Genomic DNA, 55,324 nt, shown 5'->3' with positions numbered 1-55,324 from the left:
ACTCAACATGATTGGCAGTCGGATCGTTGGCGCTGATGTGCGCCGCGATATTGTGCCCCTGCGCGATATCTCTCCCAATCTGGTGCGCGCGGTGATCGCAGCAGAAGACTCAAAGTTCTGCAGCCATTACGGCATCGACTTTGCCGCCGTGCAGAAGGCTTTCGAGAACAATCAGCAGGGCGGTAAGCGCCGTGGCGGCTCCACGATTTCACAGCAGACGGCGAAGAATATCTTCTTCTGGAATGGTGGGGGTTATGTCCGCAAGGCAGGTGAGGCGTGGATGACGCTGGTGACGGAGACGATCTGGTCGAAGCGTCGTATCATGACGCATTATCTGAATGTTGCTGAATGGGGCGATGGGATTTACGGCGCGGAGGCTGCGGCCCAGATCCGTTTTGGCAAGCCTGCTAGCGAGCTATCAACGCGCGAGGCAGCGCTGCTCGCTGCTGTTTTGCCGAGCCCCAACAACTGGCGTGTCGATCCGCCGGGCAATTATGTGTCTGGCAGGGCGGGCACAATCCAGCAGCGTATGCGCGTGGTGCAGAGTGATGGACTAGACGTCTGCGTATTCGGTGATTAGCCAGTAACAGCGTCGCTCTGAGGCTCTCAGCCGTGTTGGCCCGGCACATTCGAAATCGGGCGGGTTTGAAGCTGATTCAATGATCCTGGGATGGATATATGATGACCGGGAGATTGCGGGCGTATTTCCGAGTTCATCTGCTGCCGCTTCGCTGATGGCCTTGATGCTGGCCTGATCGGGATGGCGATGCAGCCATTCGCTGGCCGCCACACTTCCATTCCAGGTGCGAAAATGCTTCGCGGTAAAGCGCGTGCCGGTCATGTCTTTCAGAACGGAGTTGATGGTATCCGGCGACACCCGGATCTCTTCCTGTCGAAAGACATTGCGCGGGCGGTCAGCCAGTAAGGTCTGCATGGCAGATGTCAGGTCTTCGTCCTCGACTTCGACATGACGCATTTTTCCGCCTTTGCCGGGATAGTCCAGCTCCAGATGGTCAGAGCATAGCGTGATATGCTTGCTCATCAGCGTGGTCGCTCCGATCGCGCCGGTGCGCTTGCGGTGTTCGGGGGAACCTAGGCGCAGGCTGCCTTCATCAAGCAGGGAAATCACAGATGCCACCGCGAGATCGTGCTGGGTTTGCGGCGCCTGGAGCATGGTGCGGACCCGCTTTCGTATGCGCGGCAGGCAATCGGCAAATGCGATCAGGGATTCAAATTTTGCCAGATTGCGCCGTTCCAGCCAGATCGGGTGATAGATGTATTGGCGCCGCCCGGCTTCATCCGTGCCGAGAACCTGGATGTGCGCTTTGGCGGAGGGCGCGATCCAGACATCCTGCCAGGCAGGCGGGATTGCAAGCTCCAGACAGCGTTGGCGGGCCTTGCCCTGCAAGCGTTCTCCGCTGGCGTCGAAAAACGTCCAGCCTTTTCCGCATTTGCGCCGTGACCAGCCGGGAGCCGTGGTCGCTGCCTTGCTCAGCCCGATGGACTGAGGTGTGACCGTCTGAAGTGTGGGGGTCTCTTTCAGCATGCCTTTAGTCAAAGTCTATGCGCAGATAGCGCGCCTGAATGAGGGAGTAATATCCGTAGATACCGATGAAGAAGGCACTGGCGAGATAGAGCCAGAGGCCGAAAAACTGGTCGCGTATCCATCCCAGAAGACTGGCCATGCCCTTGGCCTCATCTGCTTCGCCGACGAACCCCGCCCACATCAGAAATACGCCGATCAGCAGGATAAGGATGCCGCGCCCGGCGACGGCGGTGTCGATGGCAAGACATGAGACGCGGGCGCCAGAGGGTATATTGATGCCAGAGACCCAGCGTCTGGTGACGCCGCGCCAGATTTGAGCAATGCCAATACCAAAGACAATCAGTCCGAAGCCAGCGAGCAGATATGTGCCGAACGGGTGGCCGAGAAGCCAGCTTGCAAACTGCTCCGTCGTGCCGCCGCCGCCGTTTTCCTCGTTTCGTCCGAACATTGTGAGCCCTGCGGCGATGCCAACTAGAAAATAGCTGACACCGGAACTCAGCATCCCAAGGCGTGCCAGAACCCCCATCACATCATTGCCTTTTGACGAGGTATCAAAGCCTGCCTGAATGACGCGCCAGAGCGCATACAGGACGAGACCAATACAGATGGCGCAGAGGATCAACCGGCCGATCTGATCTGTTTCCAGATTGCGGAATGTGTCTCCGGGTGAGTAGCCTTCATCGGCAGATCCGGGTGACAGAGCGGCCGTCACCAGAAGGATCGCGACCATCACATAGACGAGCGCGCGTGCGATCAGCCCCGCACGCCCGGCTGATTCAAACAGGATTTCCCGGATTTTATGAAATGACATGAAGACAGAACGTCATCTGTGAGATTTCGTTGCTGAGCCCGGAAAACATTTCTGAACCTGTCGAAATGACCTGCTGTTTCCGGTTATGGGCGGCCAACATGTTTGCCAAGCCTGCTTGCCCCTACGTCGCGCATCCAATATGAGTGTAGTCAACTATATAGATGCCAGGGAGGACATCATGTTCGACACTCAGATCAGCAAAGATGGAAACGTCATTTCCGGCCCATTGCGTGCGCCGGCGCAAATGCTGGAAGATCAGTCCTATGACGGCCATTCATCAATCCATGAGGATGGTACAGCAGAAAAGCTTGGCTTTCAGGCCGGGCCGATTGAGGGACCGACGCATTTTTCGCAGTTCGATCCACTGATGGTGGAGATCTGGGGCAAGGAGTGGTTCGAGAAGGGCTGCATTTCCTCGCACTTCAAGAACATGGTCGTCGAAGGCGAAGAGGTTCGCGCCTTTGTCGAATTGCCGGAGAATGACGCCCAAACGCGACTGCGCGCCTGGGCGGAAAAGGCAGACGGCACGCCCGTCCTGGAGGCGAGCGTCAGTCTTGGCGCTGGTCCGACCTTGCTCGATGAGCGCCGCGCTTTGCTCCGCGAGCCCGGAAAGCTGGTTATCCTTGAGAACATGTCTGTCGGGATGACCGGCGCCAAGGACGAAATCGTGACCATGAAACCTGATCAGCATATGGGAGACCTCTACCCATTTACGCTGAATCAGAAACTGTCGAAAATCACCGAGAGCACACCGTGGTTCAAGGATGATTCTGCGTCTCCGTGGGGCCGTGCGATCATTCCGACAGAAATGATTTCGGTTCTGGTCGAGTACACTGCGCGCGAAGCGAAGTTTCCGGTCAAGCACCCGGCGATCGGCCTCTTTGCCGACCTTGAAATCCGCTATGTCGACGGACCGCTTTTTGTCGGAGAGACATATCTCATCCGACGGGAGATCGTGGCGATTTCGGATAGCCGCCGCACGGAAAGCTATTGGACGAAGAGCCAGGTCTTTGATGCGACAGGCAAGACGCTGAAGGCAGAAATGGTGCTCAACCATGCTGTCCTGAAAGCTTCCTATCCAAATTACGAGGCCGAGTTAAACGCCTGATCTAATGGTCGAAAACATACGAAAACGGCTTTTCCTGATGGTCGGACAGGTGCATGATCCGGCCATTAGAGGAGGGGTTTCCCATGTCATTTTCACTGTTTGATGCAACGGTCCCAGGCTATATCCGTACGCTGAATGCGATTTCGGGTGTGCTCGCGAAAGGGCGCGAATACTACAAGGAACATGCTCTGGATGTGGAAAGCATTCCGGACGAGCGTCTTTGCGGCGACATGCTGCCATTTTCCTTTCAGATCAACTCGATCCGTCACCACTCCATTGAGGCGATTGATGCGATCAAGTCCGGTCAGTTCGGGATCCCCGGTGCGATGGAAAAGACCGATTATGCGTCTCTTGAAGCGCTGGTGAAGAAAACGGTTGAGGAGCTTTCCGCCCTGACGCCAGATGACGTGAATGCGTGCGAGGGCAATGATGTCATCTTCACCCTGGGCGAGATGAAAATTCCCTTCACGGCAACCGGGTTTCTGATGTCGTTTTCGGTACCGAACTTCCATTTTCATGCCACGACGACCTATGACATTCTGCGCATGAAAGGTGTTCCTGTTGGCAAGCGGGATTATCTCGGCGCGCTCGAGGTGAAGACGAGCTAGAACAGGGCTCTGTTGGGGCTGACAGCTCTTTCAAAGCATGTAGTCTGCTACTCATAGCGGGCCGAAACAAACGTGAAGCCCACCAGGACAATCGGGGGGCTTCATGTTCAGACACCTATCCGGCGCATTCGCCGCTTTCACATCACTTCTGCTGACCAGTGCTGCGTCTGCTGAGACGGTCTATATTCAGGCAGGTCAGCTGCTCGCGGTTCCGGGCGAAGGGTATCAGAGCGAAAAAACGATCATTGTCGAAGATGGAAAAATCCTCTCGGTTGAGGATGGTTTTCTGTCTCCGGAAGGCGAGGGAGCGATCATTGATCTGAGATCAGCCTTTGTGCTGCCCGGACTGATCGACTCGCACGTGCATCTGACATCGGAGTTCAGCCCGACTTCTCGCGTCGATATTCTCTACGAGTCAGAAGCCGATGAAGCGTTTAACGGGGCGATGAATGCGCGAAAGACGCTGATGGCGGGCTTTACCACGGTTCAGGATGTCGGCGCGACCAGTGAAGCGATCTTCTCTCTGCGCGATGCCATTGCTGCAGGCAAGGTGCCGGGGCCGCGTATCCGGGCGTCAGGGCAGTCGGTTTCGCCAACCGGCGGTCATGGCGATGCCAATGGTTTTTCGCCAGCTCTGATGAACCTCTTTAAAAGCGATACAATCTGTGACGGCTCGGATGATTGCCGCCGCGCCGTTCGTGAAGCGGTGAAAACAGGCGCTGACGTGATCAAGATCACGGCGACAGGCGGGGTGCTCTCCAATACGAAAGCCGGGCTCGCTCAGCAATTCTTCGACGATGAACTGGAGGCCATCGTCGAGGCTGCCAACAGTATGGGGCGCAAGGTGACCGCGCATGCCCATGGCAAGGATGGCATTGATGCGGCGCTGCGCGCTGGTGTGAAATCCATCGAACACGGCACGTATCTGGATGATGAAACAATCGCGCTCTTCAAGGAACATGACGCCGTGCTGGTGCCGACGGTCATTGCCGGGATCACGGTGACGGGCTGGATTGAAGAACCATGGCTCCCGGAAGCGTCCAGAGAGAAAGCGCAGATCATCGGCCCGCTAATGCTGGATATGTTGCGCCGCGCACGTGAGGGCGGGGTCACCATCGCCTTTGGAACGGATACGGGTGTCTCCAAGCATGGTGAGAATGCCGAAGAGTTTTTGTATATGGTCGAGGCCGGATTTACGCCCGAAGAAGCGATTCGGGCCGCGACGGTAATTGCGGCGGATCATGTCGAGCTGGGCGGCACAATCGGTACGATCGAAGCTGGAAAGTCTGCTGATATTATTGCGGTAACCGGTGACCCACTGAAAAGTGTTGAAGAACTTCTCGATGTAGACTTTGTCATGGCGCGCGGTCAGGTATACAAATCTTCCCCATAAAACATATAAAAAGGGAGGAAATGCATGGCGCATGTTTCCGCAAACGGTATCGGGCTGGAATACGAGGAATTCGGATCCCGCATCGGTACACCACTACTCCTCATCAGCGGGTTTTCCCAGCAATCGACGAGCTGGCCGGAGAGCTTTGTCGATGGCCTTGTCGACGCTGGTTTCTGGGTCATCACATTCGACAATCGCGATATTGGCCTGTCGCATCAGTTTGACGACAAGGGGATTCCCGATCTGTCACGGATCGTTGCTGGACTGAAGGATGGCACGGCGCCGGACCTCGCGCCCTATCTTCTGGACGATATGGCAGATGATGCGGCGGCTTTGCTCACAGAGCTTGAAGCGACGCCGGCCATTGTGATGGGTGTGAGCATGGGCGGCATGATCACGCAGCTCCTGGCGCTTCGTCATCCGGACAAGGTGAAAGCGATCATACCCACAATGACAACATCCGGCGACCTGTCCCTGCCGCCTGCAACGCCGGAAGCACAACAGGCGCTTCTGGCTCGTCCCGATCCCCCATCGCGTCGCAATGTGATTGATGTGGCGATCAAGTCGCGCCGTGTGATTGGCTCGGTCGATGGCTTACGCAATACGGATGATGAAATCGCGATGGATGCGGGCCGCGCTTTTGACCGTGCGTTTCGTCCGGCCGGTACTGCGCGTCAGTATGCAGCGATTGTGGCCCAGCCGCGCTGGCATGAGCGCCTGTCCACGCTGAACGTGCCGACCATGGTTCTGCATGGCGCGGTCGATCCGCTGATCCGTCCGGCTTCAGGCAAGGATGTTGCGGACCGCATCCCCGGAGCAAGCTTTGTTGAGGTGGAAGGCTGGGGCCATGACATGCCGGTCAGAGCGGTTCCAACCCTGCTGGAACATGTCACCGGCTTTGCCAATCAGTTCAAGAATTAGACGCTGAAGGAGAGGATAAAGCCTTCGCTTGGCAGGGCTTTTCCTCTCAGGACGCGATCATAGCTCTCTGAGATCGCTTCATCGCCGAGGCCTCGAACGGTTTTGATCCAGCGCGAAGCCGGTTCATAGAATTCGAGCATTTTGGTGCCAACACGGCGCGAAAATTCCTCTGGCCCGATCTCGCTCACCAGCTTGTCACCCTGATCAGGGGCGAAGAAGAAGCTGCGCTCCGGGCCGGGCAGGGGCGCGGTGTCCTCTGACGTGCTTCCGGCCTGCCAGTTGGTTGCGCCGACCATGATGGAGGCTTTGAGGTCATCGCCCAGGCGTGTGTGAACCTTTCGGGCCGTCTCGGGTGCGCCGGAAAAGTCGACAAAGACAGAAGACGCCATATCGAGCCCGGTTTCGATGTCCTCATACAGGACGGTCTTCTTGTAGGCTTGCGAGTTCCGCACGAAGGAGCGGCTGTTCTGCGATGTCAGGGCGATGACGTCGATATCGCGCTCCTGTAACAGCCAGGCGAGCGCCATCGCTGTTTTGCTGGAGGCGCTGGACAGAACCACCTGACGCGCGCCGTAAAAGTCGAATTCAGCCAGCTGATCATCAATCAGGAAAGACGTCATGAAGAGCGGGCGGAACAGCATTTGCTGGTTTTCGAAGTCCGCACGATAGCTCGGATCGGAGGAGATCCGCGTGTATCGATTATAGATGCTGGGCAGTGCCTGGCGGTGATTGCTGCCGTCGCTGAAACCATCCTCGCGATTGCGCTCGGGCTGAACGATCAGCTCTGTCGCCATCGGAAAATAGCCGAAGAAGCGCTCGCCGACATCGATATCGTCGTAAAGGCTTTCCTCAACGGTCGCAAAACCCCAGACCGGAATGCGACCCCAGCCATGTTCTTCAGACGGGAAGAACTTCCAATAGCCCATGGAGTCGCCATAGACCGCATAGGTGATGTTGTTCGCCGTTAGGGCGAAGTTATCAATGCTCAGCCGGACTTCGCCTGTCTTCAGGGACGTTTTCGGCAGCTCTGTGATCCGCGTGTGGTAGAGGTCTGTTTTCTCGACTTCGAGCACACGCGCACCTGATATCATCATCTTCCCAAATCCACTCCGAGCGAAGAAATCGCATGTACGAAGTTATTTGGGGCAATATTTATGTCGCCTGTCCAGTGTATTTTTGGAAACCGCGACAGAATTTGCCGGTAAGCAGCGTCCAGCTGCATGTTGGCAACGCGCTGTCCGATGCAGACATGTGGCCCGATTCCAAAGGCAATATGGTTCTTGGCATTGGCACGTTCGACATCAAACCGATCCGGGTCTGTGAAGACAGATGGATCGTGATTGCCGGCGCCGAAATACATCAGAACCTTCTCACCGGCACCGATCTTTTGCTCACCAATCTGGGTGTCTTCGGTCGCTGTGCGTCGCATATACATGACAGGTGAGATCACGCGGATGGCCTCATGCACCATGTTTGGAATGAGGTCCGGGTTGTCGATCAGTTTCTGCTTCTGGTCGGGGTTCTCCGTGAGAAGTTTCATCGTGCCGGACAGCGTGTTCCGTGTGGTGTCATTTCCCGCAAAGATGATGAGCAGCCAGGAGCCGTCGAGATATTCATCGGCCAGGACTTCGCCATCGATCTCGACATTCGCAATGGCCGATAAAAGGTCATTCTGCGGGTTTTTGCGCCGCTCCTTCAGAATGTACTGACCATAGGCAAACATGTCTTCGATATTGTCCAGGAACTCCTTGATCGCTTCGGGTGTCAGAGCACCCAGCTCACCTTCCTGAATGGTGTTGGTGGCCGCTTCCAGATAGTGCATCCAGTGGACCACTTTCGGACGGTCCGCTTCCGGAATGCCGAGAATTTCGGACAAGGTGTAGAGCGGAAGTTCGGCGGAGAAGCTTTCGACCATATCCACTTTCGGGCCGCGTTTTTCCATGTCATCAAGCAGGGCTGTGACTTTCTGCTCGACCTTCTTTTTGAGCTCGGCAACGAAGCCTGGCACGAAGAACGCCATGTGCTCACGGCGCAGCTGCATGTGATAGGGCGGGTCGAGATTGATCATCGCATCCAGGGAAGAGCGATGCAGTAGCGGATGGCCTTCCGAGCCAGCCGCATAGGCCATGAGGATGCCGCCCATCTGAGATGAGAAGGTTTTGGCGTCCTTATTGACCTTCTGAATATCGTGATAGCCCGTCAGCGCCCAGAAGCCGGCGGCGCCCTCCATCGGGTGCCACAAGACGGGGGCGTTTTCCCGCATTTTATGGAAAGCCTCGAAAGGCTGGCCGGACGTGAAATTCTTCGCGACCGACAGATCAACCGGCGGCTTGTAATCGTAAATCGGCGCAAACTTGGGGTCTACCGTTCCGGTATCGGGACGGTAGGTGTTGGAAACAAGATCCAGTGCCATGTCAGATGCCCCTAGAACTTGTAACGGATCGGAACGGATTTCGGCCCGCCGACAAAGGTTGTCTTGATGTGCTTCGGCTCGCCTGCCAGCTCAATCGATTTGACGCGCGAGAACAGCTCTTCATACAGCGTCATCATTTCCAGGCGCGCAAGGTGCATGCCGAGACACATATGACCGCCATAGCCAAATGAGATCAGCTTGTTTGGAGACCGATCGACCTTGAAAGAGAACGGGTCGTCAAAGACTTCCTCGTCCCGATTGCCGGAGGAGTAGCACAGCATGATGCTCTCGCCCTTGCGGATCGTATTTCCGCGCAGTTCATAATCGTCCTGCGCGGTCCGCATGAAATGCTTGACCGGCGTCGTCCAGCGAATGGCTTCGTCGACGGTGGTACGTGACAGGCCCTGCGGGTCCGCCATGAATTTGTCGAGCTGATCGCGCGCTTCGAGCATGGCGAGGACACCGCCTGCTGTGGAGGCGCTTGTCGTGTCGTGTCCGGCAGCCGCCACGATGACATAGTAAGACATGGCTTCGAATTCGCCGATTGGCTCGCCGTCGATCTGACCATTGGCGATAACAGAGGCCACATCATCTTTCGGATTGGCGCGGCGATCCTTGGTGATATCGGTGAAGTAAGCGAAGAAGTCGCCAACGACGCTTTGCATTGCGGCGAGGCCTGCTGCGACATCTTTCTGGCCGAGCGCATCGGCGTCGCGCGAATAATCTTCGTCTGCTGCGCCGAAAAGCTCCTGAGTGAGCTTGAGCATCAGGGGTTCATCTTCTTTTGGAACGCCCAGAATCTGCATGATGACACGCAGCGGATAATACAGCGCGATGTCATTCACGAAATCGCATTCACCGCCCATGTCTTCCATCTTGTCGACGAATTCCCTGGCGATCGCTTTGACGGCTTCGCTGCGCTGACGCACGTTTTGCGGCAGGAACCATTGCTGCGTCAGGTGACGAAACTTGAAATGGTCCGGGTCGTCCATCTGAACCAGCGTGCGAACCAGGTGCGGTCCGCCCATGATGGCATAGACCTGTTCCTCGGTTGCGACAGGGGACAGGATTTCACGCTCGCCATTTGTGAACAGCTTGTTCTGACGCGAAATCTCCATGATGTCCTGGTGCTTTGTGGCGGCCCAGAACGGACGGAAGCCTTCCGGCTCAAGCCATGCAAGCGGATCATTCGCCCGCAGAGCCGCGAAGGCTTTGTGCAGTTCATCCGGCTGTGCGTAAACAGCCGGGCTGGTGATTTGATCGGCATAGGTTCGCGCCGTCTCCGACATGGTGCGGGACGCGTCGAACTTGGTTTCTGGTGGCGTAGCGACAGCCGTACTCATGATTAACCTCCCAAACAGTGCCTCTAAGTGCACTTAATTGTTGGCAGACTAACTTATTTCCGGCGTCTGTGAAGACCTGTTTTGCGTCCAGAGCGTGTATTCGGACCACGACCCTGTGAACGCGGCTTCGGACGCGCCATTCGATCGGTTCGAATATCGCCTCCCAGGAGCTCTGCGATCTGATCGGGATTGATTTCGTCCAGCACGCCAGAGGCGAGGTCGCCGAGCACGAACGGGCCATACTGGATACGAATGAGGCGATTGACCGTGAGGCCGACGCTGGCCAGCGCCTTGCGGACTTCGCGGTTCTTGCCCTCTTTCAGAACGACAGAAAGCCAGTTGTTTGTGCCGGTTGTCCGCTCCAGCTCAACCTGCATCGGGGCATATTCGACACCGTCAACAATGACACCTTTTGCCAGTTCAGCCAGAGCCTCCGGCGTCACTTTGCCGTGGGCACGCGCGCGGTAGTGACGTTCCAGCCCGGTGGAAGGGAGCTCCATCTGACGCGCAAGTTCGCCATCATTCGTCAGAATCAGAAGACCCTCTGTTGTCAGGTCGAGACGACCAACCGTGACAACGCGCGGCAAATGCTTTGGCAAATGGTCGAAAATGGTAGAGCGACCATCCGGGTCCCGCGTCGCTGTGATGAGGCCCGCTGGCTTGTGGTAACGCCAAAGCCGTGTGTTCTCCGGCGCTTTGACCACCTGGCCATCGACGCGGATCGTGTCGCGGCGCGTGACTTTGAAAGCCGGGCTATCAAGCCTGCGACCGTTTACGGTGACCTTGCCTTGTTCGATCAGACCTTCTGCATCTCTGCGCGAGCAAACACCGGCATGTGCAAGGTATTTGGCAATCCGGTCGCCATCTTCCCAATTGGAGGATCGCGCCTTGGCAGGTTGCGTTGATGTCTCTGAATTCTGATTTGGGCGTGCTGGTCGCTTGGATGTACGACTTTGGCCCGTCTCCCGACGCTCCGTCATATGTGGTCCCTTTTATGAAGAAGTTACGCCTTATCACATATAGGCAATCATAAGAAACAAATTCGGGATGTTGCGATGTACGCGGTGACACCAATCGGCTGGGTCAGATCAGAACGGCAGAAACTGAGTGAGAAAGGATGGGATCTGGTCTCGTCTCACATCGAACTCGATACGAGCCGCTTTGACGCGTCGTCACTCGCGGGCATTCAGACGTTTTCCCATGTCGAAATCATTTTCTTCTTTCACAAGGTGCCTGAAAACCGCATTGAGCTTCATGCACGCCGACCGCAAAACAATCCGGACTGGCCGGAAATGGGGATTTTTGCGCAGCGTGGAAAAAATCGCCCGAACCGGATCGGCGCGACCATTTGCAATCTCTTATGGGTGGAAGGGACCGATCTGCACATTAGCGGGTTGGACGCGATTGATGGGACGCCCGTGCTGGATATCAAACCGGTTATGAAAGGCTTTCTTCCAAAAGGCCCTGTCGATGAACCCGAATGGGCATCGGAGCTGATGAAGACGTATTGGTAGGGCGCTGTCTCAGGCCGTGTAAATCACGAAAAAGAATTGCAGGAATGGCGCACCGATGGCGAGTGCGAGCCCCCATTCAAACGCGACCCAAATCCAGTTCTGCCGAGTGTTGCAGCCAGCGTCACGACAGATTGAAATCAGGCGCCCTATACCGGCGCCGCCCCAGGCGGCACACAATGGCACGGTGATGATCGGTGCAGACATCGGATCGAGGCGCCAGAGCAGGATCAGCGTGACAAGATGGCTAAAGAAGAAAAGTCCGCCCAGCGTGCCGCGGAATTCTGACGGCGCTTCGGCATGCCCTTCGCGGGGTTTCAGGCCGACGGTTTTTGAAATCCATTGCGGTTTGAACATGGCATAAAGCCCCATCCAGGCTCCGAAGGCGAGCGCAGCACTGGCAAGGATCTGAAGGATCTGGGCAATCATGCAAGAACTCCTGTTCACGCTTTACGAAAGCCATAGGCTTTCAGATCAGGTGTCTGATAGACTGCTGATCGGGATTTTTCCTGCTGAACCAACAAGCTGGCGATTATGAGGCCGATATGACCCCGGAACTCCTGTTACTGTCTGCTGACCGCGTCGGTGTGCTGGTCTTTGCGCTGTCCGGTGGCATCGCAGCCGTTCGGAACGATATGGATTTGTTCGGGGTGATTGTGCTGGCATTTCTGCCTGCTGTCGGCGGCGGTACGCTGCGCGACCTGATCCTGGATGCACCTGTTTTCTGGCTGGAAGATACCGTGTCACTCTGGCTGGCGCTCCTGGGTGGATTGCTTGCCTTTTTCTTCACGCGTTTTCTGGAGGACTTCAAACCCCTGCGATGGGCCGATGCCGTTGGCCTTGCCCTTTTTGCCGTGACCGGGGCGGCGAAGGCCTGGGGGATGGGGCATGGTTTTATCATCATTGCGATTATGGGCGTGATGACGGCCAGTGCAGGCGGGCTGATCCGCGATGTGGTGGCCAACCGTGATCCTCTGCTGCTGAAAGAGGACATATACGCAACAGCAGCGCTTGCAGGCGCTGCTGTCTATGCCGGACTTGTCTATGCCGGTCTGGATGAGCGCATCGCCTTTGGCCTCGGCATGTTAGCCGCGTTTATCCTGCGTGCGCTTGCAATCGTCTTTAAGCTATCGCTGCCGCGGGCCAGACCATGACGTGCGGGTCTGCTTGTCCATCACGTCCTGCAATTGAAAGCGATCCAGTCGTTCCGTGCGTTCACGGTCTGTCAGACGCGTCGCGAACCCTGTCAATTCTGCGCGATCCTGTACGGATGTCTCGGCAAGTTGAACCGGTGCGCTCGTAGAGGCACAGGCTGTCATTGCAAGTCCACCAGCAAGTATACCAACCAATTTCAGTTTCATATTGTGGTCCTTCCCTGAGTAGAGAAAACCAGAGTAGCGCAGAAATAGAGAATTGTAAAAAGATCGAGAATTAAACGAATTAAACGCGTTGCGGTTGTGCGCATGCGTTACACAATGCCTGCGTCTTTCCAGGCTTCCTTCGGCCAGCGGCGGTGCATCCAGAACCATTGGCTCGGCGTTTCGCGGACGCGTGCTTCGACGAAAGCGTTGATCTTCTCCACGGTGGCGCGGATATCAGCTTCCGTATCGCCGGTATTTTCGATTTCGATCGGTTCATGGACGGTTACGCGAAACCGCGCCGGTCCTGTGCGTACCGTCGAGAAGGGCACAATCGGGACGTTGAACTTGCGGGCAAGCCGCGTCGGACCTGGCGCTGTCATGGCGTCATGTCCGAAAAAGGGAACCGCAATGCCCTGATTGAATTTCTGATCATTCATCAGGGCGACCGCTCTGTTGGCCTTCAGCGCGCTCATGATTTCCCGCGTGCCAATCCCCTTCGGTGTGAGCACGGAAATGCCGTAGTCATGGCGCACCTTGTTGAGCTTGCGATCAATGTGCGGATTGTTGAGCGCGCGATAGGTGACAAAGCAATCGAGCGGGCGATTGCAGATCACGCTCGCCATGACTTCCCAGTTCGCGAAATGACCGGAAATCAGCACGGCGCCGCGACCGGACTCGCGAATGGCATCAATGCGCTCAGCGCCAACCACTTCGACGCGTCCATTCTCTTCATAAGGATCGATTTTCGGCAGGTGCGGAAGTTCGCCCGCCGTGCGACCGAAGCAATCCCAGGCGTCCATTGCCGTCTGCTCGATCTTGTCCTCGTCCCAGTCCGGGAAGGCCAGCTTGATGTTTCGTTTCGCCGTTTTGTGCGCACTGGTCATCGGGCCAATCTTGCGGAACAGCCAGCCGCCAAAATCAGAGGCGCGATCAACGCTCATGGTCTTGAAGAGTGACCAGTAAATCCAGTCCCAGCCAAAGGCTTCAATTCGCCAGAGAAGCTTTTGCTTCCAGTCCGCCCGGCTCTCGACATCGCGCGAGCGCATATATTGTTCTGTGGTCATGACAGGCGCTTCAATACCGAAGCGAAGATTTCGTCAAGCTTGTCTGTGTCCAGCGTAACTCTGACGGGAAAGGAAAGGATGTCGCTGCGTTCGGCCTCCGGCAGACGCGCATGATCTTTTTCTGTGGTGATCAATCTGGCGCCGCGTTCTGAGGCGAGCTGGCGCAGATATGACAGATCGGCTTCTGAATAGGTATGATGGTCCGGGAAGGGCACATCCTCGGCGATCTCGGCGCCGGACCCAATCAGCGTATCAAAGAATTTCTGTGGGCGCCCAATGCCGGCAAACGCCACCAGCGGCCCTTTGGGCGGCGGCTGCGTTGGCATGAGTGCCAAGTTCAGGATCGGGTGGTCAAAGAACGAAAGGGCTGCAACTTTTTCAGAGAGCGAGCCCATGATCAGGACGGCATCGGCGCGCGACAATCCCTCTTCGACAGGCTCACGCAACGGGCCTTTCGGGAACACAAATCCATTGCCAATCGGATTGCCGCCATCAATCACGACAAGCGAGATGTCTTTGTGCAGGGTCGGGTTCTGGTGGCCGTCATCCATGAGGATCAGCTCAACGCCGTCGGCCATCATGGCTTTGGCAGTTTCCGGGCGGTCCGCGCCAATCCAGGCCTCACCGCTCATGGCCAGCATGAGCGGCTCATCGCCGACATCTCTGGCCGAATGCTCACCCGGCTTTACCTTGAGCGGTCCGGACAGTTCGCCTTTATAGCCGCGTGAGAGTGAGGCAGCGCGAACGCCTTTCTGTTTGAAATAGTCACGCAGCGCCGCAACAATCGGGGTTTTCCCAGAGCCGCCGACTGTGAGATTGCCGATACAGATGACCGGGATATCCGCGATGAAAGGCGTCGTTGTCTGAATGCGCCGAGCACCAGCCCAGGCGTAGAGACCGGCCACAGGCGTCAGCGCGATGCGTGTCAGAGGGGCTGAGCCACGCGCTTTCAGATCCGTCTCATGCCAGAAGGTTGGTTCTTTCATGGAGATGCCTTTTCGGTCGGCGCCTTTTTGGACATGACTCGGAGCACAGCGTCACGGGCTGCGATCAAAGGCGCGTCACCTGCGAGGTAGGACTGTAATTTGCCAAGGTCCGGCTGGTAATGCTGACGGTCCTCCAGCCAGGGGAGAGCAGCGCCCAGCAGCGCGTCTTCTGTTTCGACCAGTTCAGCAGCATTTGCTTTGCACATATCCGCGAACTCCTGTTTGAAATTCGACACGTCAGGCTGGGAAATGACATACCGCTCCAGCTTGAGAGGCTCGATCGGATTGTGCCCGAAAATCCCGGTGCCGGGAACGCCCCCACCAAGATAAACAAGATTTGCCAACCGAATCCATAGCCCCAGCTCGCCAAGTGTATCGCAGATCCAGACAGACTGATCCGGTGTCGGCATGCCGCCTTCAGATCGCAGATAAGTATCCGTGTTTGAGAGTTCTGATCGAATGGATGGCCCGCGTTCAGGATGACGCGGCGCGATGATCATGAGCGGTTTTTGTTCCAGCTTTTCGCTGGCGCGTGACATGACCCGTGCCATCAGGGCTTCTTCGCCCGGATGTGTTGAGATCGCGGCCAGCACCGGGCGGTCTGCGATGATGGTCTTCAGATGCGCCAGTTCGGCATCATCCGCAGGGAGGGGCGGCGCTGCAAACTTGATATTGCCCGTCATCTTGATCCGCTTGCGGGTGATTTGCTTGAGAACATCTGATGTCTTCAAATTCGCCGCGAGGATGGGCTCAAACCCGGTGAAGAGCTTTTTTGCGAGATTTGGTGCACGCATCCAGCCTTCAAAGCTTTTCTGGGTCATGCGGGCATTCACCAGCATGCGGGGAATGCGGGCCTTGTCGAGGTCAGCAATCAGGTTCGGCCATATATCACCCTCGGCAAACACGGCGAGATCCGGCCGCCAGTGTTTGAGAAACCGGCTCGATGCAAAGGGTGTGTCGAGCGGTGCCATCTGATGGATCAGGCCCTCTATTGGTTTGCGGGCGATCAGCTCTGCCGATGTCAGGGTCTGGGTGGTGATGAGGGTTGAGAGGTCCGGGCGTTCTTTGCGGAGCGCGTCATGCAGAAGCAACAGGACCTGACTTTCGCCAACGCTGGCACCATGCATCCAGATCAGAGGACCTTTGGGGCGCGGCCTGGAGGCATAACCTGCGCGCTCCTGCAAGCGTGCCGGGTCTTCCTTGCCTGCTTTGACGCGTCGTTGCAGCACAAGCGGCAGAGCAGGCGCGATCAGGCCCGTCACAGATCGGTAGAGAAAGGATGCCGGGATCATTCCGCTGCCATCATGTCATCCGATGGAGGTGTTGCCCTGATCGGCTCGGGCGGTTCGAACTGGCCACCAATCAGCGCTTCAGCGCGTTCGGTGGCTTCATTTACAGCGATTTCAAGCTTTTCGCGGATTTCCTGCGCCGACATATCCCGGTTGGTTTCAATCGGCTCTCCAAAAATGATGGCGCCCTTCGGAAAGAGCGGGAAGGGCACAAGGAAACGGTCCCAGGAGTTCAGACGCTTGGCTGGCTTGATGGCGTGCGCATACGGGATCAGGCGCGCACCTTTTTTCTGCGCCATCAGGACGGCGCCAAGTCCGGCGCGCTGGCGCGGTCCACGCGGGCCATCAAGGGTGATGCAGACAATACCGCCCTGACCGAGAAATTCTGTGGTCTCCCGGATGGCCGCCGCGCCGCCTTTTTTCTTGGTTTTCTTCTTCTTGTTGCCCGAAGATCCGCGGATGATTTTCAGCCCGAGCTTTTCGGATGCTCTGGCGACGAATTCCCCATCCTTCGAGAGCGAAATCAGAATGGCAGGATTGGGCTTGTCACTTTCGAAATGGCGCACATATTTCGTCCAGCCGACAGGCAAAAGCAGGATGCGGGAGTGCCAGCAGGCGAGCACACCGCCACGCTCATCCTTCCAGATCTCGCGGGCGCGCTCCAGCCCTTCAACCTGCCAGCGGCCGGTCTTGCTGATTGCGAGCATATAGACCCAGATGATCTGGGCGAGGATCGATTGAACGATATCGGAACGAAGGATTGACTTCATCTTTGTGCCATAACCTGCACCGAAAGATTGCGCAAACCAGTGAAACACAGATTTACGACCCGAGAGCAACAGGATAAGTCCCGCCAATGTTTCGCAAATCCAAAGCCATGAAGCAGCGCCGCCGCGAGCGTGAAGCTGCAAAGGGACCTATCGATCTCACAACCGAGTCCGGACGCCGCCGTGCGCGTAATGAACTTGTCTGGGGAGATCATGGTTTCCTGCGGACGCGCTTTCAGAATCTGCACCAGATTTCTCCGGAAATGTGGCGATCCAATCAGCCTTCGCCAAAGCAGATCGCAGAGCATGCGCGCGAGCGCGGGATTCGCACCATCATCAATCTGCGTGGTGAAAGCCCGAAAGGCTATTATCTGCTCGAAAAAGAAGCCTGCTATGCGCATGGCATCGAGCTGGTCGATTTTCAGGTATTTTCACGCGATACGCCGACGAAAGAAAAGATCTTTCAGGCCAACCAGCTTTTCCATTCGATTGCCTATCCGGCGCTGATGCACTGCAAGTCCGGAGCTGATCGTGCCGGGCTGATGAGTGTTCTCTATAAGTTGCTGCGGGAAGAAGCCCCGATCGAGGTGGCGCAGGAACAACTCTCCTTGAAATACCTGCATGTCCGTCAGGGGAAAACCGGCGTTCTGGATGCGGTGTTCGACGTTTATGCAGCGTTCAACGCGCAGACGCCGATCAGCTTTCTGGACTGGGTTGATCAATATTATGACCGGCTGGCCATCAAAGACGCGTTTTTAAAGTCAGGGGCCGCAAAAATGCGTATCGATGACTTGTTGGGGCGCGAATAACGCCGCATTTTTGTGAACAATTGATTGCTGCGAACATCTAGTTTCGTTAGCTTTACGCTGCGCAGGTTTGGGAGCGGGACATGAAGTTCTTCGTCATCAACAGTTTTCGTCTGATGGTTTACATCGTCTATCCGGCATTCATCATTTATGCGGGCGCGACCGGTTACATTAATGGCGAGCTGATAGCAGAGCGCACATCTGTTGAATTCCTGCGTCAGCCAATTGCTGCTGGCGCATTCGGGCTCTTCCTTGGCTGGGTCATGGCAACGCTTGTTGCGGGCCTGATTGTCACCCTGCTGGATATTCGCGACGACGTGAATGATTTGCTGAAGATTGCTGAAGAGCAGGAAGACGCCTGATCCCTGTTTCGGTTCGTTTTATCGGAAGCGAACGCCTTTTTGATACCTTGCACGGATGAATGCAGGGCAGTGAGTTGCAATTTGGGACTGGCCAAGTCATTTGGGACTGATGAGTGATCTTGATTATGCTTCTGTCCTTGATGGACTGATTAACCGCGCGCTCGACCTTGGCGCGTCTGATGCGGACGCCAGTGTCGGGCGAAGCGAAGGGGTCGAAGTTTCGGTCCGTGCGGGCAAGCTGGAAACCATTGAACGTGATGAAGCGGTTGGCGTGAGCCTGCGTTGCCTGGTCGGTCAGAGACAGGCCCATGTATCCGGGTCTGATCTCAGCGATGATGGGCTGAGCGCGCTCGTCGAGCGCTGTGTGACCATGGCGAAAGTTGCGCCGGAAGATCCTTATTGTGGCATCACGCCGGTTGGCGATCTGGAGGGCAATCCGCCGGACCTGGTCCTTCTGGGTGATAAGCCGGTGACGCCGCAGGATCTGGAAGCAGAGGCCTTTGCCGCTGAAGCAGCTGCGCTCGCGGTCAAAGGCGTCAAGGATGTGCCGGGTTCGGCATCCGGATGGACGGTTTCTGAAGGCTGGGTTGCGGCATCGAACGGCTTCCGGGCCAATCGCGCTGATTCTGTGTCGGGCATTGGCTTGTCCGCGATCGCCGAACGCGATGGCATGATGGAGCGCGACTATGATGGCTGGACGACGCGTCGCCGCATCGACCGCCCAACGCCGGAAGAGATCGGCAGGAATGCCGGGGAACGCGCGATTGCGCGGCTCGGCTCGACCAAGATTGAAAGCCAGAAAGCGCCGGTCATGTTTGATCGCCGGGTTTCGGCAAGTCTGATCGGGGCATTTACCTCTGCCATTTCCGGCGCTGCGATTGCACGCGGAACATCCTATCTGAAAACGAAAATGGGTGAGCAGGTCTTCTCCAAGGGCATTGATCTGATCGACGATCCATTCCGGGATTATGGTCTGGGCAGTCGTGCCTTTGATGGTGAAGGTCGCCCTGTGAAGCTGACCAAGCTGATCGATGATGGCGTGCTGACACAATGGATGCTGAACGGCTCTTCGGCCAAGCAGCTGGGTCTGACCCCGAATGGGTTCGCATCGTCTGGCTTTGGTGATCCGCCAGGGGTGACAACGTCCAATCTGCACATGACACCGGGCAGCCAGTCTCCGGACGAGCTGATCAAGGCGGCCGGCAAAGTGCTGGTGATCACGGAGATGTTCGGGCCGTCCATCAATCCGAACACGGGTGACTATTCGGTCGGTGTCTCCGGGCGCTGGTATGATGGCACGGGCGAGAGCGTTCCGGTCTCGGAAATCACGGTGGCGGATAATCTGGTGGATATGTTTGCGCGCCTGATCCCGGCGAGTGACCTTGTCTTCCGCAATCGCACCAATGCGCCAAGTCTGTTTATTGAAGGGATGACGCTTGCAGGACGCTGATTATTCAGCCGACATGACGTTATTGCGGGAAGCTGCCCTTGAGGCGGGCAAGATCGCCATGGCTTATTACTGCAAGTCTCTCAAGATCTGGGACAAGGAGCCCAATCACCCGGTCACTGAAGCGGACCTGGCGGTGAACACCTTTCTCATGGAAACGCTGCGCGCGGCGCGCCCGGACTATGGCTGGCTGTCAGAGGAAACGCTCGACACGCCCGACCGGCTGGACCGGGAGCGTGTGTTCGTGGTCGATCCGATCGACGGCACGCGGGCCTTCATGAATGGCGATCCGCATTTCTGTATCGCGCTGGCTGTGCTGGAAAACGACCAGCCGGTGGCGAGCGTGATCTATGCACCGGCGCACAAGGAGCTCTACGAAGCCTATTATGGCGGCGGCGCGCGGATGAATGGCCAGACGATCCTCGCCAGCAAGCGCACCAATCTCGTCGAGGGGCGCCTGATTGCAGATCCGGGCATGTTTGATCATCCGGGCTGGCCTCAGGTCTGGCCGGATCTGGTGCATCCGGAGGTGAAGCCGAACGCGACGGCCTACCGTATGGCGCTTGTCGCGGATGGTCGCTGGGATGCGGTGATGGTGCTGGGGAACAAGTCTGACTGGGACATTGTGGCCGCAACGCTCATAATTCGGGAGGCGGGTGGCAAGGCAACATGCCATAATGGTGTCCCTTTTGTCTTTAATCAGAAAGTTGCAGCCCAACAGAGCTTGATTGCGGGCGGGCCGGTGATACACGGGCTCCTAGTAGAGCGTTGCAGGCATATCTGCCTGCGAAAACCGGGCGACTCGTGATAGCGCCCGATAGATATTCCGCGTGGAGATACAGATGAGCGAAACCGCAAAACAAACGCAACTTCTGCACATTGTCATCGGTGGTGAACTGAAAGACGTAACCGGTCTCGAATTCGAAAATCTGAAAGAGATCGATTTCGTCGGCGCCTTCCCGAACTACAAAGCTGCTTATGATGCGTGGAAAGACGCTGCGCAGCGCACAGTCGATAGCGCAGAAACACGCTATTTCATTCTGCATGCGCACAAGCTGCTCGATCCGGAAACGGGAGCGCACCATAACGTCTAAGTCTGACGAAGGTGAAAAAGGCGGCCTGTTCCGCCTTTTCCGCGATTATTTTGCGCGCCACTGGCATTGGTTTGCCTGGGGCACGCTTGCGGCTGTCCTGACCTCTCTGGCCGGCGTGTCGCAAATGGTGCTGATCAAATTTATCGGCGACTCCCTGCAGGCCATGCTCGGCGGCGCCGAGGCGCTCGATCCGGACAGTCTGGTTCTGAGATTCGGTACGCCCGGCCTTTCCATGGTGTTCGCGTTGACCTTCGCCATTGTGGTGGTGTCCGTCATTCGCGCCGGCTCCATGTATTCCATGACACTTGCCAACAATACCGGCGTTCAGCGCGGGCTGGTCGATGTGCAGGACGCGCAGTTCGATGCGCTGACGCATGGTGACTTCGCGCGGCTGAATGCAGCTGCATCCGGCGATTATGTGTCCCGCTTCATCAATGATGTGAATGCGATGCGCGAAGCCGGTCTTCGCATGGCCAACAATCTGACAAAAGGCATTGTGACGGTCATTGGAGCCTTCGCCTCCATGCTGATCCTCGACTGGCAATTGGCGCTGATCCTGATCATTGCCTATCCGATTGCGTTTGGGCCTGTGATCGCGCTCGGCAATCGGGTCCGCAAGCGCGCGAAGACCGCGCAGAAGCAGGTCGGGGAAGTGACATCGCTCCTGTCTGAAGGGTTTCAGTCCGGGCGAGTGGTGAAGGCCTATGGGCTGGAGTCCTATCAAACGGCACGCATGCACGAAAAATTCTATCAGCGTGCGCGGCTCTATCTGAAAATTCTGGCTGATAAGGCCGCTGTTGACCCCATTCTGGAAGTGACCGGCGGTGTGGCGATTGCCAGTGTTCTGGCGATCTCGACCTGGCGGATTGCTGAGGGGGCAACGACGCTCGGCGACTTTCTTGGCTTTCTCGGCCTGATTGGCCTTGCGGCGCCTGAGCTGCGCGCACTTGGTACGCTCAATGCGGTTGCGCAAGAAGGTGGTGCAGCGGCAGACCGCGTCTTTGATGTCCTGAAGTCCGAACCCTCGGTGAAGGACCCGGACGACCCTGTTCCCATGCCTTTGCCGCGTGGCGAGGTCGTTTTCGATAATGTCCATTTCAATTATCCGGATGGAACGGCTGCCCTGAAGGGGCTGAGTTTTGAGGTCGCTGCCGGTGATACGGTTGCGCTGGTCGGGCCGAGCGGGGCGGGGAAATCGACTATCTTCAATCTGCTTATGCGGCTCTATGATCCGACCTATGGAGAGATCCGTTTCGACGGACTTGATATCCGCGCGCCGAAGGGAAGTGAGCTTCGCAAGCGCATGGCTCTGGTCGCGCAGGATTCGGCGCTTTTTGATGACACGATCGCTGCGAATATCGCTCTGGCGAAGTTGAATGCCACGCAGGAGGAGATCGAAACCGCAGCGAAGCTTGCCAATGCGCATGACTTCATCACCGCCCTGCCAGGTGGCTATGACGCGCCGGTTGGTGAGATGGGACGAAACCTGTCTGGTGGTCAGAGACAGCGGATTGCTCTAGCGCGCGCCATTCTCCGCGATACCAAACTCCTGCTGCTGGACGAGGCCACATCCGCGCTGGATGCGGAAAGCGAAGCGAAAGTTCAGGCGGCTCTGGAGCAATACACCCGGAACCGAACCACTCTGGTCATTGCGCACAGGCTTTCGACCGTGCGCAATGCTGATTGCATTGTTGTTCTGGAAGACGGCCGTGTGGTCGAAACCGGCAAGCATGACGAGCTGATCAACAAGGGCGGGGTGTATGCACGTCTGGCTGCGATCCAGCTTCAGGGCTGAGTTCAGAAAATACTGAAATTTCGGGGTGTGGATAACTTCGCTTTTTGGTCAGTTTTTCCCAAATCGCCCAAGAATCGTAAATTTCTGTTCGGCTCCTGTTAAGGCTTTCTGTGAGAAAAAGGCTGTGGAAGACCAGACCACCCACGAAGGCAAAACGTGCAAGGCAGGCCAGACACAGAGGCTCCATAGAGAGCCCGATGGATCTGCTGCATGGTCACTTCAAGCGACCCGGACAGCTCTGAAAAGCTGTCCGGGTTGTTTTTTCAGCGCTCGGTGAAGGGCGCGACTTCTTCCGCCGTGAGCGGGACGGTCGACAGGCTCATCTTGGCAGAACCATCCACCGGCTTGTTCGAATACACGACATAGAGCACGGCGCGGTTTTCAAGATCGATGATCCGGCGCACGGACACATGCTTGAAGAAGAGGCTTTGTTTCTGATCGAAAACCTTCTCGCCGGATTTGGATTTTCTGGCGCGGGAAAGATCAATGAAGTCTCCGCTGCGCTGGCAATCGATGGAGGCATTGGATGGATCTTCGAACCAGTTGCCTTTTCCAAGCCGATCCCAGAAGCCGCGGTCAAAATGGGTGAAGTGGCAGACAATGCCGGGCACGCGGGGATCGTGCAGCGCCTCGATCTTGATCTCGTTACCCAGCCAGTCATTCTTGAATTCACCGACTTCGTCTGACCCACCGCCGCAGGCGCTGACAAGCAGGCAGATGGGAAATGACAGGCCGATCAGGGCTTTTTTGAGCGATGGCACGATTGGCATCTGTGTCTCTCTTCCGGATTTTTGATTGGTCCCGCGCTTCGCGCAAATGGCATGGTTTGATTATGCCGGGGACGAGGCGTTATTGAAAAGGTGTTGGTCATTCAGCGGCAAGCGTTCCGGTTTGACCAGTTGCGCTGGCACAAACTGACGTAGGGCCGATGTGATCGCATCGCCCGACGCGTAGACGATACCATGATCGATGCAAATATTGAGCTCTTCCAGAGACCTCAGGCCACGCACGGCCTGGGCAATTCGAAGCTCCTTCAGGGCAGGCACATGCTTGCAGAAACTGCGGAGTGCTGTTTCGCGAGACGTGGTGACCTGATCGAGATCGAGGCCAACGGCGTGGAGCTGGCTGCCGATAAACTCGGCGGGTGCCAGATCGTTGCCACCGAGCATCCAGCCCAGATTGCGAATGAGCGGTGAGAACTCCGTCTTATAGCGGATCAGCATGGACGAGTTCGTGCTTGGCGGTGTGCCCTCTACGGTGAGAATGATGCGGTTTCGGACCCATTCCGGCTGGCGGGCCAGGCATGCGAGAAACCGGCTCTTGTCTGCCGATGATGAAAGGCTGCCATATGGAAAGGGGCAGTTGAAAACGATGGCCGAGGATCTGGCTGCGTCGGACTGCAGGTCAGCAGAGGATTTCTCCAGCACATCGATACAGAAATCGATCGCATTGTCGCCAGCAGCGCGAATGGTCTGGCTGATGTTTCGATCAACGTCCTGAAAGCCAATCGTCTGGTTGGCATCATCATGAGCGGGTGTGATCCGGAACCCGAGCAGGGCTTTTTTCTGACAGTGAAAGAAGCCGCGATAGCGCGTTCCCGACATGGTCAGCGGCTTTTCCTCTTCGGGGTCGTCATTCGCCACCCGGTCATTTTCGATCTGTCGCATGCGAACGGACGACATGAAGGATTCCGAACGCTTGCGCGCTTTTTCTTCCGGCTCGGTCGCAAAGGTGGCGACCTCTTCTTCGGTACCTGCGAAGGTCAGGAAATCATTCGTGGTTTCTTTGTCTTCCGAGCCGAAGAGGAATGCTTTGAGGCTGTCATGGAGCGTCAGGACGTAATCTTCGAAGTCAGACGGCGCCCCCGGGCCATTGATCATGAAGCTGGTGCCGCTCAATTGTTTGAACCGGTATGGACGCTGGACCTCGGTCTCAAGAAACTGTTCGACGAAGCGCGAAAACATTTTCGAGCCATCCATCAGTTGTTCCTGGTCGGAGGTCAGCCGAAGACTGACCAATCTGATGGCTCCGGTTTTTGCAGTGCCGATCTGGCGCGAGACCGTCATACTGTCTGTCATCCATCAAGGTTGGACGCATCCGGAGACTGGAGGCGTCAGTGTGAAATATCCTGATCGTATTGCCTTAAGCGTTCACCAAACGTTTCACTGAACCGTAGGTTCCCTCGAAATGCTCTGCGTCCTGAAGAATCGGCAGTTCGCCCGGACTGACCGTGCGCACAGGTGAAAAGCTGGTCAGTGCGCCTGTAATTGCGTTGCCTGATGCATAGGTGACACCGGCCTGAGCGCACTGGCGTAACTCTTCAACGGTTTCGACGCCATACACACCAGCCCGAATTTTCAGCTTTCGAAGGCTGGCGACCTTCTCGAGAAAATGTCTGAGCTCCTGATCGCGATGGCTGCGGACATTATCCAGGTCGAGCGATACGGAGTGGAGATGACCGGCCATGAACTGGTTTGGGGCAAAATCCGAATGTGTGACGTGCCAGTCGAGGAAACGGAAATAAGGTGAAAACTGGCTGCAGAAGCGCTGGATCACGGAAGAACTGGCCGACGGCGGTGCTGCGTAAACGGTCAGAAACATGTGATCACGCACCCAGTCCGGATGCTGGTTCATATTCTCGAAGAACTGGTGCTTGTCCTGAATCGACAGGACGGAGCGGTATGAGAGCGGGCAGTTGAAAAAGACCTTCTGGCCTTCTTCTCTTGAGGTCTGCAGCAGATAGCTGGCCTTGTCGAAAACCCGCATTGAGAACCGGATGCTTTCCGCACCTCGGAACTGCAGGTATTGGGCGAGGCTGACGTCCCCATGCACGAAGTCACCGCTTTCATAGCGATCTGAGCTACTGGGCGTGATGGCATAAGCCAGCAGCACATTGTGTTTGCACTCGAGAATGCCGCGAAACAAGAGCGGACGCTTGCCTGTCATCGGCTTGAAAGCGGGATTAACAACGATTGAACCGCTTTCAGCCTTTGCGTCCTGAACACGCTTCACAAAGGCTTCAGATCTTGCAGACGCTTCTTCTTCTGTTTCTGACAGGAATTTCGCGACGTCCACATCATTACCCGCGAAGACCAGCACATCGGCTTCCTCTGATCGTTCCGAGCCAAACAGAAACTCTTTGAGGCGTTCGTGTAGCGTGATGGCGTAATCGCTGAACATGTCATCATCGCATGGTGCGCTGATGGCGAAGGAAAGCTCTGAGATTTGTTTGAAGCGGAAGGGAGGTTGAACAGCCTTTTCCAGAAAGCGCTGAATGAAGACAGAGATTGATTTCGAGCTTTCAACAAGGCTTCGCTCGCTGGCCGTGAGGCGAAGCGAAACGAGCCGGACAGCACCAGCCGCATTGGTGGTTATGTGTTTTGCTACGCTCATCCCTTATCTTTCTTTCTATCAACTGAGGATAGCCGCAGGAGCGTAACCGGACGTGAATTCGTTCAGAACAATTGCGAGGTTTCTGATAACCATGTTCGTGCTGCCGGAAGGTGGAAGATCCGTCTGCGGCAGGCGCGTGCAACCTGATATCATGGCTGGAAACTTGACACTGTCGGCGGAGGCTGGAAGAGACCATCCATCCACGTACAGAGGCAAAACGGCATGACTTCGATCACACTGCATAAAGGCGACCTTCCAGATGGGCTCAGCTGGCCTGATGCGGTGGCCGTAGATACGGAAACCCTTGGTCTTTCGCTTGTGCGTGACAAGCTCTGTGTGGTTCAGCTTTCTGCAGGCGATGGCACAGCCCATGTCGTTCAGATGGACCGGTCTTCCTATGATTGTCCGAACCTGAAGGCGTTGTTCGCGGACAGCTCCATTGAAAAGATTTTCCACTTTGCGCGCTTCGATGTGGCGATGATCAAAAAGTATCTGGGTGTCACATGCCGCCCGGTTTTCTGCACGAAGATCGCTTCCAAACTGGTCCGCACCTATACTGATCGCCATGGTCTGAAGGACGTGTCTCGCGAACTCGCCGGCGTTGATATGTCGAAGGCGCAGCAAAGCTCTGACTGGGGCGCTGAAACCTTAACGGATGCCCAGCTCGCTTATGCCGCTTCGGACGTGCTGCATCTTCACAAGATCCGTGATGAGCTGACGCGTATGCTGGTGCGGGAAGACCGGATTGAGCTTGCGCGCGCCTGTTTTGACTTTCTGCCGACACGCGCAGATCTGGACCTCGCTGGCTGGGATGAGGTCGATATTTTCGCGCACGCCTGATCGACAAAGGTCCGTCAGAGCGTTTTCGAACTGCACAAACGGCGCGCAAATGCCGGGGCTTCGTGGCCAACGCCCAAAGAATGCCCTAGTTTCGCCGCACAGCTTCGGCTAGTTCATATCAGGAACCGGGAAAATCCCAGGAAAGTCATCGTCTGCCATGTCTGCAATTGCCGCAACACAAGAAGATTTCTGGGCGCCAAAGCGCCGACTTTCTCTTGAGCAGGCACGCAAGCGGTCTGATCTGGTGCGCTTTCTGCGCATGTTGTTTACGACGATCGCAGCGATCTCTGCAGGTGTGATGATCGGCAGCCTGGCCTATAGCGTGATCAGCGGTGAAACGGCGAGCACCATCGATGCTGGCGACAATATGGTGACCATGCAGAACCCGCGGTTTTCCGGGCGTGATGCAACCGGTCAGCCTTATGTGATCACGGCCAGCTCGGCTAAGCGTAATGGTGCAAACCCGGCGATTGTGGAACTCGTTTCACCGTCTCTGGATGAAAGCATTACAGGCACAGTCAGTGCGCCTCGCGGTGAGTTCGATCAGGCGACGCAGCAGCTTGAACTCTTTGACGATGTGATCATGACGGATTCCAGCGGGATGCGTTTCAGCACGACTCATGCACGTCTGTTCGTGCAGGAAAACCGTGTGGTCGGTGTGCAACCCCTGACGGGTGAGGGACCTATCGGCAAAATCAGGGCCGATAGTTATGAAATTCTGGATGGCGGCGATCGCGTCATCTTCAAGGGAAATGTCTGGACCGAGCTAGAGCCTTCGGAACCGGACACAGGAGAGTAACATGTGGAAAGCACTTGTATCAGTATCCGTATTGGCGTCAGCGCTGACCTTCGGTGCGTCAGCTCAGCTGAGTGGCCAGAGCGGCCCGATCCAGATCGAAGCGGACACGCTCGAGTTTCTGGATAAGCAGAGCAAGGCCATCTACATGGGCAATGTCGACGCCATTCAGGGCGATGCACGGATCCGCACGGACAAGCTGACCATCCTGTTCGAAGAAAAGCAGCCGGCAGAAGGTCAGGCCAATTCCGGTATCGGAAGTGGCGTCGGTGCCGTGAAGCAGCTCGTGGCGGAAGGTTCTGTCTTCTACATGACGCCGAATGAGCAGGCCAAAGGCAATCGCGGCGTCTATAACTATCAGAATGACACCATTGTCCTGACCGGCGATGTTATTGTGACACGTGGCGAGAACGTCATTGTCGGCGACCGCCTGGTGATTGAGGTTGGAAGCGGAAAATCAACCGTCAGCGCAAACTCCAAGAAAAAGGGTGAGCGCGTTCGCACGGTACTCGTGACCGAGGAAGCCGACGGCGAAGAATAAGAGAATTGCGCGAAGTCGCATTTTTTTCGCGGCTTCAACAGTATTTTAGGGGGTCTCTGCAAAAATCGGGCCGTAGGCTGATAACAAGCCCCCACAATGATGGAGTAGACGCGTGAGCGATGACCTTTCCGGTCTGACAGCATCAAACCTCGCCAAGTCGTTCAAGAAACGACGCGTGGTTCATGATGTCTCGCTTTCTCTGCGACGTGGGGAAGTTGTTGGCCTGCTCGGCCCTAATGGTGCAGGTAAGACCACCTGTTTCTATATGATGATGGGACTCATCGCAGCTGATGAAGGACGTATCGAGATCGATGGTGAGGACGTAACCGGCCTGCCAATGTATCAGCGAGCACGTCTGGGTGTCGGCTATCTCCCACAGGAGACGTCTATTTTTCGCGGTATGACCGTCGAAGAAAACGTGATGAGCGTTGTTGAGCTGACAGAGAAGAGCAAAGCCGCCCGCAAGCAGGTGGTGGAAGGGCTTCTGGAAGAGCTGAACATTACCCATATCCGATCGCAGTCTGCGATGTCGCTTTCCGGTGGTGAACGCCGCCGGGTCGAAATTGCACGCGCGCTTGCATCCCGGCCGAGTTTCATGTTGTTGGACGAACCGTTCACCGGGATCGACCCTCTGGCCATTTCGGATATTTCTGATCTGGTGCGTTATCTGAAAGAACGCGGCATCGGCGTGCTGATTACCGACCACCAGGTCCGTGAGACACTGGAAATCGTTGATCGAGCCTCCATTATCTATGATGGACGTGTTCTTTTCGAAGGCTCACCTCAGGACATTCTGACAAACGAAGAAGTGCGCCGGGTCTATCTGGGTGAAAGGTTCGCGGCCTAGGAGGCTCGCGGTGGCGTTTTCACAGCGAATAGAACTTCGACAGGGGCAATCCCTTGTCATGACACCTCAACTGCAGCAGGCGATCAAACTGCTGCAGCTCTCGAATATCGAGCTGGCCGAATATATCGAGCAGGAGCTCGAAAAGAATCCGCTTCTGCAGCGCGATGATGGTGAGCAGAGCGGCGATTCGCCTGAAAGCGCCTCCGAATCAAGTTCCGAAGATCTCAATCTCGATGATGGTGCGCGGCTGAGTGAAGCGCAGGACAATCTCGATGCCCCCCATGAAGACGCGTATGAATCAGATGGCCCTTCTGATGAGGCCGTCACAGCGCATGGCGCCGCGAGCGCGTCATCCGGTGCAGGCGCGAGCCCATCGAGTGGCGGCGGTGAGGATTTTGATTTTGAATCCGTGCTCACCACCGAAAAGAGCCTCAAGGAACACCTGAAAGATCAGCTGAACCTGTCATCCTGGACGGTGGCGGATCGACTGATTGCCTCTCAGCTCATCGAAGATGTCGACGACAGCGGTTATCTGCGTGTTGACCTCGACCAGTCGGCTGAACAGCTCGGTGTCGAGCTGGAACAGGTGGAGCGTGTGCTTCTGGCCTGTCAGTCCTTTGAGCCAACCGGTGTGATGGCGCGGTCTCTGGAGGAATGTCTGGCGCTGCAGCTGAAGGAAATGGATCGCTTTGATCCGGCCATGCAAGCGCTGCTCGAGAACCTCGCACTGGTTGCGAAACATGATTTGTCAGCGTTGTCTCAAAAGTGCGGTGTGGACCGCGCTGACGTGCTCGACATGATTGCCGAGATCAAGGCGCTTACACCGCGCCCAGGCGCTGCCTTTGCCGGCGATGCTGCGCAAACCGTTGTGCCGGATGTGTTTGTCCGTGAATTGCCGCATGGCGCGTTCGGGGTGGAACTGAACAGCGATACGCTGCCACGTATTCTGATGGACCGCACATATTATGCGGAAGTCTCGGCGCATGCGAAACGCGACGCTGAAAAGGAATTTATCGAGGAATGTGCGGCCAATGCCAACTGGCTCATAAAGAGCCTGGACCAGCGCGCACGCACCATTCTGAAGGTCGCGCAGGAAGTTGTGCGCCAGCAGGATGCCTTCTTTGTCCACGGTGTCGCGCATTTGCGTCCGCTGAACCTGAAAACGGTCGCAGATGCGATTGGCATGCATGAGTCCACCGTGTCACGGGTGACATCAAACAAATATCTGTCTTCACCGCGCGGTTTGTTTGAACTGAAATATTTCTTTTCGGCAGCGATTGCCTCGACGGGCGGCGGAGAGTCGCATTCGGCTGAGGCTGTTCGTCACAGGATCAAGGCTCTGATTGATACCGAAACACTCGATACGGTGCTGTCAGATGACCAACTTGTAGATGAGTTGCGAGGCTTTGGGATCGATATCGCACGACGCACTGTCGCCAAGTATCGGGAATCCTTGAGGATTCCGTCCTCTGTTCAGAGACGCCGGGCGATGCGCCAATCGGCCTGATTTTCTGGTTTTTCTGCGTTTGAGGTCCTTCTCGACAGCGGTCCGCCAGAAAAAATGAAAACTTTCGAACATGCTTTTGGGGCCGCAAGCCCCGGGGTAGGGGGAGCTTATGTCTGAACCTCAGGGTTGCGTGACTTGACTCCCCAGAAGAGTTGGTCCAAGTGCCCGCCCTTATTCTTGTCAGACCCTCATTCTGTGATGCACACTCATGGTGCGAGGGGATAAATGACAAGAGAAAAGGACCCGACATGCATATTCAAATTGCCGGTAAAAATATCGATCTCGGTGATGCCCTGCGTACGCGCATTGAAAACGGGCTTGAGGATGCGGTGACGAAATATTTCGACCGCGCCACCGAAGGCAATGTCAGCATGGCCAAGGATGGGCATCTCTATGAAGCCGAATGTCAGGTGGCTCTGCCATCTGGAATTTCGCTTCAGAGCAGCGCGGAAGCGGATGATCCATATGCGGCGTTCGAACTTGCACTGGACAAGCTCGAAAAGCGGGTTCGACGGTATAAACGTCGACTGAAAGATCACCACCGCTCAGACAAGAGCCCTATTCCTGCCGAAATGGCGGCATACTCTGTTCTGGCGCCGGTCGAAGAAGAGGCCGGTGAAGATGACGAAGTCGATTACGATACGGTCGAAGCTCCGGCGGTCATTGCTGAAAAGCAGACCAAAGTGAACACAATGACTGCTTCTATGGCGGTCATGCAGCTGGAACTGATGGATGTTCCGGCACTTATGTTTCGAAACGCTGTTCATGGCGGACTGAATATGGTCTACCGGCGCAGTGATGGACACATTGGGTGGGTCGATCCCGGTAACGCGTCTTAAGTGACGTCCGGAGCGACCAAGCGAAATTGGACTTAGTATGGCGAAAGACCTTTCAGATCTTCTGAACGGAGGCCCGGTTCTTCCGGCTTTGACGTGCACCAGCGCCAAACAGGTGTTTACACGCATGTCGGCAGCCATGGCCGCTGTGACGCATGTTCCTGAACGTGAAATTCTAAGCGCCATACTGGAGCGCGAGCAGCTCGGCTCCACGGCCGTGGGCCATGGTGTTGTGCTGCCGCACGCCCGACTGGAAGGTGTGACACAGCCGATTGGCGGCTTTGCACGCCTTCTGACGCCGGTTAATTTTGATTCGGTTGACGAACAGCCTTGCGACCTTGTCTTCATGCTTCTGGCACCGGATGGTGCTGGCGCAGATCATTTGCGCGCGCTTGCGAAAGTCGCGCGTGTCATGCGTCAGTCAGAGCTGCGCGATGAATTGCGATCTGCTGAAGATGAGCAGGAAATCCGCATGATTCTGGGCAATCAGGTGACCAGCACCGCCGCATGAATCGACTAACCATGTTTGGTTATTAAGACTATCTTGCGGGTGTTTTTTAAACTTCCAACAACCACCGGAGCGGTTTTTTAAACTGTTTGTGGTTCCCTCTGACAAAATACGTCAGGTGGGTAATGTTGGGAATTCCTCTTTCCGGGTATGAATTGGCAAATGCCGCAATGTTTATTGCGGGACTGGCAATTCTGGGGTTCGTTGTCATCCGGTTCCGAAATTTTGCGGGGCGGGGCCAATCGACCTCTTACAGTGATCGCAGCATTCTGAGCATGCTGATTGCGCAGCAGTTTTTCGGGCATGTTCTGCTCGTCCTACTGTTCACCGCCAATCCGCGCGAAATTCACATCACGGCAGGTGAGCTGGTCATTTTGTTGCTGACGGCGTCTGCCGGGGCGCTTGTGACCTTGTGGATGTCCAATGTGAAGCGCGATCGGATCATCCGCGCTGCGGCGGGTGCATGGGTCGTTTCGGTTTGTACGGTGCAAGGCGTGCTGACGTTGATGATGGCCTATCCGGTCAAGCCGACGACGATCGACATGACCTTTCTGTTGGCGACCGTTCTGCCGATTTGCGCCTTCTATGCCATTTTTCATTCGCGCCTGATTTACAAGAACCAAAGCCGCCTGACGCTGCTCGGTATTCCGCTTGTCGGACTGGCCTTTCCGGCCATTCAGCTCAGCCTGGTACATGGCATTCAGTTTGATGTCACGCAGTACGAAATGCTGTCCGATGTTGGTCTGGATGCGCGCCGACTGCAGTGTTTTCTCGCCATTTCAACGGTGATTGCCGTCAGCCTGACCTTTGTTACGGGCTCCGACCCTCGTCAGCACTGGCGCCGATATGCCGTGGCCGCTTTTCTGACGGCGCTGTTGTCGATCTCTGTGTTTCAGGCGACCGACTACTCGACCCGCCGATCAACGACGTATTTTGAACTGGCACGGCTGACCGAAACCCTCAACGCGCAACGCTCAGAACTGTTTGTGCAGGCGCAGGAGTATCAGGCGCGCGATCTGACAGAGATGTCGAGCTGGAAGGTGCCTTCGACCGTCTTCGAGCAAATCCAGAGCTTCTATGAGAACAAGACACGCGTTGAAGAACTGATCGCAAGTCCTTCAACAGCCGATGGCGTGCGCGAATTCTACTATTCGAACTTTGCTACGCATAATGGCGAGGATTCCGGCATTTCGCTGGCGGAAGAAATGGATCACTTCTACCAGTTTCTGAAGTCGAGCTTTGGCCTTCAGTCTCAGATCTCGGATTTTACCAAGGTTGAAGAGCTGCTTTTCGGAAGCCGTTTAAGCGAATTATCGCGCCGTGTTCTGGTACACGCCAAAGAGACAAATGACCTGCAGTTGCTGGTCCGCGACATGTCCCTGGTCGGTGGCATCTTCATCTTCGGCTTCATGGTGTTTGGTGTGTTCCTGCCTGCGCAGCGTTCCACCGTTGGCGCGCTCGATGAGTTGGAGGCGGAAAAGGCGCGTGTCTACAAGCTCGCGCTTTGCGCTGAGCACACGACCAAGGGCATCGTGCTGACCGACTGGCGTGGCCGGGTCACCTGGTGCAATGACGCCTTCTCTCAGATGAGTGGGTTTGCACCACATGAGCTTGAAGGCGTGCGCCTCGAAGACGTTATCAATCACCCGGATGCGGATGAAGATGTCATCCGGAGCGTCTCAGAAAACCTGCGTGACAACCGCACAGCCGATTACGAAATCCTCGCTATGCGCAAGAACGGTCAGGATTTCTGGCTCAGCGGCGCTGTGTCTCCTGTGTTTACAGATCGCCGGGTGCGTCAGTTTGTTCATGTCATTGAAGATGTTACCGAAGATCGTGCCATCCGCCAGCGACTGGCATCTGCACGCGCCGAATCAGACCGCCTGGCCCTGATTGCGCGTCACGCTTCGGATGGCATGGCGATCCTCGATACGAATTACTCTGTGGCATGGGTGAACCCATCCATGGAGAAGATGACGGGTTATTCGCTGGCTGAGATGTGCGATGTGCCGCTCAATATCATTCTGTCAGGCCCTGATACAAACCGCGAAAAGCTGGATCGTTCTGTGCGCGCGGTCACGAGCCATGTGCCGGTCAATGAAGAGCTGCTGATCTATCCGAAGTCCGGCGACCCATATTGGGTGGACGCGATCCACACGCCGATCTTTGAATCAGATGGTACCTATGCGGGCTGTGTGATTGTCCATCGCAACATCACCGAGCGCAAAAACCTCGAACTTGAGCTGATTGCGAGCCGCGATGAACTGGCCGCTCGCGTTGAAGAGCGTACCCAGACGATTATGAACCAGTCTCTGGAGCTGGAGAAAGCTCTGGCGTCCGAGCGTGAGCTGAACCGGATGCAGGCTGAGTTTGTGTCTATGGCAAGCCATGAGTTCCGAACACCATTGACCATTATCGATGGGGCTGCACGCCGGATTGAGAAGCGCGCTGACCGCCTTGCGCCAGACGAAATTCGAGAACGCGTTGGCACGATCCGGGCGACGGTCAAACGTATGACCATGCTGGTTGAGCGGACGCTGGATGCGACGCGTCTGTCGTCAGGACGTATCCGTCTGTCACCAGAGCCATTCAGCCTGAAGGATCTGGTGAATGAGGTTTGTACGCGCCAGAAGGAAGTGGCGACAACGTACACGATTGATGTCGATATTGATGAGCTTCCAACCAACATGTTCGGCGACGCCAAGCTGCTGGACAATGTGGTCACGAACATCATTTCGAATGCCGTGAAATATTCCGGCAAACGCAAATATGTGTCCGTGAAAGGGTTTGTTGAAGATCAGTATGCTACTCTGAAAGTCAGAGACACCGGGATTGGCATTCCGAAGGAAGAAATATCAAAAATCTTCCAACGCTTTTTCCGGGCTTCGACATCAACGGGTATTCCGGGGACAGGCATTGGTCTGAACCTCGTGAAAAGCCTGGTTGAGATGCACTATGGGGATGTCGAAATCGATAGTGTTGAAGGTGAATGGACCGAACTGACGCTTAAATTGCCGCTGAAGTCCCCATTGGACACAGCGCCGGGAGATACAGCGCCGGACACCCACCGCACCTTCGAAACGAACGAAGATGTGGCGTGAGGGAAAGATGAATACCAAACCGGAAACCAAAGAGAGCGTCATACCAATTCTGGACGCTGCGCATACGGCCGCCGAAGAGCTGAAGTTTCTTCGTGACCGTTTGTCCTTCGATACGCGTCATTCCTTCCGAACGCCTTTGACCGTGATTGACGGCACAGCCCGTCGCCTGGCACGCCGCGCGGAAACCATGTCACCGGATGAAGTCCGCGAACGCGTGCACACGATCCGTGCGACGGTTGAAAAGATGGTCGGGATTGTTGAGCGCTCGATTGAAATGTCCGAGCTGGCCTCCTGTGTGCAGGACCGCCCGCCGGCTACGTCTGAACTCAGCGAAGTCACGGCGAAGCTGATTGAAGAGTATAAGGATGCCAATCCGCATCTGAACTTCGTGTCCTGGTCGGAGGAAAGCGAGCCGCTGCAGGTCACTGACCGGCGCCTTGTGGAACTGGTGCTCGACAAGCTGTTCACGATCGGCGCGGATATCGTCAAGAACCACGGCCGACTGGACTTTCTCACCTGGTCGGATGGTCATGACGTTTCGCTGTCGCTGAAGGCCGTCTTTGAGGCGAGGTCGCTTGTCGATGTGAGTGAACTCTCCAATGTCCTCGCAGAAGAGGACAAGGCGCGCCTGAACATGCTCTGCCAGGGGACAGAGCTGAAGATTATCCGTTTGCTCATTGAGCAATACGGGGGGGAACTCGATGTCGATATGGACAATGATCGGGTGGAATTTGAAATCCATCTGCCCATAGAGACGCTTTCCGAAACGTCTGGCCCGGCCTTGATCCGACCACTCCCAGAACAGAATAAAGAAAACTAGGAGACGATGATGTCTGCTCGTATTGCTGTTATTGAAGACGAACTTGAGATCCGCGAACTGATTGTCGAAGAGCTGGAAGACGAAGGCTATGAGGTCGATACCGCGGCGAACGGCCGGGAAGGGCTGGAGATGATCCAGCGCTTCAAGCCGCAGCTCGTTCTTTCAGACATCACCATGCCGGAGCTGGACGGCTATGGCATGCTCGAAAACCTGCGCAACATGAAAGCGTTTCGATCAACGCCGATCGTTTTTCTCAGCGCGTTGGCTGACCGGCGCCACATCATTCAGGGCAAGAAGCTTGGCGTGGATGATTATGTGACGAAGCCGATTGATTTCGAGTTTCTGCTGGCGACGATTGAAGCGCGCCTGCGTGAAGTGGAGCGCATGACGATCGAGAAAGAAGAGCAGATGCTGAAGCTCTATAACTCGTTCATGTCCCGCCCTGAACAGGAACGCAGGGTGAAGCCCGCTCTGATCGTGGCGCAGGAATGGCTGGAGCTGGATGCAATCGAGAATGCACTGAAGAAACTCGGCGTTCCCTTTGTGCTGCATCATCGCGGCTCCAAGCTGGATTCCTATCTGCGTGAGAAAGCCTATTCCTCGATCTTCATTTCGCAGCATACGAACGACGTCTCGGCGAGCGATGCTCTGAAACAAAGCGAGCTGTTCGGATCAACGAATGTGCCGAAATACCTGGTGATCGAAGACTCCAAGGCCGCTCAGGATATGGGCCATTGGAGCTCTTTCAATCAGGTGATTTCACTGGATACGGCAAAAGAGGCTGACGTGAACGAAGTGATTGCGGCCCACGTTTAGGGCCGCATCACCGCTCAGGCTTTTACATCATTGGCATCTGGAAAAAGCCGCAGCAATGCGCCTTCGAGTGCGTCGCGGGTAAAAGGCTTTTCAATCGCTTCGGCACTTGGGTAGCGGTCTCTGAGTTTGCTCAGAGTTTCAAAACCGGATGCGAAAAGAAACGGAATATGCTGGTCTGTGAGACGTGCAGCAATGTCTTCGCTGGTGCCATCCCCCAGACGGATATCCAGCATGGCGTATTGAATACCGTGGCGATCGAGAATTTCGAGCGCTTCGGCATTCGAACTGGCAAGGTGAACACTTTGTGCGCCAAGCTCAAGAAGCATTTCCTGAGCATCAAGCGCAATGACTAGGTTGTCCTCAACAATCAGGACATTGCCCTTCAATTGATTCGACATAGAGATACGAACTCGCGGGCGTTGGACACTCTCCCCAGTATAGGAAGAATGTTCAGGACTTAGACGCCTGAAGGTCTGTCGCCAAAGTATCGTTAAAACATCCGCCCGTAATTAACTGAGATTAAAACTTATGTTTTTTCCTCAGTATTAATGCAGTTACAAGCACTAAAGCGTTGAAAGCATTCAATCTTCAGGCAGCCAGCTGAAATCGAGCTGCTGGTATCGGTCGTTGAAATCGACGAGTTCAGCAAGCTTTTTCTCATCCAGAATGCGGATGAACTGACCACGGCGTGCGAGCAATCCACGGTCTTCCAGTCGACCAAGCGTACGGCTGACATGAACACTCGTTAGGCCAGTTGCATCACCAATCTGCTGCTGGCGCAGCGGGCAGTGAAACTGATCATAGATCTGATCATTCATCAGGCGCAGGCGTGCAAGCGTCTGCAGCAGGAAGAGCGCCAGGCGCGCTTCGCCGTCATTGCGGCGACTGATCATGACCCGATCAGAGATGATCGCCTGTTCAATCGCGCCGAGTGCCATCATGAGTGCCGAAATACGCGGGCTTTCATTGAACACGTTATTCAGGTGTTCGCGCGGAAAACGGCAGACCTTGAGATTGCTTTCCGCAAGGCAGTTATTTTTGACCTGTTTGAAGGCAAGATTTTCAAAGCCTACGATGTCTCCTGGGTGAAGGATCTGGGAGATGCTCATGCGCCCGTCTGGCAATTGCTTGCGACAGCTGACCCAGCCTTCATTCAGGATGATCAGATCGCGCACAGGCTCGCCCTCATTGAGGAGGAGGGTGCCAGCCGGTACAGATGTCACGTTTTCTTCCAGGCGCGCCAGAAGGGCTTCCTGTCTGTTGTTAATGGGCGCAAGCCTTAAAAGCTTGGCACCAAGACAGGTGTTGGTCTCCAGACACGGCTGATCGTCAAAGCTATGATAGTTCTTATCCATGCCGATAAAATGCGCAATTCGGGCACAGGTTTCCTAATTCGCTAAGTTCGCAGCATTGAAAATCTTTATGATTTGCCGCGGGAACCGGGCGCTAATCTCATCGATTATGTAGGGTTTTGCCGAATTTACCGGTCTTCCGGGTCGATGCCGTCGTTCAGGCGCGCGCGCAATTCCTTGCCGGCTTTGAAGAACGGGACATATTTTTCTTCAACCTCGACAGACTCACCTGTCCGCGGATTGCGACCCACGCGCGCATCACGTTTGCGAACAGAAAAGGCGCCAAAGCCCCGCAGTTCGACGCGATTGCCGCTTTCGAGTGCTGTTGCGATCTCATCCAGAATGACATCGACCACGCGCTCCAGGTCATGAGGACGCAGGTGCGTGTTTTCGTCTGCAAGTTTCTGAACGAGTTCTGATCTCAGCATATCTGAGACCATAAACGATTTCGCGGCAAAGCCAAAGGACTTTGCCGCGAACAGAAGGTACTTTTCTTCAGAATGATCGAAATCGATCACACGTTGAGAAGACTATGTGCGTTTACTCGTCGCCTTGCTTCAGAGCTGCGCCGAGGATGTCGCCGAGAGACGCGCCGGAGTCAGCTGAGCCGTACTGTGCGACTGCTTCTTTTTCTTCCTCGATTTCGAGCGCCTTGATGGACAGAGACACACGACGGCTTGCGCGGTCGAAGTTTGTGACTTTTGCGTCCAGCGAGTCGCCAACGGCGAAACGCTCTGGGCGTTGCTCGGAACGATCGCGGGAAAGGTCAGAACGACGGATGAAGGATTTGAGGCCGTCACCGAATTCGACTTCGATACCGCCAGAAGCAACTTCCGTAACCGTACAGGTAACTGTAGAGCCTTTGCGGATGTCGCTACCCGTCATCGGGTCGTCGCCAAGCTGCTTGATGCCGAGAGAGATACGTTCTTTGTCGACGTCCACTTCGAGGACCTTAACTTTGACGGTGTCGCCCTTGTTATAGTCTTCGATTGCTTCTTCGCCTGGACGGTTCCAGTCGATGTCGTTGATGTGAACCATGCCGTCGAGTTCCGGGCCGAGGCCAACGAACATACCGAATTCGGTGATGCCGCGAACTTCGCCTTCGATCTCGCTGCCAGTTGGGTTTTCAGCGATGAACGCTTCCCAAGGGTTGTCGAGGCACTGCTTGAGGCCGAGCGAGATGCGACGCTTCTCGGAATCCACGTCGAGGACCATGACGTCCACTTCCTGAGATGTGGAGACGATTTTGCCTGGGTGCAGGTTTTTCTTCGTCCAGGACATTTCTGAAACGTGGATGAGGCCTTCAACACCGTCTTCGAGCTCAACGAATGCGCCGTAGTCAGTGATGTTCGTGATGCGGCCTGTGTAGCGTGCGCCAACAGGGTATTTCGCTTCAACACCATCCCATGGGTCCGACATGAGTTGCTTCATGCCGAGAGAGATACGTTGCGTGTCTGGGTTGATCTTGACGATCTGAACCTTGACGGTTTCGCCAACAGCAACGACCTGGCTTGGGTGCGAAATACGCTTCCAGGACATGTCTGTGACGTGGAGGAGGCCGTCAATGCCGCCGAGGTCAACGAACGCACCGTAATCGGTGATGTTCTTGACGACGCCTTCGCGAACGTCACCTTCAGCCAGTTCGCCGACGATCTCAGCGCGTTGCTCTGCGCGGCTCTCTTCGAGAACGGCACGACGAGACACAACGATGTTGCCGCGTGGACGGTCCATTTTCAGGATCGCGAACGGTTGAACCTGGTTCATCAGCGGGCCGACGTCACGGATTGGACGGATATCAACCTGAGAACCTGGGAGGAAGGCGTTGACGCCGCCCAGATCAACCGTGAAGCCACCTTTGACGCGGCCAACAATGGCGCCGTCTGCAGGCTCTTCTTTGGCGTGGAGTTTTTCGAGGCGGGTCCAGGCTTCTTCGCGGCGTGCTTTGTCGCGCGACAGAACAGCTTCACCGAGCGCGTTTTCGATGCGCTCCAGGTAAACTTCAACGAGTTGGCCAACTTCTGGCTTCGTTGTGTCCTGGTAGAATTCTTTGAGAGGGATGCGGCCTTCGGTTTTCAGACCAACGTCAACGATGACGGCGTCGTTTTCGACTGAGACGACAGTCGCAGGAATAACGCGTCCTTCTTGCATTTGGCTGCCAGCGAAGCTGGCATCGAACATGGCCGCGAAATCGTCGCGGGTAGGGTTGAGAGATTCAGCAGTAGACATTCAGACTCCAAAAATCATTCAATGTTGGCCGGCCGGTTGTTTCCGACGGTCATTGCCGCACCATGCGGCGTCTACATGGTTCAAGATGTCGTCGACCTGTGGTCCGCGTTTTGGGATTTCAGAGCATGCCGAGGCGTGTTCTAAGAACGCGAAAGGCTAGCCCTGACACGGTCGACTATGTGTCGGGCCTCTTCCTTGGCCGCGTCTATAGACAAATGTGACGTATCTAGCAAGTGGGCATCGTCTGCCGGGCGCATTGGCGCGACGTCGCGCGTGCGGTCTCTTTTGTCCCGCTCTTCCAGCTGCTCGAGCATTTCATCAACGGTGATTGGATCACCCTTGGCGTTCAGTTCTGCAACCCGGCGCTCGGCACGTGTACGGATATCGGCATCAACCCAGATTTTGACGTGGGCTTCCGGGCAAACCACAGTGCCAATGTCACGTCCGTCCAGAACGGCGCCGCCATCCTGAAACGCGAATTCGCGCTGAAGCTCAAAGAGCGCCTTGCGAACCTTCGGATAGGCGGCAACTTTCGATGCCGCCTGGCCGACCTCAGCTGTTCGCAGATCGGCTTCGTCAAATTCGGCGAGATTGAGCGTTTCTGCCTTGTCTGCCAGTGCGTCTTCATCATCCAGAGCGACGGATGTTTTCAGGGCGAGCGCTGCCAGCGCACGATAAAGAAGACCAGTATCGAGATGAGGCAGTTCATATTCGCTCGAGAGAAAGCGCGCGAGTGTGCCTTTGCCGGAGGCAAGGGTGCCATCAATGGCGATGATAAGGTTGGGCATATCCGTCATGTGCTGCACGAAGGCCTTCTGCAAAGCTGCAAATGCTGCAGCATTCCGCGTGACCGGTAAGATCACAAGCTAAGTATGGTGTGCATATTCGCTTACGGAATGAACTGCAAACCTGCGCACAGCATATGACGTTCTTTTTCGAAGCGAGCTATTGGTTAGGTGTATTGCCCGGCCCAGACCATGCTCGGATGTTCCTGGCACCGCTTTACCCAATCCCTGATGATCGGATTTTCCGGAAGCAGGTGAGGGGCCCAAAGATAAGGGGACGATATCAGTAGGTCAGCTGCGCTGAAGCCATCGCCCATGATCCACGGCCCGCGTGATAATCCGCGTTCGATAGATGCGTGGATCTCATCCAGCCCTCGAAAGGTTGAAACGAAAACGGGGTTGCCCTGAACGTTCATGAAGTTGCCGACGATCACCGGCTCTATGACGCCGCTATAGTAAGACAGCCAGCTCAGATATTCCCCGCGACCGGTTTCGCCAATCTGAGGCCCTAACGGGCTTTTGAAATGGTCGGTCAGATACAGCATGATCGCGGAGGATTCGCGGATCATCTCTCCATTATGTACCAGAAGCGGTACTTTCTTCTCCGGGTGCGGGTTTGTGTCGTCGGGAAGGTCGTTTCCCTGCTGACGGGATATGGTGACCGTTCTGATATCGATTTCGTCCAGCTTGCCCATAGCGTGAACCAGCGCAACGACACGTGTCGAGCGACTATTCGGTGCATGATAAAGTGTCAGCACGTCATTCCTCCTTCTTTAGGATCTTTCCGCTATCAGGAGGCTGCTGACACCATACTGTCAGGAGTGTTTAGGCTTCCCGAATATCAGCGCCCAGTGTTCGCATATGCTGGAAAAACTCCGGATAGCTTGTCGCGATCATGGCAATGTCATCTACGCCGACAGGTTCTTGCGAAGCGGTGCCCATGATCAGAGCAGACATGGCGATACGGTGATCGTGCATGGTGTCGACCACGCCGCCGCCCGGCACCTTTCCGTTACAGCCCTGTATGACAAAACCATCCGGCAGTTCGTCTGCTTCCACACCATTGGCACGCAGCATGTTCACTGTAGCGGTAATGCGATCGGACTCCTTCACGCGGAGTTCTTCTGCGCCCGTGATGCGTGTTTCGCCTTCTGCGAAGGCGGCGAGGACCGCATAGATCGGGAACTCGTCAATCATCGCTGCGGTGAGTTCCTGACCGGGAATGGCGCGTTTGACGCGTCCTGAGCCTGTTACCCGGACGGTCACAACTTCTTCGCCGGAAATCGTGTGACGCTCCAGATCCTCAAGTTCGGCCATGTCATAGGCCAGTTTGAGAAGGCCCGCGCGGGTTGGATTGGTCATGATGCCTTCAATGGTCACGTCAGCATCCGGTGAAATCATGCCGGCTGCAAACAGAAAGGCAGCAGAGGAGGGGTCTCCGGGAACGGTAAAGTCGACAGGCGTCAGAGACTGGCCGCCGACAATTGAAATGTTCTGGCCCTCGCCCACGGCTTCCTGCGTCAGTTCAATACCAAAGCCTTCCAGCATGCGTTCTGTGTGGTCGCGTGTCTTGCGCGCCTCGCGGACAATTGTGGTGCCCTTCGCGTTCAGGCCAGCCAGCAGGATAGCTGACTTTACCTGAGCGGAGGCATGAGGTGGGGTATAATCAATCGCCTGCAGGTCAGACGATCCGATCAGCGTGAGGGGGAGGCGGTCCGGGTCTTCGCCTTTGACATCTGCGCCCATGGATTTGAGCGGGTCGAGCACGCGTGCCATCGGGCGGGAGCGCAGGCTCTCATCGCCGGTCAGGTCAACGCGGATCGGGAAGCCCGCCATGGCCCCCATCATCAGACGCGAGCCTGTGCCGGAATTTCCAAAATCAATGCGGTCGTCTGGCTGGGAATAGCCGCCCGTGCCGATTACTTCCCAGGTATACGGCGCAATTTGCTTGACGTTTGCCCCCAAAGCCCGACAGGCTTCACCTGTGCGCAGAACGTCATCGCCTTCCAGAAGTCCGGAGATAACAGACCGGCCGGAAGCAAGCGCGGCAAACATCAGTGCACGATGTGAGCAGGATTTATCGCCAGGGGGTAAAATTCGTCCTGAAAGACGCGAAACCGGATTTGAAATCCACACCATATTGATTTTGACCTGCAGTTTGTAACAAAACTGCTTTGACAGGGCGAGGTGATCATGGCAAGCGCTCGCCCCAATCGAAATAAAACAAGACTGATCGTGTAAGGGGGCCGCTGTGCCGAAAAAAGATCTTGGAACGAAACGGACCTGCCCGGAAACGGGAAAGAACTTCTACGACCTGAACAAGGATCCAATCGTTTCGCCTTATACGGGCAAGGAATATCCTATCTCCTTCTTCGAGGAGGTCACGCCCACACCTGACAAAGCGCCACGTGGTTCATCCAAGCCGGAAGATCCGGAAGATGATGAGGACGACGAGGACGAGGATGATGTTGTCGAGGACGTTGCGAAGAAAAGCGACGATGATGACGACGACGAAGAAGAAGACGATACGCCTGAAATCGACGAAGTCGACAAAGACGCGCCAATTCCGACAAGTGGCGACGATGACGATGATGACGATTCATCTGGCGGCGTTCCAGAAGGCTTCTCCGAAGACAATATGGACGATGATGACGTCCTGCTCGACGATGACGAAGATGACTTCGATCTTGATGACGATGTTGACGTTGATATCGACGATGATGACGATGTTCTCGGAGATGACGACGACGACACGAATTAATACGTTGAGCCCATGAATTTGGGCTTGATCGTGTCTTGATTTCGGCGTACTGCTCGCCGCTCAAAATCGGGGCTATAGCTCAGTTGGGAGAGCGCTTGAATGGCATTCAAGAGGTCAGCGGTTCGATTCCGCTTAGCTCCACCATTTTCCCAAATACGCACATGCACAAAATGTTAGGATATTAACCATAGATTGCTGCAAAAGCGGTCTGGTTTTGTCAGAACATGTGTGTTATTTGCCACATATCGGGTGCGCATCTTTCTAGACGATGCACTCGATGCGTAGAGTAGCGTAGAGTACAGGGCGTCCCTTATGGGGCGCCCTTTTTCTTTCCCGGCACAAATACGTCCGGTTAGGTATCTGAATTTTCTGTAATATTTCCCGGCCGGTCAGTTCGGCGCTTTGCGCGGGTCCGACTTCGGAGCAGGGGCGAGGCGCAGCACTTCGGTCTGGTAACGCTCATCATCGCCTGACACGAGGAAGTGTGCTGCACGTGCACAAGCATCGAGCAGTGCATCGCGCCAAAGTAAATCAGATTTGGGAAAATCGGCGAGCACATAGGGCATGACTTTGGACTTGTCGCCCGGGTGCCCCACGCCCATACGGGCGCGTCTGATATTGGCCCCCATATGATTGATGATGGAGCGCAGGCCATTATTGCCGGAATGACCGCCGCCCTGTTTCATGCGGAAGCGGCCCGGCGCAAGATCAATCTCGTCGTGGAAGACAACGACATCCTCTGCGCCAAGCTTGTAGAAGCGTGCCGCTTCAGATACCGCCCGACCCGTTTCATTGTAGAAAGTCTGAGGTTTGATGAGCAGCACTTTCTGGGGGCCATTGTCAGTCTGGATCGTGCCTTCGCTGATCTGAGACTGAAATTTGGATTTCCATGGACCAAAGCCATGCTGGCGCGCGATTTCGTCGAGTGCCATGAAACCGAAATTATGGCGGTTTCCAGCATATTTGTCGCCGGGATTACCCTGTCCGAGCAGAATCAGCATGGGAGGATCAACCTGTTTTCGTGAGAACCAGTTACGGAATATAGCCATGGCAGGGCTTATGGCCTGAAATCGGACATGAAAAAAGGGCCAGGCTCAGCCTGACCCTTTCGAATGAGATACGAAACCGACTTATTCTTCGGTTTCTTCTTCACCTTCTTCACCTTCGTCGCTGTCTGTTTCAACAGCGCCACCACGGCTTGCGATTGTTGCAATCGTGAAGTCGCGATCGGTGATGGTTGGGCTTGCGCCTTTTGGAAGGGTGATGTTCGAGATTTTGACGTTGTCGCCAATGTCGAGGCCTGTGACGTCTGCAACGAGCTCTTCAGGAATAGAACCAGCTGGAACGTTGATTTCAACTTCGTGACGAACGACGTTGAGAACACCGCCGCGCTTGAGGCCTGGAGACGCTTCTTCATTGATGAAGTGAACTGGCACTTCAACGCTGATGACCTGGTCTTCGTCAACGCGGTACAGGTCGACGTGCTCTGGATTATCGGTGACCGGGTGGAACTGGATGTCCTGACAGATCACGGATTGCTTGTCGCCTTTGTGGTCGATTTCGATCATGTGCGCCAGGAACTTGCCTGAGTTCAGCGCTTTGATCACTTCGTTGAATTTGAGAGCAATTGAAACGGGGCCGAGTTTGCCGCCGTAAAGAATGCCTGGAACGAGGCCCTGACGACGTGCTTCACGAGCGCCGCCTTTACCAGTGCGCTCACGCACTTCAACTGAGAGAACGAGATCTGCCATATCAATATCCTTTGCCCTGAGGTCCGCCCCGGCCCATCCGGGGTGACAACCTGACCGACACGCGCTTCTGTGGCGCGGAAGCGGTGGCTATACGGGAGAGGCGTCGAAAAGGCAATGGCGAAAGCCTATCCAATCGGGATAGGCGCCACACCAAACATATAAACGTGGGCGCCCATAACGAAAATACCAGTCAGGAGACCGCCTATGATGACGGCAATCGCATCCCATAGCGCGCTTGGTGGCTTCGGTTCCGTGAGGGGCCGTTTCTTGATCGAGATGCGCACCAGGACGGCCCAGACGAGAAAGCTTCCGAATAGAATAAAGGATGTCAGGTCCCAGTTCACCAGCAAATGCCCAAGAGCCCAGAGCTTAACGCCAACCAGTTGGGGGTGCTTCAGTGTTTTCTGGATGAAGCCACGCGGCAGACTTCCAGCCACTGCCAGGATCAGCGCGATCGGTATCAGCACGGCATTGATGTGCTTCAGCGCGGTGGGCACCGTTCCAAAATAAATCGTACTGGATTGTGCTTGCGGATAGTCCATCACCAGAGGCACGAAGAAGGCCAGCGAGAACAGGGCATATAGCCCTTTCCAGGACATCTCACCGATTTTAGCGATGACACGGATACGAACCCCCGGGGCGAAGGCCCGAACGGAATGGATGCCCAGAAATCCGAAAAGTCCGATCAGAAACATGACCATGTCTTCACTCCCCAGTCTATGAAGCGATCATCGCACAAAGCCGCCCGGGCTCAAAGCTACCAGTTTGTGTCAGGACTGTCCGGGCGGGCGCTCGTACAGATTGACGGTTTCGTCACTGAAGGGAACTTCGCGTTTGAATTTGAAGCCCAGTGAAAACGCGATTTTCTCCGATGCTTTGTGATCGACATCAATGATGCATTGGGATGGGAAATACCGATCCTGCGACAGAGCCCAGCTCATGGCCGCCTGCATGGCTTCCTTTGCAACGCCTTTTCCCCAATAGGCTGGGGTGATGCCCCAGCCTGCTTCCGGAATCATGGGCAGAGCTGGTGTGATCTCGGCGCGGCGCGCGAGCGCAAACCCGCACTCGCCAACATATTGTCCGGACTGTCTGTCTTCGATGGACCAATAGCTGTAGCCAAACATGGCCCAGGCGCCGATATTCTTCTGAAGATTGGTCCAGACTTCGCCGCTGGATCGCTTTCGATTGCCGATGAAGCGGACATATTCGGTGTCCTGCCACATGGCGTATAGCGGTTCGAAGTCTGCAGCTTTCGAGGCCCGCAAACGCAGGCGCTCGGTTTCGACAACCGGGATATCTGAAGGTGCACGTCCCGGCAGGGTATACATAGGGCTGACCTAGTCGAACATTTTCGAAATGCTCTCATCGTTCGCGATGCGACGAATGGCTTCGCCAATCGTTTTCGAAACCGTGAGAACGCGAACGCTGTCTGAATTCAGCGCCGTTTCGGTTGGTGCAATCGTGTCGGCGATCACAATCTCGTCCATGACGGAGTTTTCGATACGCTCGACGGCACCGCCGGACAGAACACCGTGCGTGACATAAGCCGATACGCCGCAAGCGCCTTTTTCCTTCAGCGCAGCTGCCGCATTGCAGAGCGTGCCGCCGGAATCACACATATCGTCGAAGAGAATACAATGACGTCCGTCGACTTCACCGATGATGTTCATGACTTCGCTGACGCCCGCTTTCGGACGGCGTTTGTCGACGATGGCCAGATCACAGTCCAGACGCTTGGCGAGAGAACGGGCGCGAACAACGCCGCCAACGTCCGGGGAGACGATCATCACATTGTCAGCGTCATAATGCTCACGAATGTCGCGTTCCATGACCGGCGTCGCAATCAGATTGTCCGTTGGCACATCGAAGAAGCCCTGGATCTGACCAGCGTGGAGATCCATGGTCAGGACCCGGTCTGCGCCTGATGTTGCGATCAGATTGGCGACCAGCTTGGCAGAAATTGGCGTCCGACCGTCGGTTTTGCGATCCTGACGGGCATATCCGAAATAAGGAATGACGGCTGTGATGCGAGCGGCAGAGGCGCGGTTCAGCGCATCCATCGCAATGAGCAATTCCATCAGATGGTCATTGGCCGGGTAGGAGGTCGACTGGATGACGAAGACGTCTTCGCCGCGTACATTTTCATTGATGCGGACGAACACTTCATTGTCGGCAAAGCGACGGAATTCCGTGTTTGTGAGCGGGATGTCGAGATATTCCGCAATGCGCTGTGCCAGAGGCTCGTTTGCGGTGCCTGAGATCAGTTTCATAAGCCGGAACGCCTTTCCAACCGGGAGCAATTTGCCTGCCTTTTAGGGCAAAGAGGAATTGGCGCAACCTTGATCCCATGATTTTTCTTCGCACTTTATCGCAGCATGATCACAGATGCGTTTCGTCCGTAATCGGATTGGTTTTCGTTAACCCGCCAACGATTTGAAAAATAACGGTTTGGTTGCGAGAGTGTATCCTGCTCGACACATTGAATATTTTCTACGCCGCGATGGCGAAGTGTCTGTTTACAATAGCCCCAGATGTCGAACTGGCTGCGGTCTCCTGCGCCGGGGGTGAAATGGGCTTCACTCCAGGGATGCTTTTCGATGAAGGGTGCTTTCAGATCCGGGCCAACTTCAAAGGAGTCCGGTGACAGGCTGGGGCCGAGTGCTGCGCAAATACGTTCAGGTTTGGCGCCCAGTCGCATCATCGCCGAGAGGGTGGAATCGATGATACCCGCCAGTGCGCCTTTCCATCCGGCATGCGCCGCGCCAACGACGCCGGCGTCAGCATCTGCAAACAATACCGGGGTGCAGTCTGCCGTGAGAATGCACAATGCAATGCCCGGCGTATTGGTCACCATCCCATCACCTTGCGGGCGTTTGAGGCCTGTGAACGGGCCAGTCACCTTGTAAACGGTGGATGAGTGAATCTGATAAAGCGACATCAGATGGTCAGCGTCTTTTGCGCCGATATGCTTCGCAATGCGCGAGCGGTTTTCCGCCACTCTCAACGGATCATCATCTGAACCCGGCCCCGCATTCAGGCTGCTGTAGAGGCCTTCTGACACGCCGCCTTCACGCCCGTAAAAGCCGTGAGAGACGCTGCTCAGCGACGAAAGATTATCGGCAGAGGTGACGGGCAATTCGATTGTCATCGCACCAGATTAGCTTGGCTTGTGTGCGTCGTCACGGGTGAAAAACATGATCTTTCTGAGGCATTTGTTCAAAGCTGCCATGCGTTTCGGACGCGCGTTCTAAGGGCTGCGCTGGCCAGGCGGTGTTCAATGAAGGCGTGGATCGGCATAAGCAGCCAGAACTGACCTTCATCGCCGAAGCGGACCGATTTTACCTCTGATCTGGTGATCTCAAGTGTTCCGAACCAGGTCGGTAACCCACTGGCGCTTGGGTAGCAGGTCAGATTTTCAACGCGCTCAGCCGGAAGCATCAATCCGAACTCTTCATGAAGTTCGCGAAGGCCTGTCGTGGGAGGGTCTTCGCCCGGTTCGCGTTCACCGCCGGGCAGATCCCATGTGCCGGGGTGGGGAATGTCCGGCTTGTCATCCCGCAGATAAACAAGAAGGTCCGGGCCGCAATGAACGGCGAGCTTCGTGCCACCAAAGGCGTCGCCATTCCAAGTCATCACCGTCTCTCCTGCGTCTGCGTTTTGTCATAGCAACGCAGGCGAGGAGAGAGGTCAATCAGCTGATCAGGTTTCGATCTTCCGTTTGAAGGCATCGCCATAATCGACGGCAACATCATAGTCCGGGTCTTCGAGGACTGAGATCTCAACCATGTCGCCAGCTTTTTCGAGCAGCTTCACACAGGCCGGAGACAAATGGCGCAGGTGAAGCTTCTTGCCCGCCGCCTTGTACTTGGCAGCCAGCGCATCAATTGCTTCCAGACCGGAGTGATCGACCACACGTGAATTGATGAAGTCGACAACCACGTCTTCAGGATCGTTCTGTGGATCAAAGAGATCCGCAAAGCCGGTTGTGGAACCAAAGAAGAGCGGGCCTTCAATCCGGTAGACTTTCCAGCCTTCCTTACTGATGCCGACACCGGCATGGATGCGGCTTGCAGCATTCCAGGCATAGCTCAGGGCCGACATGATCACGCCGACAACAACCGCGACCGCGAGGTCAGAGAACACGGTCACCAGCGTCACCGTGATGATGACGATAGCGTCGTTGAGCGGGATTTTGTGCATGATCTTGATGGAGCGCCAGGCGAATGTGCCAATGACGACCATGAACATGACACCGACAAGTGCAGCCACAGGGATTTGTTCAATCAGCGGCGCTGCAAACAGGATGAAGGACAACAGGAACAGGGCTGCTGCGATGCCTGCGATACGCATGCGCGCGCCGGATTTCACGTTGATCATGGACTGGCCGATCATGGCGCAGCCACCCATGCCTCCAAAGAACCCTGTGACGATGTTGGAGGCACCCTGCGCCACACATTCCTTCGATGCACCGCCGCGTGTGTCAGTCATTTCTGACACGAGGTTGAGGGTCAGAAGGCTCTCGATCAGGCCGATGGCGGCGAGAATGATTGAATACGGGAGAATGATCTCGAGTGTTTCGAGATTCAGAGGCACCATTGGAATGTGGAATTCCGGCAGCCCGCCGGAAATGGATGCCAGGTCGCCGACGCTGCGGGTTTCAAGGCCGAGACCGATCACGATCGCGGACACTGCCAGAATGGCTGCCAGAGGCGCTGGAATAATCTTCGTGACCTTTGGCAGCAGCCAGATGATGAGCATGGTCAGGCCTACAAGGCCCAGCATCACCGCAAGTTCCGGCACAGGAAGCCATTCGCCGCCGCCAATGCCGTGGCCACCGCCTTCACCTGCGAGCTTGAACTGGCCAAGCTGTGCCAGGAAGATCACGATGGCGAGGCCGTTTACGAAGCCCAGCATGACCGGGTGAGGCACCATACGGATGAATTTGCCCCACCGCAGAAGGCCGACGACCACCTGAATAATGCCCATCAGAACGACCGTCGCGAAGAGATACTCAACGCCGTGTTCTGCCACCAGATGCACCATGACAACGGCCAGCGCGCCTGTTGCACCGGAGATCATGCCGGGACGTCCGCCAAATACAGCGGTGATCAGTCCGACAAAGAAAGCGGCATAGAGACCGACCAGCGGGTTCACCCCGGCGACGAACGCAAACGCGACGGCCTCTGGTACAAGCGCCAGAGCGACGGTCAGGCCGGCCAGCAGTTCGATCTTGATACGATTAGGGGTCAGCTTGATAGGCGTAGGATTGGGTATGGCCTCGGCGCGTGCGGACAAGGTCGTCTCCGATACATAGATTGTTTGCTTTTTCGAATACGGGTCGCGACGCGTCAGCCCCAACCACGCGATGAATTCCCGCGCTTGATAGCCAAGTTCCCGCACTGCAGCAAGTCAAAGGCGTCGATATGTTTCTCTGATTGAAATCCGGCCAATTGCTGCTAACGATTTTATCTGTGGTGATGGAAGGGGAAGCAGATGGGATTTCCTGAAGCGATAAAATTGTTTTTCTCGAACTATGTGCAGTTCAATGGACGCTCGCGCCGATCAGAATTCTGGTGGCCGTGGTTGCTGCACATCATTGTTATCTTTCCGACGCTGGGGTTGGGCGTGGTCATGCTCGAAAGTTCGAGCGGCGACGCAAACGCCCTCGCGATTATCCTGGTCAGCCTTGGCGCGCTATATTTCCTTGCCGTCTTTATTCCGAATATCTCGCTCAGCGTGCGCCGACTGCATGACCTCAACCTGACAGGCTGGATTTATCTCGGCCTGGTTATCGTCGGTTATATCCCCATTGTCGGGATCATCTCGAATATTGCTATGATTGTGATCGGCGTGGTGCCCGGCACCAAGGGACCGAATAAATACGGCAGCGATCCCAAAAACCCGGATGGGGATATTATCGACGTCTTCGAGTGATGCCGTTTTTTTAAAAGCCTGCGGGTGTGCCGAGGCCCTCTGACGACAGACAGATGGCCTTGAAGCGCGTGCCGAGATCTGCCGGATCAACCAGCCGTTTCGCGCTTTCGAAGATCTCCTGCGCCCGGTCAGGATGGGCTTTCACGAGTTGCTGCATGCGAAGTTCGGCCCCCAGTGCCAGGAGGAAGGCGCTCTGGGTTACGGCGCCATAGACCACGAGGCCAGCCTTTTCGGCCTGACGACGCAACTCCGAGAAATCGACATCGACCGTCAGATCGCATTCACCGGGCGCAGCCAGCGGATCAACCTGTTTGCCGAGGCGAAACGCTCGCAATGTGTCCTCGGCAGGATGATCATCGGGGCCATAGTCAAAGATCAGCGCCCGCAGCGGCTGCGTCTTTTTCAAATGTGCAGCTAGGCTCAGCGCGAAGGTCTCAAGACCGGGCTGAAGTTCCACGCCCGTCTGATCATGCTGATCAAACTGCGGTGTGTTGTCGTCAGATTTATCGATTCCCCAGATCAGCTCATCATCTTTCGCGCCAACCTTGCGCTCATGCCATTTATTGCCGTCGGCTTTGACGAACTGGCGCACGGGCAGGCAGTCCAGAAACTCATTGGCGACGATCAGCGCGGGCTGGTCGGGTAGCTCATCCAGCACACTCAGATATTTCGGCGCGTGTTCGGCCAGGCGCTCGGTCTGGATCTTTCGCAGCGCAGGGCTGGCTTCGATCAGATAAAGCTCCATGGCTTCCAGACAGGCGCGTCCGTCGCTGTTCTGAGCCATGGCGTGCAGGGCATCCACCATCAGCGTTGCGCGGCCGGGACCAGGCTCGATCAGAGAGAATGGCGCCGGGCGGCCAAGACCGATCCATTCATGAACCACCCACAGACCGATCAGCTCTCCGAAGATCTGGCTGATTTCAGGCGCGGTGGTGAAGTCTTCGCCGAGGCCGGGGCGGGTGGCGTAATAGCCTTCCTTCGGATCATGCAGGCAGGTTTGCATATAGAGCGAGACGGGCATGGGCCCGTCCGCACGTATCATGCGCAGCAAGCGGTCTTTCAGTGCCAAAACCTACTCCGTTGGCTCGGTCTGTGTGGCCGGAACTTGCGCCTTGTTGGACCGCAGGATGAGGAACAGTCCGATCAGGATCATCGGAATGGAAAGCAGTGTCCCCATGGTGATCCAGTCCGGCAGGCCATCAACAAACGGATCCGGCAGACGGAAGCGCTCGGCGATTGAGCGCGCGATGGCGTAGCCGAGCAGGAAGACGCCGGTGACCATGCCCGGGCGCTTCAGCGCACCAAACCACCAGATCAGAGCGGCAATGATAATGAAAAGCACAACCCCCTCAAGGCCCGCCTCATAAAGCTGGCTCGGGTGACGCGGCATTTCACTGCCATTGTAGACCCATTCCTGATTGGCCCAGTCAAAGGCCTGTGGAGGTCCGCCCGAACCATACCCTTCCGGGAAGATCATGCCGACCGGCGCAGATGTATGTCGCCCGTAAAGCTCGGCATTGATGAAATTGGCACAGCGTCCCAGCATCAGGCCGATTGGCGTCGCCGCAGCCGCGATATCGGTCATCCGCAGAAGCGGAATCTTATGCGTCCGGCAGACGTGCCAGGTGGCCAGTCCAACGCCGATCAGACCGCCATGAAAGGCCATCCCGCCTTCCCAGATCTTGAGAACCATCAGCGGGTTCTGAGCGATAGCGTCGAACTGATAGGGAATTTGGTAAAAGAGGATATAGCCGATCCGGCCGCCCAGAATGACGCCGAGTGTCGCCCAGAACAGGAAGTCGTCGATCACGTCGACACTGGCAGGGGAGGTGCCGCCGAACAGGCGAGGCCGCTTTACGAGCGCGACAGCATAACGCCATCCAAGGACCAGACCGATAATATAGGCCATTGCATACCAGAGGATATTGATCGGTCCGAGTGTCAGACTGCCCAGCGAGAACTGCGGGATGGAGATAATTGCGGGGTATATCTCCGGAAAATTGAGAGCGGCGCTCATTTGTCCTCTTTTCCTGACCCGTGTTAAGGGCCACATAGACTGCAGAATCCATGAAAGCGGTATGCCCGCCCATTTATGCCGGAAGGAGTAATCGAATGGCACAAGGAAATCCACTCCTCGATGACATGGCAAAGGTCATGACTGGCATGATGGATGCCGCACAGTCAGTTGGCGAAGAAGCCAAGACGGCGATGCGTGCACAGGGCGACAAATTTGCAGCGGAAATGGACCTTGCGCGCCGCGATGAAGTGGAAGCGCTGAAAATCCTCGCACAGACAGCTCTGCAGCGTGTGGAAGAGCTCGAAAAGCGTGTGATCGAACTGGAAAACCAAGCTTCCAAGTGAGGCTTGTCGACCACACCGGATAATTAATCCACAGCGCAGCTGCGGACAGAGTTTGAGACGTTGTGTCGACTCATGTTAGCGCGGATTCAACGGGAGTCCCCCCGCATTCTGGCAAGGGAGGCCGATGATGACGCTTGGTGTGTCTACCCCATTGGACAACATGGAAAACTCGCTCGACCTGGTTGAGCGCATTCTCGAGGATGCGGACTGGTCTTACGAGCGTGACGGCTATGGTTCGGTGCATTGTATCGCGCCGTCTCGCTGGGGCGATCTTGGCGGCGTGTTTACGGTGCGTGATGATCCCATCGCCCTGCATTTTTCGGTCACGCTGGATGTGAAGCCGACCCCGTCTCGGCGAAATGAATTGAATGATCTGATGATGCAGATCAATGAACGCATGACGTTGGGCTATTTCGACTACTGGCCGGGTGATGATCTGATCATCTTTCGGCACACAATCGGCATGGCCGATTGGAGCGAGCCGGAAGAAGCAGAAGTGTCTGCGATCATCGGTGCATCCATGGCGGCTGTTGAAAAATACACCCCAAGCATGAACTACGTTATCTGGGCTGGCAAAACGGCATCTGAAGCCATGGAAGTCGCGCTGTTTGAAACGGTGGGCGAGGCGTAAACGCTTCGTCTCTTCAGGTGCATCGAACATAAACGCGTTTTGTCCACCAAAAGTTTCTGCCCAAATTGGAAACATTGTCTTTCGTTATTGTTTCCTTGTTTGAAAAAGAAATCGGTCCAAATTCTCCATCGAACGCCAGCCAATCCCGACAGCTCTCACCGAGCGGGTTTGGTGAAGAGCTGGCGAACGAATTTGGAGATTTATTATGCGTTTCAACAAACTTGGTCTTGCGACTGCGCTCCCGATGATTGCTGGCATGGCGTTGCTGCCAATGTCTGCAAATGCGGAACCAGAAACATACACATTCGATCCGACGCACACAGCGATCGTGTTTCAGATCGACCATTTCGGTTTTTCTGCACCAACCGGCAAATTCATGAATGTTGAAGGTGAACTGGTTCTGGACGAAGAAGATCCGGCTGCCAGCTCTGTCAAAGTGACGATCCCGGTCGCAAAACTCGAAACGGGCGTGCCAGATCTCGATGAGCACCTGAAAACAGCTGATTTCTTCGACGTTGAAACCTACCCAACGGCGCTGTTCGAAAGTGAATCTGTCGAACTGACGGGCGAAGAAACCGCTAAAGTCACCGGTAACCTCACCCTGCACGGGATCACAAAACCCGTGATCCTGGATGTTGAATTGAACAAAATCGGCGAAAACATGTTTGGTAAGAAGACAGCCGGTTTCAGCGCGACAACAACGATCAAGCGTTCTGACTTCGGCATGACCACCTATCTGCCAGGTCTTGGCGATGAAGTGACAATCGAAATCGAGAGCGAAGCTAACCTCTGAGGCTTCGCATCGAGAACGGCCCGCCCTCGCGTCCCCACCCCCCCACCCAGCTGGGCGGGTCGTTTCCTCCCAACTCTCCCTGCAATTGCTTGCCTCC

60 protein-coding genes and 1 tRNA gene (1 of these 61 cut by a window edge) are annotated in these 55,324 nt (G+C 55.8%); 29 read left to right on the top strand and 32 right to left on the bottom strand.

Going from position 1 to position 55,324, the window contains the following annotated elements:
• A protein-coding gene (mtgA, locus tag ACFQDM_RS11705; RefSeq protein WP_377379245.1) for a monofunctional biosynthetic peptidoglycan transglycosylase crosses the window boundary here: on the top strand, positions 1–580 show its 3' portion. The gene continues 227 nt to the left of window position 1, outside the view; 580 of the gene's 807 nt are visible here — the last part of the coding sequence; its start codon lies beyond the left edge, outside the window; its stop codon occupies positions 578–580.
• On the opposite strand, the gene ACFQDM_RS11700 is transcribed toward mtgA, so the two are convergent.
• Both ACFQDM_RS11700 and ACFQDM_RS11695 read right to left on the bottom strand, forming a co-directional pair.
• A complete protein-coding gene (locus ACFQDM_RS11700) occupies positions 554–1,546 on the bottom strand; it encodes a DNA topoisomerase IB (RefSeq protein WP_377379243.1) in 993 nt (330 codons plus the stop codon). The two genes, mtgA and ACFQDM_RS11700, sit on opposite strands and share 27 nt — an antisense overlap.
• A gap of 4 nt (positions 1,547–1,550) precedes the next feature.
• Positions 1,551–2,357, bottom strand: coding sequence for a DUF1206 domain-containing protein (locus tag ACFQDM_RS11695; RefSeq protein ID WP_377379242.1), 807 nt, complete (start codon positions 2,355–2,357; stop codon positions 1,551–1,553).
• Between the two features lie 178 nt (positions 2,358–2,535).
• Here ACFQDM_RS11695 and ACFQDM_RS11690 point away from each other — a divergent pair, with 178 nt between their 5' ends.
• The 4 genes from ACFQDM_RS11690 (at position 2,536) to ACFQDM_RS11675 (ending at position 6,387) form a co-directional block, all read left to right on the top strand.
• Positions 2,536–3,465 (top strand): hypothetical protein, encoded by a 930-nt coding sequence (locus ACFQDM_RS11690; protein ID WP_377379240.1) that lies wholly within the window; start codon positions 2,536–2,538, stop codon positions 3,463–3,465.
• A gap of 83 nt (positions 3,466–3,548) precedes the next feature.
• Positions 3,549–4,073, top strand: a complete 525-nt coding sequence (locus ACFQDM_RS11685; protein ID WP_377379238.1) for a DUF1993 domain-containing protein — start codon at positions 3,549–3,551, stop codon at positions 4,071–4,073.
• Between the two features lie 103 nt (positions 4,074–4,176).
• Positions 4,177–5,466, top strand: a complete 1,290-nt coding sequence (locus ACFQDM_RS11680; RefSeq protein ID WP_377379236.1) for a metal-dependent hydrolase family protein — start codon at positions 4,177–4,179, stop codon at positions 5,464–5,466.
• A gap of 24 nt (positions 5,467–5,490) precedes the next feature.
• On the top strand, positions 5,491–6,387 hold the full coding sequence (locus tag ACFQDM_RS11675) for an alpha/beta fold hydrolase (RefSeq protein WP_377379234.1): 897 nt from the start codon (positions 5,491–5,493) through the stop codon (positions 6,385–6,387).
• Here the strand turns inward: ACFQDM_RS11675 and ACFQDM_RS11670 are convergent.
• From ACFQDM_RS11670 to ACFQDM_RS11655, 4 genes are all read right to left on the bottom strand, one after another.
• Entirely contained in the window at positions 6,384–7,481 is a 1,098-nt protein-coding gene (locus tag ACFQDM_RS11670) for a DUF2855 family protein (RefSeq protein ID WP_377379232.1), read from the bottom strand. The two genes, ACFQDM_RS11675 and ACFQDM_RS11670, sit on opposite strands and share 4 nt — an antisense overlap.
• A complete protein-coding gene (locus tag ACFQDM_RS11665) occupies positions 7,478–8,794 on the bottom strand; it encodes a cytochrome P450 (protein ID WP_377379294.1) in 1,317 nt (438 codons plus the stop codon). Before ACFQDM_RS11665 ends, ACFQDM_RS11670 begins: the two co-directional genes overlap by 4 nt.
• A gap of 17 nt (positions 8,795–8,811) precedes the next feature.
• Positions 8,812–10,089 (bottom strand): cytochrome P450, encoded by a 1,278-nt coding sequence (locus ACFQDM_RS11660; protein WP_377379293.1) that lies wholly within the window; start codon positions 10,087–10,089, stop codon positions 8,812–8,814.
• 107 nt (positions 10,090–10,196) lie between these two features.
• Positions 10,197–11,123, bottom strand: a complete 927-nt coding sequence (locus tag ACFQDM_RS11655; protein ID WP_377379231.1) for a pseudouridine synthase — start codon at positions 11,121–11,123, stop codon at positions 10,197–10,199.
• Between the two features lie 75 nt (positions 11,124–11,198).
• Here ACFQDM_RS11655 and ACFQDM_RS11650 point away from each other — a divergent pair, with 75 nt between their 5' ends.
• On the top strand, positions 11,199–11,657 hold the full coding sequence (locus ACFQDM_RS11650; RefSeq protein WP_377379229.1) for an SAM-dependent methyltransferase: 459 nt from the start codon (positions 11,199–11,201) through the stop codon (positions 11,655–11,657).
• Positions 11,658–11,666: 9 nt separating this feature from the next.
• Here ACFQDM_RS11650 and ACFQDM_RS11645 read toward each other — a convergent pair whose 3' ends face one another.
• Positions 11,667–12,083 (bottom strand): DUF4345 family protein, encoded by a 417-nt coding sequence (locus ACFQDM_RS11645; protein ID WP_377379227.1) that lies wholly within the window; start codon positions 12,081–12,083, stop codon positions 11,667–11,669.
• Positions 12,084–12,199: 116 nt separating this feature from the next.
• On the opposite strand from ACFQDM_RS11645, the gene ACFQDM_RS11640 reads away from it, so the two are divergent.
• Entirely contained in the window at positions 12,200–12,808 is a 609-nt protein-coding gene (locus ACFQDM_RS11640; RefSeq protein ID WP_377379225.1) for a trimeric intracellular cation channel family protein, read from the top strand.
• On the opposite strand, the gene ACFQDM_RS11635 is transcribed toward ACFQDM_RS11640, so the two are convergent.
• From ACFQDM_RS11635 to ACFQDM_RS11615, 5 genes are all read right to left on the bottom strand, one after another.
• Positions 12,782–13,015: a hypothetical protein gene (locus tag ACFQDM_RS11635; protein WP_377379223.1), complete on the bottom strand. Its 234-nt coding sequence runs from the start codon at positions 13,013–13,015 to the stop codon at positions 12,782–12,784. The genes ACFQDM_RS11640 and ACFQDM_RS11635 overlap by 27 nt on opposite strands.
• Positions 13,016–13,122: 107 nt before the next feature.
• Complete coding sequence (locus ACFQDM_RS11630; protein WP_377379222.1) at positions 13,123–14,079, bottom strand: lysophospholipid acyltransferase family protein; 957 nt, start codon at positions 14,077–14,079, stop codon at positions 13,123–13,125.
• Positions 14,076–15,065 (bottom strand): tetraacyldisaccharide 4'-kinase, encoded by a 990-nt coding sequence (lpxK, locus tag ACFQDM_RS11625; RefSeq protein WP_377379220.1) that lies wholly within the window; start codon positions 15,063–15,065, stop codon positions 14,076–14,078. The genes ACFQDM_RS11630 and lpxK overlap by 4 nt, the downstream gene beginning before the upstream one ends.
• The gene (locus ACFQDM_RS11620) at positions 15,062–16,357 is read right to left on the bottom strand and encodes a 3-deoxy-D-manno-octulosonic acid transferase (RefSeq protein ID WP_377379218.1); all 1,296 of its coding nucleotides are present in this window, start codon (positions 16,355–16,357) and stop codon (positions 15,062–15,064) included. Before ACFQDM_RS11620 ends, lpxK begins: the two co-directional genes overlap by 4 nt.
• Positions 16,354–17,124, bottom strand: a complete 771-nt coding sequence (locus ACFQDM_RS11615) for a lysophospholipid acyltransferase family protein (protein WP_377379216.1) — start codon at positions 17,122–17,124, stop codon at positions 16,354–16,356. The genes ACFQDM_RS11620 and ACFQDM_RS11615 overlap by 4 nt, the downstream gene beginning before the upstream one ends.
• Positions 17,125–17,210: 86 nt before the next feature.
• Here ACFQDM_RS11615 and ACFQDM_RS11610 point away from each other — a divergent pair, with 86 nt between their 5' ends.
• The 6 genes from ACFQDM_RS11610 (at position 17,211) to ACFQDM_RS11585 (ending at position 22,625) form a co-directional block, all read left to right on the top strand.
• A complete protein-coding gene (locus ACFQDM_RS11610; RefSeq protein ID WP_377379214.1) occupies positions 17,211–17,930 on the top strand; it encodes a fused DSP-PTPase phosphatase/NAD kinase-like protein in 720 nt (239 codons plus the stop codon).
• A gap of 80 nt (positions 17,931–18,010) precedes the next feature.
• Entirely contained in the window at positions 18,011–18,289 is a 279-nt protein-coding gene (locus ACFQDM_RS11605) for a hypothetical protein (protein ID WP_377379212.1), read from the top strand.
• 109 nt (positions 18,290–18,398) lie between these two features.
• The gene (locus ACFQDM_RS11600) at positions 18,399–19,739 is read left to right on the top strand and encodes a TldD/PmbA family protein (protein WP_377379211.1); all 1,341 of its coding nucleotides are present in this window, start codon (positions 18,399–18,401) and stop codon (positions 19,737–19,739) included.
• Positions 19,726–20,544: an inositol monophosphatase family protein gene (locus ACFQDM_RS11595; RefSeq protein ID WP_377379209.1), complete on the top strand. Its 819-nt coding sequence runs from the start codon at positions 19,726–19,728 to the stop codon at positions 20,542–20,544. The genes ACFQDM_RS11600 and ACFQDM_RS11595 overlap by 14 nt, the downstream gene beginning before the upstream one ends.
• Before the next feature lie 34 nt (positions 20,545–20,578).
• A complete protein-coding gene (locus ACFQDM_RS11590; RefSeq protein WP_377379207.1) occupies positions 20,579–20,830 on the top strand; it encodes a DUF4170 domain-containing protein in 252 nt (83 codons plus the stop codon).
• Positions 20,781–22,625, top strand: a complete 1,845-nt coding sequence (locus tag ACFQDM_RS11585; protein ID WP_377379205.1) for an ABC transporter ATP-binding protein — start codon at positions 20,781–20,783, stop codon at positions 22,623–22,625. Before ACFQDM_RS11590 ends, ACFQDM_RS11585 begins: the two co-directional genes overlap by 50 nt.
• A 263-nt stretch (positions 22,626–22,888) precedes the next feature.
• On the opposite strand, the gene ACFQDM_RS11580 is transcribed toward ACFQDM_RS11585, so the two are convergent.
• The 3 genes from ACFQDM_RS11580 to ACFQDM_RS11570 form a co-directional block, all read right to left on the bottom strand.
• Positions 22,889–23,386, bottom strand: coding sequence for a CreA family protein (locus ACFQDM_RS11580; RefSeq protein WP_377379203.1), 498 nt, complete (start codon positions 23,384–23,386; stop codon positions 22,889–22,891).
• A gap of 69 nt (positions 23,387–23,455) precedes the next feature.
• Positions 23,456–24,703 carry a hypothetical protein gene (locus tag ACFQDM_RS11575; RefSeq protein ID WP_377379201.1) on the bottom strand — a complete coding sequence of 416 codons (1,248 nt, stop codon included), beginning with the start codon at positions 24,701–24,703 and terminating at the stop codon, positions 23,456–23,458.
• A 64-nt stretch (positions 24,704–24,767) separates the two neighbouring features.
• Complete coding sequence (locus ACFQDM_RS11570) at positions 24,768–26,018, bottom strand: hypothetical protein (RefSeq protein WP_377379199.1); 1,251 nt, start codon at positions 26,016–26,018, stop codon at positions 24,768–24,770.
• A gap of 222 nt (positions 26,019–26,240) precedes the next feature.
• Here ACFQDM_RS11570 and ACFQDM_RS11565 point away from each other — a divergent pair, with 222 nt between their 5' ends.
• The 10 genes from ACFQDM_RS11565 to ACFQDM_RS11520 all read left to right on the top strand — a co-directional run bounded on the left by ACFQDM_RS11565 (position 26,241) and on the right by ACFQDM_RS11520 (position 36,630).
• On the top strand, positions 26,241–26,858 hold the full coding sequence (locus ACFQDM_RS11565; protein ID WP_377379197.1) for a ribonuclease D: 618 nt from the start codon (positions 26,241–26,243) through the stop codon (positions 26,856–26,858).
• A 157-nt stretch (positions 26,859–27,015) separates the two neighbouring features.
• Positions 27,016–27,657, top strand: a complete 642-nt coding sequence (gene lptC, locus ACFQDM_RS11560; protein WP_377379195.1) for an LPS export ABC transporter periplasmic protein LptC — start codon at positions 27,016–27,018, stop codon at positions 27,655–27,657.
• A 1-nt stretch (position 27,658) separates the two neighbouring features.
• On the top strand, positions 27,659–28,195 hold the full coding sequence (gene lptA, locus ACFQDM_RS11555; RefSeq protein ID WP_377379193.1) for a lipopolysaccharide transport periplasmic protein LptA: 537 nt from the start codon (positions 27,659–27,661) through the stop codon (positions 28,193–28,195).
• 112 nt (positions 28,196–28,307) lie between these two features.
• A complete protein-coding gene (lptB, locus tag ACFQDM_RS11550; protein WP_377379191.1) occupies positions 28,308–29,042 on the top strand; it encodes an LPS export ABC transporter ATP-binding protein in 735 nt (244 codons plus the stop codon).
• A gap of 10 nt (positions 29,043–29,052) precedes the next feature.
• On the top strand, positions 29,053–30,549 hold the full coding sequence (gene rpoN / locus ACFQDM_RS11545) for an RNA polymerase factor sigma-54 (protein ID WP_377379189.1): 1,497 nt from the start codon (positions 29,053–29,055) through the stop codon (positions 30,547–30,549).
• Between the two features lie 248 nt (positions 30,550–30,797).
• On the top strand, positions 30,798–31,388 hold the full coding sequence (gene hpf / locus ACFQDM_RS11540; RefSeq protein WP_377379187.1) for a ribosome hibernation-promoting factor, HPF/YfiA family: 591 nt from the start codon (positions 30,798–30,800) through the stop codon (positions 31,386–31,388).
• Positions 31,389–31,425: 37 nt separating this feature from the next.
• The gene (locus tag ACFQDM_RS11535) at positions 31,426–31,896 is read left to right on the top strand and encodes a PTS sugar transporter subunit IIA (RefSeq protein WP_377379185.1); all 471 of its coding nucleotides are present in this window, start codon (positions 31,426–31,428) and stop codon (positions 31,894–31,896) included.
• A gap of 122 nt (positions 31,897–32,018) precedes the next feature.
• Positions 32,019–34,994: a sensor histidine kinase gene (locus ACFQDM_RS11530; RefSeq protein ID WP_377379183.1), complete on the top strand. Its 2,976-nt coding sequence runs from the start codon at positions 32,019–32,021 to the stop codon at positions 34,992–34,994.
• A gap of 7 nt (positions 34,995–35,001) precedes the next feature.
• On the top strand, positions 35,002–35,814 hold the full coding sequence (locus tag ACFQDM_RS11525) for a sensor histidine kinase (RefSeq protein WP_377379182.1): 813 nt from the start codon (positions 35,002–35,004) through the stop codon (positions 35,812–35,814).
• A gap of 9 nt (positions 35,815–35,823) precedes the next feature.
• Positions 35,824–36,630: a response regulator transcription factor gene (locus ACFQDM_RS11520; protein ID WP_377379180.1), complete on the top strand. Its 807-nt coding sequence runs from the start codon at positions 35,824–35,826 to the stop codon at positions 36,628–36,630.
• Between the two features lie 14 nt (positions 36,631–36,644).
• Here ACFQDM_RS11520 and ACFQDM_RS11515 read toward each other — a convergent pair whose 3' ends face one another.
• The 7 genes from ACFQDM_RS11515 to aroA all read right to left on the bottom strand — a co-directional run bounded on the left by ACFQDM_RS11515 (position 36,645) and on the right by aroA (position 43,132).
• On the bottom strand, positions 36,645–37,028 hold the full coding sequence (locus ACFQDM_RS11515) for a response regulator (protein WP_377379178.1): 384 nt from the start codon (positions 37,026–37,028) through the stop codon (positions 36,645–36,647).
• Positions 37,029–37,211: 183 nt separating this feature from the next.
• Entirely contained in the window at positions 37,212–37,985 is a 774-nt protein-coding gene (locus ACFQDM_RS11510; protein ID WP_377379176.1) for a Crp/Fnr family transcriptional regulator, read from the bottom strand.
• Between the two features lie 125 nt (positions 37,986–38,110).
• A complete protein-coding gene (locus ACFQDM_RS11505; RefSeq protein ID WP_377379291.1) occupies positions 38,111–38,410 on the bottom strand; it encodes an integration host factor subunit beta in 300 nt (99 codons plus the stop codon).
• 112 nt (positions 38,411–38,522) lie between these two features.
• Positions 38,523–40,208 (bottom strand): 30S ribosomal protein S1, encoded by a 1,686-nt coding sequence (gene rpsA, locus ACFQDM_RS11500; protein WP_377379174.1) that lies wholly within the window; start codon positions 40,206–40,208, stop codon positions 38,523–38,525.
• A 140-nt stretch (positions 40,209–40,348) separates the two neighbouring features.
• Positions 40,349–40,996, bottom strand: a complete 648-nt coding sequence (gene cmk, locus ACFQDM_RS11495; protein ID WP_377379173.1) for a (d)CMP kinase — start codon at positions 40,994–40,996, stop codon at positions 40,349–40,351.
• Positions 40,997–41,160: 164 nt separating this feature from the next.
• Positions 41,161–41,751: a glutathione S-transferase family protein gene (locus ACFQDM_RS11490; protein ID WP_377379171.1), complete on the bottom strand. Its 591-nt coding sequence runs from the start codon at positions 41,749–41,751 to the stop codon at positions 41,161–41,163.
• 67 nt (positions 41,752–41,818) lie between these two features.
• On the bottom strand, positions 41,819–43,132 hold the full coding sequence (aroA, locus tag ACFQDM_RS11485) for a 3-phosphoshikimate 1-carboxyvinyltransferase (RefSeq protein WP_377379169.1): 1,314 nt from the start codon (positions 43,130–43,132) through the stop codon (positions 41,819–41,821).
• A gap of 112 nt (positions 43,133–43,244) precedes the next feature.
• Between aroA and ACFQDM_RS11480 the strand changes: the two genes are divergently transcribed.
• Positions 43,245–43,754, top strand: coding sequence for an FYDLN acid domain-containing protein (locus ACFQDM_RS11480; protein ID WP_377379167.1), 510 nt, complete (start codon positions 43,245–43,247; stop codon positions 43,752–43,754).
• 68 nt (positions 43,755–43,822) lie between these two features.
• Positions 43,823–43,898: transfer RNA gene (locus tag ACFQDM_RS11475), tRNA-Ala, on the top strand.
• 245 nt (positions 43,899–44,143) lie between these two features.
• Here ACFQDM_RS11475 and pth read toward each other — a convergent pair.
• The 8 genes from pth to ACFQDM_RS11435 form a co-directional block, all read right to left on the bottom strand.
• On the bottom strand, positions 44,144–44,755 hold the full coding sequence (pth, locus tag ACFQDM_RS11470; protein WP_377379289.1) for an aminoacyl-tRNA hydrolase: 612 nt from the start codon (positions 44,753–44,755) through the stop codon (positions 44,144–44,146).
• A 129-nt stretch (positions 44,756–44,884) separates the two neighbouring features.
• Complete coding sequence (locus ACFQDM_RS11465; RefSeq protein ID WP_377379165.1) at positions 44,885–45,505, bottom strand: 50S ribosomal protein L25/general stress protein Ctc; 621 nt, start codon at positions 45,503–45,505, stop codon at positions 44,885–44,887.
• Between the two features lie 125 nt (positions 45,506–45,630).
• Positions 45,631–46,206: an NnrU family protein gene (locus ACFQDM_RS11460; protein WP_377379164.1), complete on the bottom strand. Its 576-nt coding sequence runs from the start codon at positions 46,204–46,206 to the stop codon at positions 45,631–45,633.
• Positions 46,207–46,275: 69 nt separating this feature from the next.
• Positions 46,276–46,836 carry a GNAT family N-acetyltransferase gene (locus tag ACFQDM_RS11455; RefSeq protein WP_377379162.1) on the bottom strand — a complete coding sequence of 187 codons (561 nt, stop codon included), beginning with the start codon at positions 46,834–46,836 and terminating at the stop codon, positions 46,276–46,278.
• 9 nt (positions 46,837–46,845) lie between these two features.
• Entirely contained in the window at positions 46,846–47,778 is a 933-nt protein-coding gene (locus ACFQDM_RS11450; protein ID WP_377379160.1) for a ribose-phosphate pyrophosphokinase, read from the bottom strand.
• 95 nt (positions 47,779–47,873) lie between these two features.
• Positions 47,874–48,656: a peptidoglycan editing factor PgeF gene (gene pgeF, locus ACFQDM_RS11445; protein WP_377379158.1), complete on the bottom strand. Its 783-nt coding sequence runs from the start codon at positions 48,654–48,656 to the stop codon at positions 47,874–47,876.
• 68 nt (positions 48,657–48,724) lie between these two features.
• Positions 48,725–49,141, bottom strand: a complete 417-nt coding sequence (locus ACFQDM_RS11440; RefSeq protein ID WP_377379156.1) for an NUDIX domain-containing protein — start codon at positions 49,139–49,141, stop codon at positions 48,725–48,727.
• Positions 49,142–49,207: 66 nt separating this feature from the next.
• A complete protein-coding gene (locus ACFQDM_RS11435; protein ID WP_377379154.1) occupies positions 49,208–50,803 on the bottom strand; it encodes a SulP family inorganic anion transporter in 1,596 nt (531 codons plus the stop codon).
• A gap of 198 nt (positions 50,804–51,001) precedes the next feature.
• On the opposite strand from ACFQDM_RS11435, the gene ACFQDM_RS11430 reads away from it, so the two are divergent.
• A complete protein-coding gene (locus tag ACFQDM_RS11430; RefSeq protein WP_377379152.1) occupies positions 51,002–51,442 on the top strand; it encodes a DUF805 domain-containing protein in 441 nt (146 codons plus the stop codon).
• Positions 51,443–51,452: 10 nt separating this feature from the next.
• Here the strand turns inward: ACFQDM_RS11430 and ACFQDM_RS11425 are convergent, their stop codons facing one another.
• Positions 51,453–52,511, bottom strand: coding sequence for a class I SAM-dependent methyltransferase (locus ACFQDM_RS11425; RefSeq protein ID WP_377379151.1), 1,059 nt, complete (start codon positions 52,509–52,511; stop codon positions 51,453–51,455).
• Positions 52,512–52,514: 3 nt separating this feature from the next.
• On the bottom strand, positions 52,515–53,459 hold the full coding sequence (lgt, locus tag ACFQDM_RS11420; protein WP_377379149.1) for a prolipoprotein diacylglyceryl transferase: 945 nt from the start codon (positions 53,457–53,459) through the stop codon (positions 52,515–52,517).
• A 95-nt stretch (positions 53,460–53,554) separates the two neighbouring features.
• Between lgt and ACFQDM_RS11415 the strand changes: the two genes are divergently transcribed.
• The 3 genes from ACFQDM_RS11415 to ACFQDM_RS11405 all read left to right on the top strand — a co-directional run bounded on the left by ACFQDM_RS11415 (position 53,555) and on the right by ACFQDM_RS11405 (position 55,227).
• Positions 53,555–53,803, top strand: a complete 249-nt coding sequence (locus tag ACFQDM_RS11415) for an accessory factor UbiK family protein (RefSeq protein WP_377379147.1) — start codon at positions 53,555–53,557, stop codon at positions 53,801–53,803.
• A gap of 127 nt (positions 53,804–53,930) precedes the next feature.
• Positions 53,931–54,434, top strand: a complete 504-nt coding sequence (locus ACFQDM_RS11410) for a type III secretion system chaperone family protein (RefSeq protein ID WP_377379145.1) — start codon at positions 53,931–53,933, stop codon at positions 54,432–54,434.
• Positions 54,435–54,639: 205 nt separating this feature from the next.
• On the top strand, positions 54,640–55,227 hold the full coding sequence (locus ACFQDM_RS11405; protein ID WP_377379143.1) for a YceI family protein: 588 nt from the start codon (positions 54,640–54,642) through the stop codon (positions 55,225–55,227).
• Positions 55,228–55,324 lie beyond the last annotated feature (97 nt).

It is taken from the genome of Ponticaulis profundi, assembly GCF_042659465.1.
In the GTDB taxonomy this organism is placed as follows: domain Bacteria; phylum Pseudomonadota; class Alphaproteobacteria; order Caulobacterales; family Hyphomonadaceae; genus Ponticaulis; species Ponticaulis profundi.
The sequence above is the reverse complement of the archived record's forward strand: the minus strand, read 5'-3'. Positions and strand labels throughout refer to the sequence as shown.

Excerpts from the sequence above, each read along its gene's own strand:
- ACFQDM_RS11535 (WP_377379185.1), top strand. The coding sequence starts at position 31,426 with ATGGCGAAAGACCTTTCAGATCTTCTGAACGGAGGCCCGGTTCTTCCG.
- ACFQDM_RS11440 (WP_377379156.1), bottom strand. The coding sequence starts at position 49,141 with ATGACTTGGAATGGCGACGCCTTTGGTGGCACGAAGCTCGCCGTTCAT.
- ACFQDM_RS11575 (WP_377379201.1), bottom strand. The coding sequence starts at position 24,703 with ATGACAGACAGTATGACGGTCTCGCGCCAGATCGGCACTGCAAAAACC.
- ACFQDM_RS11510 (WP_377379176.1), bottom strand. The coding sequence starts at position 37,985 with ATGGATAAGAACTATCATAGCTTTGACGATCAGCCGTGTCTGGAGACC.
- ACFQDM_RS11640 (WP_377379225.1), top strand. The coding sequence starts at position 12,200 with ATGACCCCGGAACTCCTGTTACTGTCTGCTGACCGCGTCGGTGTGCTG.
- ACFQDM_RS11690 (WP_377379240.1), top strand. The coding sequence starts at position 2,536 with ATGTTCGACACTCAGATCAGCAAAGATGGAAACGTCATTTCCGGCCCA.
- cmk (WP_377379173.1), bottom strand. The coding sequence starts at position 40,996 with ATGCCCAACCTTATCATCGCCATTGATGGCACCCTTGCCTCCGGCAAA.
- ACFQDM_RS11680 (WP_377379236.1), top strand. The coding sequence starts at position 4,177 with ATGTTCAGACACCTATCCGGCGCATTCGCCGCTTTCACATCACTTCTG.
- ACFQDM_RS11530 (WP_377379183.1), top strand. The coding sequence starts at position 32,019 with ATGTTGGGAATTCCTCTTTCCGGGTATGAATTGGCAAATGCCGCAATG.
- ACFQDM_RS11410 (WP_377379145.1), top strand. The coding sequence starts at position 53,931 with ATGACGCTTGGTGTGTCTACCCCATTGGACAACATGGAAAACTCGCTC.
- ACFQDM_RS11670 (WP_377379232.1), bottom strand. The coding sequence starts at position 7,481 with ATGATGATATCAGGTGCGCGTGTGCTCGAAGTCGAGAAAACAGACCTC.
- ACFQDM_RS11570 (WP_377379199.1), bottom strand. The coding sequence starts at position 26,018 with ATGAGCGTAGCAAAACACATAACCACCAATGCGGCTGGTGCTGTCCGG.
- ACFQDM_RS11460 (WP_377379164.1), bottom strand. The coding sequence starts at position 46,206 with ATGGTCATGTTTCTGATCGGACTTTTCGGATTTCTGGGCATCCATTCC.
- ACFQDM_RS11520 (WP_377379180.1), top strand. The coding sequence starts at position 35,824 with ATGTCTGCTCGTATTGCTGTTATTGAAGACGAACTTGAGATCCGCGAA.
- ACFQDM_RS11505 (WP_377379291.1), bottom strand. The coding sequence starts at position 38,410 with ATGCTGAGATCAGAACTCGTTCAGAAACTTGCAGACGAAAACACGCAC.
- ACFQDM_RS11655 (WP_377379231.1), bottom strand. The coding sequence starts at position 11,123 with ATGACGGAGCGTCGGGAGACGGGCCAAAGTCGTACATCCAAGCGACCA.
- ACFQDM_RS11695 (WP_377379242.1), bottom strand. The coding sequence starts at position 2,357 with ATGTCATTTCATAAAATCCGGGAAATCCTGTTTGAATCAGCCGGGCGT.
- aroA (WP_377379169.1), bottom strand. The coding sequence starts at position 43,132 with ATGGTGTGGATTTCAAATCCGGTTTCGCGTCTTTCAGGACGAATTTTA.
- ACFQDM_RS11585 (WP_377379205.1), top strand. The coding sequence starts at position 20,781 with ATGCGCACAAGCTGCTCGATCCGGAAACGGGAGCGCACCATAACGTCT.
- ACFQDM_RS11660 (WP_377379293.1), bottom strand. The coding sequence starts at position 10,089 with ATGTCGGAGACGGCGCGAACCTATGCCGATCAAATCACCAGCCCGGCT.
- ACFQDM_RS11415 (WP_377379147.1), top strand. The coding sequence starts at position 53,555 with ATGGCACAAGGAAATCCACTCCTCGATGACATGGCAAAGGTCATGACT.
- ACFQDM_RS11450 (WP_377379160.1), bottom strand. The coding sequence starts at position 47,778 with ATGAAACTGATCTCAGGCACCGCAAACGAGCCTCTGGCACAGCGCATT.
- ACFQDM_RS11515 (WP_377379178.1), bottom strand. The coding sequence starts at position 37,028 with ATGTCGAATCAATTGAAGGGCAATGTCCTGATTGTTGAGGACAACCTA.
- ACFQDM_RS11620 (WP_377379218.1), bottom strand. The coding sequence starts at position 16,357 with ATGATCCCGGCATCCTTTCTCTACCGATCTGTGACGGGCCTGATCGCG.
- ACFQDM_RS11565 (WP_377379197.1), top strand. The coding sequence starts at position 26,241 with ATGACTTCGATCACACTGCATAAAGGCGACCTTCCAGATGGGCTCAGC.
- ACFQDM_RS11455 (WP_377379162.1), bottom strand. The coding sequence starts at position 46,836 with ATGTATACCCTGCCGGGACGTGCACCTTCAGATATCCCGGTTGTCGAA.
- ACFQDM_RS11650 (WP_377379229.1), top strand. The coding sequence starts at position 11,199 with ATGTACGCGGTGACACCAATCGGCTGGGTCAGATCAGAACGGCAGAAA.
- ACFQDM_RS11615 (WP_377379216.1), bottom strand. The coding sequence starts at position 17,124 with ATGAAGTCAATCCTTCGTTCCGATATCGTTCAATCGATCCTCGCCCAG.
- ACFQDM_RS11605 (WP_377379212.1), top strand. The coding sequence starts at position 18,011 with ATGAAGTTCTTCGTCATCAACAGTTTTCGTCTGATGGTTTACATCGTC.
- pth (WP_377379289.1), bottom strand. The coding sequence starts at position 44,755 with ATGCTGATTCTGCTCGGACAGGGTAATCCCGGCGACAAATATGCTGGA.
- lgt (WP_377379149.1), bottom strand. The coding sequence starts at position 53,459 with ATGAGCGCCGCTCTCAATTTTCCGGAGATATACCCCGCAATTATCTCC.
- ACFQDM_RS11700 (WP_377379243.1), bottom strand. The coding sequence starts at position 1,546 with ATGCTGAAAGAGACCCCCACACTTCAGACGGTCACACCTCAGTCCATC.
- ACFQDM_RS11430 (WP_377379152.1), top strand. The coding sequence starts at position 51,002 with ATGGGATTTCCTGAAGCGATAAAATTGTTTTTCTCGAACTATGTGCAG.
- ACFQDM_RS11635 (WP_377379223.1), bottom strand. The coding sequence starts at position 13,015 with ATGAAACTGAAATTGGTTGGTATACTTGCTGGTGGACTTGCAATGACA.
- rpsA (WP_377379174.1), bottom strand. The coding sequence starts at position 40,208 with ATGTCTACTGCTGAATCTCTCAACCCTACCCGCGACGATTTCGCGGCC.
- ACFQDM_RS11465 (WP_377379165.1), bottom strand. The coding sequence starts at position 45,505 with ATGGCAGATCTCGTTCTCTCAGTTGAAGTGCGTGAGCGCACTGGTAAA.
- ACFQDM_RS11610 (WP_377379214.1), top strand. The coding sequence starts at position 17,211 with ATGTTTCGCAAATCCAAAGCCATGAAGCAGCGCCGCCGCGAGCGTGAA.
- lpxK (WP_377379220.1), bottom strand. The coding sequence starts at position 15,065 with ATGAAAGAACCAACCTTCTGGCATGAGACGGATCTGAAAGCGCGTGGC.
- ACFQDM_RS11600 (WP_377379211.1), top strand. The coding sequence starts at position 18,399 with ATGAGTGATCTTGATTATGCTTCTGTCCTTGATGGACTGATTAACCGC.
- hpf (WP_377379187.1), top strand. The coding sequence starts at position 30,798 with ATGCATATTCAAATTGCCGGTAAAAATATCGATCTCGGTGATGCCCTG.
- ACFQDM_RS11685 (WP_377379238.1), top strand. The coding sequence starts at position 3,549 with ATGTCATTTTCACTGTTTGATGCAACGGTCCCAGGCTATATCCGTACG.
- lptC (WP_377379195.1), top strand. The coding sequence starts at position 27,016 with ATGTCTGCAATTGCCGCAACACAAGAAGATTTCTGGGCGCCAAAGCGC.
- ACFQDM_RS11525 (WP_377379182.1), top strand. The coding sequence starts at position 35,002 with ATGAATACCAAACCGGAAACCAAAGAGAGCGTCATACCAATTCTGGAC.
- ACFQDM_RS11675 (WP_377379234.1), top strand. The coding sequence starts at position 5,491 with ATGGCGCATGTTTCCGCAAACGGTATCGGGCTGGAATACGAGGAATTC.
- lptA (WP_377379193.1), top strand. The coding sequence starts at position 27,659 with ATGTGGAAAGCACTTGTATCAGTATCCGTATTGGCGTCAGCGCTGACC.
- pgeF (WP_377379158.1), bottom strand. The coding sequence starts at position 48,656 with ATGACAATCGAATTGCCCGTCACCTCTGCCGATAATCTTTCGTCGCTG.
- ACFQDM_RS11630 (WP_377379222.1), bottom strand. The coding sequence starts at position 14,079 with ATGACCACAGAACAATATATGCGCTCGCGCGATGTCGAGAGCCGGGCG.
- ACFQDM_RS11645 (WP_377379227.1), bottom strand. The coding sequence starts at position 12,083 with ATGATTGCCCAGATCCTTCAGATCCTTGCCAGTGCTGCGCTCGCCTTC.
- ACFQDM_RS11590 (WP_377379207.1), top strand. The coding sequence starts at position 20,579 with ATGAGCGAAACCGCAAAACAAACGCAACTTCTGCACATTGTCATCGGT.
- ACFQDM_RS11405 (WP_377379143.1), top strand. The coding sequence starts at position 54,640 with ATGCGTTTCAACAAACTTGGTCTTGCGACTGCGCTCCCGATGATTGCT.